A 56,681-nucleotide genomic window follows, 5' to 3' on the forward strand; every position below is an offset into this window, starting at 1 on the left:
TTCGACACGTCCCCTTCACGACAACCACACAGGCGTCAGTCTCGACTCAAGTCAGAACACGCCCCCGAGGACCCACCCTCCATCCTCACTGTCTCGACTCCGCTCGACCAGCGGACCGGGGCTCGACGGGCGGGGTCTCGACTCCGCTCGACCAGCGGACCGGGGCTCGACGGGCGGGGTCTCGACTCCGCTCGACCAGCGGACCGGGCTCGACCAGCAGGGTCTCGACTCCGCTCGACCAGCAGGACCGGGCTCGACCACCATTCGCTGATCGAGCGGAGTCGAGATCCGTTACGGCAGGCGCCAGTCGACCGGATCGCCGCCGAGGTCGAGGAGTTCTTCGTTCGCGCGGCTGAAGGGTTTCGACCCGAAGAAGCCGCGCGAGGCGGAGAGCGGCGACGGGTGCACCGACTCGATCGTCGGAACGTCGGGCATCCACTCGACGAGCTTGCGCGCATCGTTGCCCCACAGGATCGCGACGAGCGGCTCGTCGCGGGCGGCGAGAGCTTTGATCGCGCACTCGGTGACGATCTCCCAGCCCTTGTTGCGATGTGACGCGGGCTCGCCCGGCATCACCGTGAGGACTCGGTTCAACAACAGAACGCCCTGCTGTGCCCACGGCGTGAGATCGCCGTTCGAGGGACGCGGATGACCGAGGTCGTCGCAGTACTCGGTGTAGATGTTCTGCAACGACCGCGGAACCGGCTGCACGTCGGCCCCGACCGAGAAGCTCAGACCCACCGCGTGGCCGGGCGTCGGATACGGATCCTGGCCGACGATGAGGACCCGCACGTCGTCGAACGGCTGGGTGAACGCGCGCAGCACGTTAGCGCCTGCGGGCAGATACCGACGCCCCGCCTCGATCTCGGCGCGTAGGAACTCGCCCATCGCAGTGATCTGCTCCTCGACGGGTGCGAGCGCCTGCGCCCACCCCGGGTCGAGGAGTTCGTGGAGTGGCTTGGGGCTCATCGATCGATCCGCCGCAGGTTCGTCGAATAGAACTGCGCGTTCTGATAGTAGAGCTCGGTGTTCGCCGTCAGATGCCCGTCGGCCACCACATATCCTTCACGAACCTTGGCCGGCACGCCGAGCGCCATCGAGCGCTCGGGCACGAAGGACTTGTAGGAGACGACTGCGCCCGCGCCGATGATCGAACCCGCTCCGATCGTCGAACCGTTCAGCACCACCGACCCCGACGCGATCAGACAGTCGTCGCCGATCTCGGCCCCTTCGATGTGCGCGTTGTGTCCGACGACGCAGCCCGCGCCGATCTCCGTCGGCTCGGTGAACGTGCAGTGGACGACGGTTCCGTCCTGAATGTTGGTGCGGGCGCCGACCGTGATCGTCCCGTAGTCGCCGCGCAGTACCGCACCCGGCCACACTGAGACGCCGTCGCCCAACGTGACGGCGCCGATCACCGTCGCGTCAGGATGGATGAACACGTCTTTCCCGAGGGTCGGCTCACGATCGCCGAGTGCATAGACAGCCATGCGTTGCATCTAATCATCACGTCTGTGTGAACGACTGCCAGCCCCGTATCGAGCCGACGGGCTCACCGTCGACGAAGGCCCCGACGCCTGCGGAGGCGACACCGATGCGAGTCCAGTCCGCAGGCACTGCGTCGGCGGGAAACGCCGCGAGCAGGACGTGGTCTTCACCGCCGCCGAGCGCCCAGCGCACCGGGTCGACGGCGAGGTCGTCGCCGACCGCATCGAGGCCGTCGACGCGCGGCACGGACGCCGACTCGACGTCCAGACGCATCCGCGACGACGCCGACAGTGTCACCAGTTCTTCGACGAGCCCGTCGGACACGTCGGTCATCGCCGTCGCGCCCGCCCGCGCAGCACGGGGGCCCGCGCCCAGATCCGGCTGCGGCAGCCGATAAGCGGCCAACGCCACCGGATGGCGGTCGTGCAGAGCGGGATCCGCCCCGTGTTCGACTGCTGACAGCACCGCGAGACCGCCTGCCGCACCGCCGAGCGGTCCACTGACGGCGAGGACATCGCCTACCCCGACGCCCGAGAGCGTGACCGGAGCGACGCCGTCGAGCACGCCGATGGAGGTCACCGTGATCACCGTCGTCGGCGACGACACGAGGTCCCCGCCGAGCACTCGGGCGCCGTACGCATGGGTCTGCTCGACGATGCCCGCATTGATCGCGAGCAGTCGGTCCACCGGCGTCTCCGGCGGGCAGCCGAGGGAGACGGTCGTTCCGGTGAGCCGCCCGCCCATCGCCGCGATGTCTGCGGCGCTCTGCACCACTGCTCGAGCGCCGATCTCTGTCGGGGTCGACCAGTCGAATCGGAAGTGTCGTCCGGCCACTGCGGTGTCCGTGCTCACGACCACCGGCCCATCGGCGGTGAACACGGCAGCGTCGTCGCCCGACCCGATCACCACGTCGTCGTCGGCCGATGTCGCCGCCTCGGTGAACATGGCGATCAGGCGACGTTCACCGATGTCACTCACAGTCTGCATCGACCCGATCCTACTGGCAGGCCCCAGGGCTCGGCCGACCGCTGGCTATCCTGAATCCCATGGCCGAATCCTCCGATGACGAACAGCGTTCACCCCTCAGCCCGGCACTGATCGCGACCCTGGTCGCAGTCCCGGTGATGGTGATCGCCGTGTTCATCGCCTTCGCCGCGGTCAAGTACTCGAATCGGCCGGACAGTGAATCGACTCCGGTCGACGACTATTCGACCGCGCAGGGCGAAGGCTCCGAGAAGTGTCCGGCGTTCATCGACGCTCTGCCCGACCGGCTCGGCGACTTCGACGGGAAAGCCGTCGACGGCACCACCGTCCGCTGGAGCCGCGAGGGCTCAGACCCGATCGTCGTCCGCTGCGGCGTCTCCCGGCCCGACGAATTGGCGCCGACCAGCGCGCTGCAGGTCATCGACCCGGTGCAGTGGTTCATGACCGACACCGTTCAGGGACGCGGGCAGGCCTACGTCAGCGTCGATCACCGCCCGTACATCGCCATGTGGGTCCCCGCGGGTTCGGGCAACGCGCCGATCACCGATATCTCGGCGCTCGTCGCACAGAGACTCGATCGCGCGCCCCTCGACTTCGGGAAATAGCGCAGACCCTCGTACGGTCAGATCGGGCCGTACACCTCGGGTTTCGTCGACCGCCCCAAGAGACTGCTCACCATGTCCTGCACGCCCATTCCCTCGTGGCAGAGTTGGTAGACGGCTTCGGTGAGCGGCATCTCCACCCCGTGCGCCTGAGCGAGGGCGCGCACCGACCGGCATGACTTCACGCCTTCGGCGACCTGCCCGTTGGTCGCCGCCTGCGCCTCGTCGAGGTTCGCTCCTTCACCGAGCCGCGCACCGAACGAGCGGTTCCGCGACAGCGGCGACGAGCACGTCGCGACCAGGTCACCGATCCCGGCGAGCCCGGCGAGCGTCGTGATGTCCGCGCCGAGCGCCGCCCCGAGCCGGATGGTCTCGGCGAGTCCGCGAGTGATGATCATCGCCAACGTGTTCTCGCCGTACCCGATCCCCGACGCGACCCCGCAGGCGAGAGCGATGACGTTCTTGGCTGCGCCGCCGATCTCGCATCCGACGACGTCGGTGTTCGTGTACGGCCGGAAGTATCCGGTCGCGAACGCGTTCTGCACCTGCTTGGCCCGCTCTTCGTCGACGCACGCGATGACAGTCCCCGCGGGCTGCCCCTGCGCCACTTCGCGAGCGAGGTTCGGGCCGGACAGGACGGCGATCTGCTCCGCCGGGAAACCGGTGACCTCGGCGATCACTTCACTCATCCGCTTGCCGCTGCTCACTTCGACGCCTTTGGCCAGCGACAGCAGGATCGCGTTCGGCGACAAGTCGTCGAGCCACTGGGAGAGGTTGTCCCGCAACGACTGCGACGGAACGGCGCAGACCACGAGCTCGCGCCCGGCCAAAGCCTCCGCCGGTTGGCTCACGGCGCGCAACGTGTCCGGCAGCGTGATCCCCGACAGGTAGTCGCCGTTCACATGGTCGACGTTGATCTGCTCGGCCAACTCGGGTCGGCGGGCCCACATCACGACGTCGTTCCCGGCGTCCGCCAGAACCTTCGCCACCGCGGTGCCCCACGAGCCGGAACCCATCACCACTGCACGCACACGCAACTCCTCACACCGGTCCACACGAGAGTGAGTTCAGCCTAAGCCATGCGATTGCCGTCGCACCCGATTCGCATCGACCCGATCACCGACTCGGCATTCTCGTGCTGCACGATGGTTGCCATGGCCACTGCAGCGTCGACGTCGGCTCGGTGCACTGTCGTGCTCGCGGTGAAGTCGTTGTCGGACGCGAAGTCACGGCTGACCCCGCTCCCGGCTTCCGCGGATCGTCGGGCGCTCGTAGCCGCCATGCTCCTCGACACGCTCGACGCCGTCGCTGCGATCGGAGCCGCCGCCGTGGTCGTGAGTCCCGACGCGGACGTGCACGGCCTCGCCGCCGACACCGGTGCGCGGGTCCTCGACGAGCCGGGGCCGGCCACGGGGCTCTCCTCGCTCAACGCCGCGCTCGCCCATGGCGCCGCACCGACCGGGCCGACCGCCTTCCTTCAAGCAGACTTGCCCGCCCTGCAACCAGACTCACTCGCCCAGTCGCTGCAGGAGGCAGCGCTCGCACTGAAGTCCGCGCCGGCCGCCTTCGTCGCCGACCGGTCCGGGCACGGCACCGTTCTGCTCGTCGCACACCCTGGCTTCACCCCGCGGTTCGGTGCCGAGTCGGCGCAACGGCACCGCGATGCGGGGGCGGTCGAACTCGATCCCGATCGTCGACGCTGGCCAGACCTCCGGACCGATATCGACACCCCGGACGACCTCGCCGTCGCCTCTGAGATAGGGCTCGGTCCACGGACACTCACCGCACTCGCCCGCCCGGCGAACGGCGCGCCGGGTTCGACAGGACAGTCCGCCGCGGATGCGGCACAATGAACCGGTGAGCACCGCCGACGACATCGAGACCGCATCCCTGACCGCCTTGCCGTCAGCTCTGCCCGCCGAGACTGTGACTCCAGAGCTCGACGCGGACCTGCCTGCGGCCCGCTACCTCAACCGCGAATTGGGGTGGCTCGACTTCAACTCCCGTGTCCTGGCACTCGCCGAGGACCAGTCGATGCCGATCCTGGAACGGGCCAAGTTCCTCGCGATCTTCGCGTCCAACCTGGACGAGTTCTTCATGGTGCGCGTCGCAGGCCTCAAACGCCGCGACGAGACCGGACTGTCTGTGCGCTCCGCGGACGGACGTTCGCCCCGCGAACAGTTGCAGATGATCGCGTCGCGTTCCCGCAAGATCGCCAATCGCCACGCCCGGGTGTTCATCGACTCGGTGATCCCGGCGCTCGAAGCCGAGAACATCCGCCTCGTCGAATGGTCTGATCTGACGCAGGACCAGCAGTCGCGACTCCGTCAGCACTTCCACAACGAGTTGTTCCCGGTCCTCACCCCGTTGGCGGTGGATCCGGCGCACCCGTTCCCCTACATCTCGGGGCTGAGCCTGAACCTCGCGGTCACCGTCCGCGACCGCGCCGAAGGCAGTGAGCACTTCGCGCGAATCAAGGTCCCCAACAACGTCAATCGGTTCATCCGGGTCGACACGTTGACCGGCGAGAGCGAGCGGCGGTCCGAAGACATGCCGCAGCCGCCCGCCCTGTTCCTGCCGTTGGAGAAGGTGATCGCGGCCAACCTGTCCGAGCTCTTCCCCGGCATGGACATCGTCGACCACCACTTGTTCAGGGTGACGCGCAACGCCGATTTCGAGGTCGACGAAGACCGCGACGAAGACCTTCTTCAAGCGCTCGAACGAGAACTGGCACGCCGCCGTTTCGGCTCGCCGGTCCGCCTCGAGGTCGGCGACGACATGACCGATCACATGCTCGAGATGCTGCTGCGCGAACTCGACGTCGATCCGGGCGATGTCGTCCAGATCCCCGGGCTCATCGATCTGACCGCACTCTGGCAGGTGTACGGCCTCGATCGGCCTGCACTCAAAGAGCGGCCGTTCGTCCCCAAGACGCATCCGGCGTTCGGTGAGCGCGAGACGCCCAAGAGCATCTTCTCGACGCTCCGCGACGGCGACGTCCTCGTCCAGCACCCGTACGACTCGTTCTCCACGAGTGTGCAACGGTTCATCGAACAGGCCGCCGCCGACCCGCATGTGCTGGCCATCAAGCAGACGCTGTACCGGACATCGGGCGACTCCCCGATCGTCAACGCCCTCATCGACGCGGCCGCGGCAGGCAAGCAGGTCGTCGCCCTCGTCGAACTGAAGGCCCGGTTCGACGAGCAGGCCAACATCAAGTGGGCGCGCAAACTTGAGCAGGCCGGCGTCCACGTCGTCTACGGTCTCGTCGGTCTGAAGACGCATTGCAAGACCTGCCTGGTGGTGCGCCGCGAGGGTTCGACGATCCGCCGCTACTGCCATATCGGCACCGGAAACTACAACCCGAAGACGGCTCGCCTGTACGAGGACGTCGGCCTGTTCACCGCGGCTCCGGAGATCGGCGCCGACCTGACCGACCTGTTCAACACGTTGACCGGGTACTCACGCAAGAAGGAGTACCGCAACCTTCTCGTCGCGCCCGCAGGCATCCGCACGGGCATCGTGGAACGGATCGACGGCGAGATCCGTGCCTTCGAGAACGGTGACACGCGAGCGCGGATCCAGCTCAAGGCCAATGCACTCGTGGACGAGCAGGTGATCGATGCGTTGTACCGCGCGTCGCGCGCAGGCGTGCCGGTGGACGTCGTGGTCCGCGGGATCTGCGCACTCAAACCCGGTATCGCCGGACTCAGCGAGAACATCGTCGTCCGATCGATCCTCGGCCAGTTCCTAGAGCATTCACGCATCCTCCACTTCGGAGCGCAGGACGAGTACTGGATCGGCAGCGCGGACATGATGCACCGAAACCTGGACCGGCGTGTCGAGGTGATGGTTCAGGTGCGTGATCACCGTCTGGTGGCCGACCTGCAGGACATCTTCGATTCGGCCATGGACCCGCGCACCCGGTGCTGGGAACTGCGGTCGGAAGGCAACTGGGAGGCCCGTCCGGCGGCCGGCGAAGAGGTCCGTGACCATCAACGGAGAATGGCCCGCCGCTCCCGTCACCACTTGGAACCCCACGACGGCAGGTGAGGGGAACAGCCGGATGAGTTCGTCCTCGCAGAAAGTGGTGTGGGCCGCGGGCGGTGTGCTGTGGCGTCGCTCGGCCGCGGGAATCGAAGTGGCGCTGGTGCACCGTCGACGGTACGACGACTGGTCGCTGCCGAAGGGAAAGACGGAGCCGGGGGAACTCCTCGTCGCCACGGCGGCACGCGAACTCGTCGAAGAGACCGGCTACGAGGTCCGGATGGGCCATCGGTTGATCACCGTCGAATACCGGCTCGGTTCGGGCGCCCTGAAGAAGGTCGCCTACTGGTCGGTGGCCGCGACCGGCGGAGAGTTCGTCGTCAACCACGAGTGCGACACGCTGCGGTGGCACTCGATCGACGACGCCATCGCGAAGGTGAGCTACGCAGCCGACCGAAAGGTGTTGCGTACTTTCGCTTCCAAGCCGGTCGACGAATTGCACACGATGCTGCTGGTGCGGCATGCAAAGGCCGGGCGACGTGCGAAGTTCCGCGGCGACGACCGCGACCGTCCCCTCGACCAGGAGGGGCGCCGCCAGGCGGCCGCACTGACCGAGTTGCTCGGATTGTTCGGCGCGCATCATCTTCACGCGGCCGATCGTCTGCGCTGCGTGCAGACTCTCGTACCGTTGTCGGAGGCGCTCCGCGAGTCCATCGAAGTGGAACCGACACTCACCGAGGAGGCGTACGCCGCCGACCCCGATGCATCGTTCGAGCGACTGCTAGCCCTCGCTGCCAGCGACGAACCGGTGCGCGCGGTCTGTAGTCAGGGCAAGGTGATTCCGCCTGTGCTCGCTCGCTGGGCGGAGCGAGACGGCGTCAGGTTGCCTGCGTCCCGGAACCGGAAGGGCAGCGTGTGCGTCCTGACCCTGCGCGGCGACACCTTGATCGCCGTCGATCACATCCCCAGCCCGTTCGCGGACTGACGATGTTCGAGGTCACTTCTTCTTAGCGGACGACTTCTTACCCGATGACTTCTTGGAAGCGGACTTCCCCGCATCAGACTTCTTAGCCGCGCTCTTCGGAGCCGGTGACTTCTTCGTCACAGTCTTCGTCGTCGCAGTCTTCGCGGCTGCAGTCTTCGTCGTCGCAGTCTTCGCGGCCGCAGCCTTCTTAGCTGGCGCCGGCTTGGCCTCGGCCTTCTTAGTCGCGGCCTTCTTCGCAGGCGCCTTCTTTGCTGCGGTCTTCTTCGCTGCAGTCTTCTTCGCCGCGGTCTTCTTGGCCGCCGTCTTCGTGGGCGGTACGGCGTCGGGGGCGGCCCTCTTCACAGCGGGCTGGCCCGCAGACAGCTTCTGTTGTCCGGCGACGATCGCCTTGAACTGGGCGCCCGGTCGAAAGGACGGGACCTGGGTGGCCGCGACCTTGACCGTCTCGCCGGTGCGCGGGTTCCGCGCGACACGAGCCGCGCGAGCTCGCTTCTCGAAGACTCCGAATCCGGTGATCGTCACGCTCTCGCCCTTGTTCACGGCGCGCACAATGGTGTCGATCAGGTGCTCGACGGCGGTGTTCGCCGTCTTTCGATCGGCGTCGAGGCTCTTAGCGAGTTCCTCGACGAGTTCTGCCTTGTTCATTCAAACCTCCGCGGATCACGCCGACTCGGCTCGCCAGCTATGTCACACGGTAGAGGAAAACATGTCGCAGATCACAGAGACTCTCCGAAAAAGGTATTCACCGGATCGACACCGAACCCCCGCCGCGACACCGGATTCGGAGTCGAGACGGGGGTCGAGTGGGTCGTGCGATGTTTCAGAGGGTCACCGGTTTGAACGAGGGGCGACGCTTTTCGTAGGTCCCGATCTCGTCCACCTCACGCAGAGTGAGGCCGATGTCGTCGAGGCCTTCCATCAGGCGCCAGCGGGTGTAGTCGTCCACGTGGATCGGTACGACGAGGTCGCCCGCAGTAGCAGTCAACTCCTCGAGACTGACGGTGATCTCCAGTCCGGGCTCGGCCTCGAGTCGCTTCCACAGCAGTTCGACGTCCGACTGATCGGCTTGGGCGGCAAGCAGTCCGGCCTTGCCCGAGTTTCCGCGGAAGATGTCGGCGAAGCGTGACGAGATGACGACGCGGAACCCGAAGTCCATGAGTGCCCAGACGGCGTGCTCACGCGACGATCCGGTACCGAAGTCCGAGCCTGCCACCAGGACCGACCCCGTGGACCAGGGCTCGTTGTTGAGGATGAAGTCCGGATCGGTGCGCCAGCTCGCGAACAGGCCGTCCTCGAATCCGGTCCGGGTGACTCGCTTGAGATACACCGCGGGGATGATCTGGTCGGTGTCGACGTTGCTGCGCTGCAACGGAACTCCGATGCCGGTGTGCGTAGTGAAGGCTTCCATGTCAGTTCTACTTTCTCAGCTCGTCGGGGTCAGACCAGGTCTGCGGGAGCAGCGAGCCGGCCGCGGACGGCGGTCGCGGCCGCCACGGCAGGCGAGACGAGGTGGGTCCGGCCGCCCTTGCCCTGGCGACCTTCGAAATTGCGGTTGGACGTCGACGCGCAACGCTCCCCCGGCGACAACTGATCGGGGTTCATCCCCAAGCACATCGAACAACCGGCCATCCGCCAGTCGGCGCCCGCCGCCGTGAAGATCTCGCCGAGTCCCTCTTCTTCGGCCTGAGCACGCACCTTCATCGATCCGGGGACGATCAGCATGCGCATCCCATCGGCCACCTTGCGGCCGGTCAGGATCTCGGCGACCGAGCGCAGGTCCTCGATACGACCGTTGGTGCACGACCCCACGAACACCGTGTCGACTTCGACGTCGCGCAGCGGGGTTCCCGGAGTCAGCCCCATGTACTCGATCGCACGGGCTGCAGCGGAGGACTCGTTCTCGTCGACGATGTCGGCGGGATCGGGAACGCTCGCGCCCAGCGGCAGGCCTTGGCCCGGGTTGGTACCCCAGGTGACGAACGGGGTCAGCTGGGAAGCGTCGATGCGGACTTCGCGGTCGAACTCGGCCCCGTCGTCGGTACGCAGACTGTCCCAGTACTCGACGGCCGCATCCCAGTCGTCGCCCTGCGGCGCGTTCGGGCGACCCTTGAGGAACTCGTAGGTCGTCGCGTCGGGGGCGATCATGCCCGCACGTGCACCGGCCTCGATCGACATGTTGCAGATCGTCATGCGCGCTTCCATCGACAAGCTCTCGATGGCCGAGCCGCGGTACTCCAGGACGTGCCCCTGGCCGCCGCCGGTCCCGATCTCGGCGATCACCGCAAGGATCAAGTCCTTGCTCGTCACGCCGTCGGGCAGTTCGCCGTCCACGGTGATGGCCATGGTCTTGAATGGGCGCAACGACAGCGTCTGGGTGGCCATCACATGTTCGACCTCGGAGGTGCCGATGCCCATGGCGAGGGCTCCGAACGCACCGTGCGTCGACGTGTGGCTGTCGCCGCAGACCACCGTCATGCCCGGCTGGGTCAGCCCGAGCTGAGGTCCGACGACGTGCACGATCCCCTGCTCGGCGTCGCCCATCGGGTGCAGGCGGACGCCGAACTCCTCGCAGTTGCGACGCAGGGTCTCGACCTGCAGCGCGGACACCTGGTCGGCGATCGGGCTGAAGATGTCCGTCGTCGGGACGTTGTGGTCCTCGGTCGCGATGGTCAGGTCCGGGCGGCGGAGCTTGCGACCCGCCACGCGGAGACCGTCGAAGGCCTGCGGGCTGGTCACCTCGTGGACGAGGTGGAGGTCGATGTAGATCAGGTCCGGATTCGCATTGCCGTGCGCGTCCACTTCACCGGGCACCACGACGTGGTCGTCCCACACCTTCTCGGCCAGCGTGCGCGGCTTCGCGTTCTTGTCACTCATGAGCCACTCGGTTCTTTCCTTCGACGGGCCGCCCCGCCGATACTTGATCTCATTATTTGGACAGCTAGTATCGTCCTATGGGAAAGGATAGCGGAATCGGCGTGCTCGACAAATCCGTGGCGGTCTTGCACACCGTCTCGGCCGCACCACGCAACCTCAACGAACTGTGCGAGGCCACCGGGCTGCCTCGCGCCACCGCACACCGCCTCGCCGTAGGACTAGAGGTCCACGAGTTCCTCACCCGAGACGACTCCGGACGGTGGGTCCCCGGTCCGGCGCTCGCTCGGCTCGCCGCGACCGCACACGACCATGTGCGCGAAGCCGCTCTGCTGGTACTTCCCGGGCTGCAGGAGTCCACCGGCGAGTCCGTTCAACTGTATCGCCGCGAAGGCGCAGTCCGCGTGTGCATCGCCGCGTCGGAACCGCCGACCGGCTTGCGCGACACCGTTCCTGTCGGGACCCGACTCACCATGGCTGCCGGATCTGCGGCCAAGGTCCTCGCCGCGTGGGCCGCCCCGGACACCCGCTCGATGCTCTTATTGGACGCCGCCTACACCGACCGCACCCTCGCCGACATCCGGCGACGCGGCTGGGCACACAGCGTCTCCGAACGAGTCGACGGCGTCGCGAGCGCGTCGGCACCGGTCTACGACTCGGCGGGCGACGTGATCGCGGCCGTGTCGATCTCCGGCCCGATCGGCCGATTGGGTCGCAAGCCGGGCGAACGCTATGGCATGGAACTGATCTCGGCGGCTTCGGACATCAGCGCCCGATTGTGAGTTACGTTCTCACACATGGGAACCAACCGACGCAGTGAGATCGTCATGTCCGACGACGAGGTCGAAGCGTTCATCACCGAGCACCGCACAGCGACCTTCGCGACGTACGGCAAGGACGGCATCCACCTGGTGGCCATGTGGTACGCCGTGATCGACGGCGAGATCTGGATCGAGACCAAGGCCAAGTCGCAGAAGGCCGTCAACCTGCGGCGTGACTCGCGGGTCACGGTGTCGATCGAAGACGGTCTCACCTACGACGCCCTCCGCGGCGTGAGCATCTCCGGCCACGCCGAGATCTACGACGATTCCGACACGTGCCTGAAGGCCGGAATCGGCGTGTGGGAACGCTACAACGGGCCGTACACCGACGACCTGCGCCCCGCCGTCGAAGCCATGATGCACAAGCGCGTCGCAGTCCGCGTCGTCGCCGACCGTGTCCGGTCGTGGGACCACCGCAGACTCGGACTCCCCGAGATGCCCCTCGCCGGCTCGACGGCGCAGTACTACGAGTAGGCGCGAGTGGCCGAACAGTCGTCCGGGAAATCAACGCTGTAGTTTGCTGCCAGTATGTGGCAGCAAACTACAGCGTTGCGGTCTCGACTCCGCTCGACCAGCGGGGGTGCGTCTCGACTCCGCTCGACCAGCAGATAGAGAGAAGAAGAAGACCCTCACCGGATGATGAGGGTCTTCTCGCTGTAGCCCCGACGGGATTCGAACCCGCGCTACCGCCTTGAGAGGGCGGCGTCCTAGGCCGCTAGACGACGGGGCCCTAGAACAACTCTTCAATTGTAAAGTTCACAAATCGCTCCGCGAACTTCGCTGGGGTACCAGGACTCGAACCTAGAATGGCGGTACCAGAAACCGCTGTGTTGCCAATTACACCATACCCCAAGGGATTTGACCCGGACTGCGTCGGTCACCGTGAGTGGACCGGCGCTTTCCTGGCCGGGGAGTACATTACCAACAACCCCACCCCTGAGCGCAAATCGTCTGGTCAGGCCTGATTCTGCGCGACCTCACGGGCCATCCGGAGGCGAGCGAGACTCTTCTCTCGACCCAGGAGCTCCATCGACTCGTAGAGAGGCGGGCTCACGGCCGCGCCGGTCACACCCACGCGGATCGGACCGAACGCCTTACGCGGCTTTAGCTCCAACCCGTCGACCAGCGCCGTCTTGAGCGTCTCCTCCAACCGAGGCGTCTCCCACGTCTCCAATGCCTCGCACGCAGCGATCGCAGCATCGAGGACCGGCACCGCGTCGGCTCCGAGATTCTTGGCGGCCGACTTCTCGTCGAACGCGAAGTCGGCGTCGTCGACGTACAGGAACTTGATGAGCGCCCACGCGTCGCCGAGCACCTGAATACGCGTCTGCACGAGCTCAGCGACCGCAGCGAACTGCTGGTCGTCGATCGGCTCGACGAGTTCGCCTCGGCCGATCAGGAACGTACGAAGTCGGGCCGCGAAGTCAGCGGGCTCCAGCCGACGCAGATGCTCCGCGTTGATGGCGTCCGCCTTCTTCTGGTCGAATCGCGCCGGGTTCGAGTTGACGTTGCGGACGTCGAAAGCCTCGATCATCTCGTCGAGACCGAAGACGTCCTCGTCGCCGGAGAATCCCCAGCCGAGCAGCGCCAGATAATTGAGCAGCCCCTCGGGGATGAAGCCGCGGTCACGATGATGGAACAGACTCGACTGCGGGTCGCGCTTGGAGAGCTTCTTGTTGCCCTCCCCCATCACGAACGGAAGATGCGCGAACTCGGGCACCGCGTCGGCGACACCGATCCGGATCAACGCGCCGTACAACGCGATCTGCCGCGGCGTTGACGACAGCAGGTCCTCGCCGCGAAGCACGTGCGTGATCTTCATCATCGCGTCGTCCACCGGGTTGACCAAGGTGTACAACGGCTTACCGTTGCCGCGCGTCAACGCGAAGTCCGGGACCGTGCCCGCCTTGATCGTCGTGGTGCCGCGCACCATGTCGTCCCACGCGATGTCCTCGGCAGGCATCCGCAGACGCACCACCGCGTTGCGCCCTTCGGCCCGGTACGCCTCGCGCTGCTCGTCGGTGAGGTCACGGTCGAAGTTGTCGTACCCGAGCTTCGGGTCGCGGCCTGCCGCCTTGTGTCGCTCCTCGACCTCCTCGGGCGTCGAGAACGCCTCGTACGCTTCGCCGGACTCGAGCAGTCGGGCGACGACGTCCAGGTAGATCTGCGTGCGCTCGGACTGGCGGTACGGCCCGTACTCGCCGCCGACCTCGGGACCCTCGTCCCACTCGAGACCCAGCCAGCGCAGAGCGTCGAGGATGGCGTCGTACGACTCCTGGCTGTCACGCGCGGCGTCGGTGTCCTCGATACGGAACACGAACGTCCCGCCGGCGTGCCGGGCCTGCGCGAAGTTGAACAGGGCCGTGCGCACGAGGCCGACGTGCGGGGTCCCGGTGGGAGACGGACAGAAGCGGACGCGAACGTTGTCAGCACTTGTCATGCAGGTCAGCCTATGTCATCGACCGGATACTACGTCGAGCAGGGCGGACCTTCATTGACTCGATTGTTCTAGTTGAACTAGAATACTTTCGTGCTTGTCGACATCGATCCCACCAGCGACGCGCCGATCTTCACCCAGATCGCCGACAGCGTCCGTTCGGACGTGGCCGCCGGGCGTTCGGGGGCAGGCGACCGCCTGCCGTCCGCCCGGGATCTCGCGTCCGCGCTCGAGGTGAACGTCCACACCGTCCTGCACGCCTACCAACAGTTGCGCGACGAAGGCCTCGTCGAACTCCGCCGTGGACGTGGCGCCGTACTCACGGCCGCCGCCGACACTCTGTCGGCCGTCCACGACGACATCACCGCCCTCGCAGCCAAAGCCATCTCCGCGGGCCTGAGTCCAGAGACTCTGTCCGCCCTCGTCAAGGAGGCAACCCGTGCACTCGACTGACAACACCACCAGGCGCCGACTCGCCTACGTCGCCGTCGGATTCGTCACGCCCACGCTGGTGACACTGATCGCGGTAGTCGTGCAGATCATGTCGATGTCCGACCTACCCGACGAGGTCGCCGTGCACTGGAACGCCTCCGGCGACGCCGATCGATGGGGTTCGCCGTGGGTGATGGTCGTGGCCGCGATCGTGTCCGGGCTCATCGCCGTCGGCATTTCCGCCGTCAATTATCGAGTCCTACGCGACGGCGCCACCGGCGGGACGTTCCGCTGGTTGTCGACGGCGTCCGCTGCATTGGCGACGGCGCTGGCAGTGGTCTTCGCGGGCGCCCTCGCCTCCCAGACCGACGGCGACACCTCGTCGCCGGTGTCGCTGATCGGAGCCGCGGCGATCGCGGCGGCCGTCGTCGGTGCGATCGGCTGGTACGTCCAGCCGTCCGACCCGCCGGCGGACCCCGGTAGCCCCGCAGAGCCCATGGGCCTGGCGCCCGGCCACCGTGCCGTGTGGCTGCACACCGAGACAGCGTCCCGCGCGATCCTTGTGCTGACCGGCCTCCTACTCGGCTTCGCCGTGGTCGTCGCACTGGTCACCTGGACGAACGGCGGTGCGGCGAGCGCCTTCTGGGCCGCAGTCGTCATCATCGTGGTCGCCGCCGCCGCGGTCGCGACCATCGTGGGTTTCCACGTCCGCATCGACTCGTCCGGACTGACGCTCCGCTCGATCGCGGGCATCCCCCGCTGGCACGTTCCGGCGGACGACATCGAGGACGTATCGGTCATCGACATCCGTGCGATCGGCGACTTCGGCGGCTACGGAATCCGCTTGGCACGAGGCCGAACGGGGATCGTGCTGCGCTCCGGACCAGCCGTCTTGATCACTCGAGTCGACGGACGACCCCTCGTCATCACCCTCTCCGACGCCGCCACGGCAGCAGCGCTGCTCGCAGTCGTCGCCGTGCGTGCCCGAGACTGACCTCCGCCGTGCGTGCCCGAGACTGACCTCCGCCGTGCGTGCCCGAGACTGACTTCCGCCGTGCGGCAGCAGGACTAGACGGTCGTCAGGAACTCGATCAACAACGAGTTGACGGCTTCTGGGCGCTCCAGATATCCGAAGTGGCCCGCGTCGGCGATCTCTTCGTACCGCGCATCGGGGATCGCGTCGGCGACTTCGCGAGCCAAGAACACCGGAAGCGTCCGGTCGTCGGCGAATCCGACGACGAGGCACCGACGAGTGATGCCTCGATACGCGGCCAGCCGGTTCTGATCCCTCTCCGGAAGGTCGAGCTGCGCCCGCAGACCCGGCGTGTGCGACTGTCCGCCGAACCCGATGATGTCGAGCCAGTCGCGCGCCGACCGGTCGTCGGCGAGCGTCGCAGGCGACAGGTTCATGTGGGCACTGATGGCGGCGTAGAAGTCGTCGGGCAGTGTGCGACCGGCGTCGACCACGGCCTTCTCCCCCTCGTTGTACGCGGTGATCAACGGTGTCGGGCGTGCGTACGTGCCGAGCATGACGGCGGCGCGGACGAGTTCCGGGCGGCTCAGCGTCAGTTCCTGCGCGATGCGAGCCCCCATCGAGGTCCCGATCACCACGGCAGGACCGCCGAAGTGCTCGATCACCGCAGCGGTGTCCGCCACCATGTCGGCGAGGGTGAAGCCCTCACCGCATTCGCTCGACGGTGCGATGCCTCGGTTGTCGAAGGTGACCACTCGATAGCCTGCCTTCACGAGTGCCGGCTGCTGGTGCGCGTGCCAGACGCGCCCCGGACTCCCGGTGCCCATCACCATGACGACGAGCGGACCCGTGCCGACCTCGGTACACGAGAGACTGACGTCGCCGTTCCGAACGACGGTCGGCGCGACGCGCCCCGGGCGGCTCACTTGTCGATCACGGGGTTGACGAGCGCCCCGATGCCTTCCACTGAGACCGACACCGACTGTCCGGCGACCATCGGGCCGACGCCCTCCGGGGTGCCGGTCAGGATCACGTCACCCGGCAACAGGGTCATGACGCGCGAGACCCATTCGATGATGTCGCCGACGGAGTGCAACATCAGTGAGGTGCGGCTCGACTGCTTCGTGACGCCGTCCAGCTCCGTGCGGACGGCGACGTCGGACGGGTCGAAGTCGGTGACGATCCACGGACCGAGCGGGCAGAACGTGTCGTAGCCCTTGGCACGCGTCCATTGGCCGTCGTGCGCCTGCTGGTCGCGCGCGGTGACGTCGTTGGCGACGGTGTATCCGAGGATGACGTCCTTGGCCTTCGCCGCAGGCACGTCCTTGCAGGGCCGGCCGATCACGACGGCGAGTTCGCCCTCGTAGTCGACGCGCTCCGACGACGGCGGACGGACGATCGGCACGCCCGGACCGATGATCGACGTATTGGGCTTGGCGAAGATCACCGGGTCGGCGGGAGCCTCGCCGCCCATCTCAGCGGCGTGAGCTGCATAGTTCTTGCCGATGGCGATGATCTTGGTCGCCAGGATCGGGGCGAGGACACGGGTGTCCGCGAGCTTCCATTCACGTCCGGTGAACGTCGGATCACCGAACGGATGCTCCGCGATCTCCCGGGCCGTCTCCTGCCCTTCGGGGCCTTCGACGGCGACGAATGCGACGCCGTCCGGACTTGCGACTCGACCGAGTTTCATATCCCGAAGACTATCGCACTGCCGATCGTGTTCTACACTGTGAAACAGTAATCTCACAATTTGGAACTAAGGGAGGTGTTCGATGCCCGGACCCCACCGGCCAGGAACCGTGTCGACCAACCGCCGATGGGCGATGCTGGTGAGCTCGCTCGTCGCGGCCATGACGACGACCTGCGCCACGTCGGGCGTCGCGTACGTCATCCCCGAACTCCACAGCCGAGGAATGTCACTGTCGGACGCATCCGTTCTCGCCGCGATCCCGACCATCGGCCTCACGGTGACGATCATCGCGTGGGGCGCAGCCCTCGACCGCTTCGGCGAGCGCCGCGTCCTGCTGGTGTCGCTGCTGGTGACGGCGGCCGGAACGGTGGCCGCGCTCGTCGTGGCCTCCACCGGAGGCGGGGTCGTCGCGCTCGCCGTGCCCCTTCTGATCGGCGGACTCGGCTCCGGCGCCGCGAACGGCGCGAGCGGCCGCATCGTCGTCGGCCGGTTCCCGGCGAATCAACGCGGCACCGCGATGGGCGTGCGACAGATGGCGCAACCGCTCGGGATCGGAGTCTGTGCGCTGACCATGCCGGTGCTCGCGCATGCTTGGGGGCTGGCCGCGGCCTTCACGGTGCCGGTCGTCGTCACCCTCGTCGGACTGATCGCGGTGGCGGTCGCCATCGTCGACCCTCCCCTGCCCGTGGTGACCGACTCGGCCCGCACCGCCAATCCCTATCGCGGAGCCAGCTTCCTGCAGCGAGTCCACGCGGTAAGCGTCCTCCTGGTGATCCCACAGTCGCTGCTGTGGACGTTCGTGCCCGCCTGGTTGATCGTCGGCCACCGCTGGTCTCCGTTGGCGGCAGGAGTCCTAGTCACCGTCACCCAGGTCATCGGTGCGATCGGACGTATCGTCGCGGGCCGTGCGTCCGACGTCGTCGGGTCCCGGATGAAGCCGATCCGCGTGATCGCGGCGGCCGCGGGCGTCTCCGCGGCGGCGCTGGCGCTCACCGACGCGATCGGCAGCCCGTTCGCCGTCGTCGTCATGGTGATCGCGACGGTGAGCGCCGTCGCCGACAACGGGTTGGCGTTCACGGCGATCGCCGAGTTCGCCGGACCGTCGTGGAGTGGTCGTAGCCTCGGTGTGCAGAACACTGCGCAGTACGTCGCCACGGCGGCGGGCACTGCCGTGTTCGGCCGGCTCATCGATGCGAGCGGCTATCCCGCGGCGTTCGGGATCGCCGCGATCGCCCCGCTGATCGCGATGGGACTGGTACCGAAGGATCCGCCGCTCCGCGAGTCTCCGATCCCCGCTTCCGGCGTCAGTCGGGACGACCGCGAGTGACACCGGCGGCGATGAGCGCCGCCGCACACAGAGAACGGCTCGCACCTCGTCGAGGTGCGAGCCGTTCTCTGTCGTGACTCAAGGGGGCCGTGGTGGCCTGCCCGATGGGGTCAGACTGCCGCCAGGATGCGGTCGCCGACCTCGGACGTCGAACCGCGCGACTCACCGCGCGAAGCGACGTCGGCGGCCACCGCGGCCTCGACGCGAGCAGCGCCCGCGTCATCGCCGAGGTGACGCAGCAACAGGGCGACCGACAGAATCGCGGCCGTCGGGTCGGCGAGACCCTTCCCCGCGATGTCGGGTGCACTGCCGTGCACCGGCTCGAACATCGACGGGTTGGCACGGGTGGCGTCGATGTTGCCCGACGCCGCAAGGCCGATGCCGCCGGACACGGCTGCCGCCAGATCGGTGATGATGTCGCCGAACAGGTTGTCGGTGACGATCACGTCGAAGCGAGCCGGATCGGTGACCATGAAGATGGTGGCCGCGTCGATGTGCAGGTAATCGGTCGCGACCTCGGGGAACTCCTTGCCGACCTCGTCCACGGTCCGAGCCCACATCGAGCCCGCGAACGTGAGGACGTTGGTCTTGTGGACCAGAGTCAGCTTCTTGCTGCGCGACTGCGCCCGTGCGAAGGCGTCACGGACGACGCGTTCGATGCCGAACCGGGTGTTGACGCTGACCTCGGTGGCCACCTCGTTCGGCGTGCCGACACGGATAGACCCGCCGTTGCCCGTGTACGGCCCCTCGGTGCCCTCCCGGACGACGACGAAGTCGATCCGCGGATCGCCGGCCAACGGCGATGCGACACCGTCGAACAGGATCGACGGACGCAGATTCACGTGGTGGTCGAGCGCGAACCGCAGCTTCAGGAGGAAGCCCCGTTCGAGAACGCCCGACGGCACGGACGGATCGCCGATCGCGCCGAGCAGGATCGCGTCGTGCTCGCGCAGCGACTGGAGATCTCCGTCGGTGAGGAGTTCGCCGGTCGCGTGGTAGCGCCGGGCTCCGAAGTCGTACTCGGTGGTCTCGACGTTCGGGTACAGCTTGCGCAGCACTTTCAGTGCCTCGGCAGTGACCTCGGGACCGATCCCGTCACCGCCGATGACGGCGAGCTTGATCCCGTCTGAGCGCAGTGAGGAGTCGGTCATCCCAGATCCACCTGCTTGATCAGGGTCGCCGAGACGGCGTCACCGATGGACGCGAGCACGTCGTCGCCGACCTCGCGGTCGACGCGCAACAGCATCGTGGCGCCGTCGCCGTCGGCGTCCTGCGCGAGCGCTGCGGCCTCGATGTCGATGCCTGCGTCGCCGAGCAGCGAACCGATCCGACCGAGGGTGCCCGGCTGGTCGGCGTAGCTGATGAGGAGGTTGCGCCCCTCGGCGCGCAAGTCGAGGTTCCGGCCGTTGACGTTGACGATCTTCTCGACCAGACGCGGCCCGGTCAGCGTACCCGCGACGTTGACGACGCTGCCGTCGCCGAACACGGCCTTCACGTCCACCTGGCTGCGGTGGTTGGGGCTCTCCGACTCGGTGACGACCTCGTGAGCCACGCCGCGCTCGGACGCGACGGCGGGAGCGTTGACGAAGGTGACCGGCTCGTCGACGACCGCCGAGAACAGGCCGCGGACGGCCGAGAGGCCGAGCACGTCTACCGGGCTGGACGCCAACTCGCCGCGGACCTCGACGGTCAGGCTGGTCGGCATGCCGCCTGCGACGACGCCCGCGAGGACGCCGAGCTTGCGGGACAGCTCGAGCCACGGCGCGACCTCGTCGTCGACGGGCCCGCCGGTGATGTTCACCGCGTCGGGCACGAAGTGTCCGGCGAGGGCCAGCTTGACGCTCTTGGCGACGTCGGTGCCCGCGCGGTCCTGTGCCTCCGCGGTCGACGCGCCGAGGTGCGGCGTGACGACGACCTGCGGGAGCTCGAACAGCGGCGAATCGGTGCACGGCTCGGAGTCGAAGACGTCCATGCCTGCGCCGCGGAGACGGCCCTCGGTGATCGCCGCAGCGAGCGCGGCCTCGTCGATCAGGCCGCCGCGCGCGGCGTTGACGATGATCGCGTCCTTCTTGACGAGCTTGAGCTGCTCCTCGCCGATGAGACCCGCGGTCTCCTTCGTCTTGGGCAGGTGGATGGTGATGAGGTCGGCGCGCTCGAGGAGCTCGTCGAGCGGCAGCAGCTCGATGCCGAGCTGTGCTGCGCGGGCTGCCGAGACGTAGGGGTCGTACGCGACGATCTTGGCTTCGAAGGCGGCCAGACGGGCAGCGACGAGCTGCCCGATACGACCCAGGCCGACCACACCGACCGTCTTGTCGAAGATCTCGACACCGGAGAACGACGAACGCTTCCAGGTGTGCTCGCGCAGCGTCGCATCGGCGGCCGGGACCTGGCGGGCGGTCGACATGAGCAGTGCGATGGCGTGCTCGGCCGCCGAGTGGATGTTGGACGTCGGAGCGTTGACGACCATGACGCCGCGTTCGGTGGCGGCCGGGACGTCGACGTTGTCGAGTCCGACGCCCGCGCGGGCGATGATCTTGAGCTTCTTGCCTGCGTCGAGGACCTCGGCGTCGACGGTGGTCGCCGACCGCACGAGGATGGCGTCGGCGTCGACGACGGCTTCGAGGAGCTTCGGGCGGTCCGGGCCGTCGACCCAGCGGACCTCGACGTCGCCGCCGAGTGCTTCCACGGTCGAAGGCGCGAGCTTATCGGCGATCAGGACGACTGGGCGGCCAGCATCGGTCACAGGTTTCTCCAGAACTCTCGGGGACGGACGCCGCCAGACTGCGCCGGACGACGATTCACACGCCAGATTCTAGAGCCTTCAGACACATCGCACCCATCGGCCCACCTGCCTATGTGGCGTCCGACACCCGAGGGCGGTACATTGCGAGCGTCGTATCGATTGAGTCACGACGTACGCACGATCGCGCTCAAGACTGGGGTCACCCATGATCGCGCACTAAGGTGGGGAGGTCTGCGTCACGGCGCGGACCCGAAGACAACACGCGAGTGGAGTGAATATGAAGAAGCTGACGATTCTCATCGCAGTCATGGCGGCTGCGATGGCGTCGCTTATCGGCGTCGGCGTCGGTGACGCCGATGCTGCAGGTCAGGTCCCGCTTGGCGGGGGCTCGGGAATCCTGGTCCTCAAGGGAGGCAACACCGCTTCGGCGTGCACTGTCACCACCGTCGGTCGTCCGACCGCAGGCAAGCACAAGGGCGAGCTGATCGCAGTCACGGCAGGCCACTGCGGCAAGCCGGGCCAGCGCGTGCTCTCCGAGCGCTACCAGCAGCGCGGCCAGATCGGAACCTTCGCCTACAGCGCCTCGGACATCGATATCGCGGTCATCAAGCTGGACGCGAGCAAGGTCCGCCCCGTGCGGTCCGTCAACGGTGTGACGATCCGCAAGATCGACACGCGCGCACCGCAATTCCCGACCGTCCTGTGCAAGACCGGTCGCACCACGGGTAAGACCTGCGGCGTCAACTGGACGGCCATCGGCGACCGTCACATCAGTCAGATGTGTGTCGTCGAAGGCGACTCGGGCAGCCCCGTCGTCGTCGGCGACCGTCTGGTCGGCATGGTGAACGCGTACTACTTCCTGTCCTGCATCGGACCGGAGACCGGCACGAGCAGCAAGGCGATCATGAAGCGTCTCGCCCGCCAAGGCTACGGAGCGTTCAAGCCGGTGTAAGGGTTCTCCGCACCGCACGAGAAGAATCGGCGGTCCACTCCTTTGGGAGTGGACCGCCGTTCTCGTTCCGGGGTGGTCTCGACTCCGCTCGACCGGCGGAAAAGAACTCCGCTCGACCAGCAGCGGGGTCAGCCCTCGGCGACGAGGTGCTTGCGGATCACCGACTCGGAGTGCTTCACGGCCGGCGTCACGAACTGACTGAGGAGGCCGCCGAGCACTCGTCCACCGACACCGCCGGGGAGCGTGTAGCCGAACACCGCGTCGATCTCGACGACACCGGGTTCGTCGCCGTCGGTGAAACGCCATTCGGTGTCCGCGCCGAAACCCTTGATCGACTCCATCTTGATCAATTCGTTCTCGACCCACTGGGTGCACTCGACGGTGGACTCGAGTGTCTTCGGGCCGACTTTCAGCACGGTCACGAACTGCGAACCGAGACCGCTGGTCTGTTCGGTGACCGGGCGGAACTCACTCACGCCGAACATGTACTCCGGCACGTTCCGGTAGTCGTTGACATAGGCGAACGCGGCTGCACGCGACCCCTTGACGGCGGCGTGGTGGCGGACTTCGGTCATCGGCGCTTCTCTCAGTCGGAACTCGGGCAATCGGGACTCGGTCACCGCATGGTAACGGAGCGGATCGCCTCCCGGACCGTCATTCCAGGGCTCGCAGGAGCGCTTCCTCGGTCTGTCGAACCCCTTGTCCGACGACGGGTTCGATGATCGACCCGAGTACTCGGCCCGCCAGACCGCCCGGGAGTCGGTAGTCGAAGTGGACGTCGACGACAGTGGAGCCGTCGTCCGCATCGGAGAATCGCCAACTCGTTACGACCCCGAATCCGGCAACCGACGTCAGAATCAGTTCCTCATCCTCGGTCCACGAGGTGACCTCCAGTGTCGACGCGAGCGACTTCGGCCCGATCTTCATGACGGCGTCGTACACCGCACCCAGTCCCCGCCCCTGGTCCGTCGTCGGCTCGAACTCGGTGACCCCGAACATCCAGTCCGGCACCGTGACCGGATCGTCGACGTACGCGAACACCTCGTCGCGCGGAACACGCGTCCTGACGGTGTGGTGGACTCCGGGCATCATGTCTCCTGTCGAGGTCTGTACGGCCTGCAGGCTAACCATGCCATGCCCCATTGTCACGGTGGTCGATGGCCCCGTCGTCCGGCCAGTCGCCCCTGCGAAGACTGCCGCGAACGCGTCAGGCCCCGTCCTCGGTGAAGGAGGACGGGGCCTGACGAGTCAGACGGACTCTGAGCGCAGACGGACCTTATGCGGTCTCGGTGATGGGGCGGTCGACCCAGCTCATCAGGTCGCGCAGCTTCTTGCCGGTGACCTCGATCGGGTGCTCGGCGTTCGCCTTGCGCAGGCCCTCGAGCTCGGTGTTGCCGTTCTCGACGTTCGCCACCAGGCGACGGGTGAACTCGCCGGACTGGATGTCGGTGAGGATCCCCTTCATGCGCTCCTTGGTACCCGCGTCGATGACGCGCGGGCCCGACAGGTAGCCACCGAACTCAGCGGTGTCCGACACCGAGTAGTTCATGCGAGCGATGCCGCCCTCGTACATGAGGTCGACGATGAGCTTGAGCTCGTGCAGAACCTCGAAGTAGGCCATCTCCGGTGCGTAGCCGGCCTCGACCATGACCTCGAAACCGGTCTTGACCAGTTCCTCGGTACCACCGCAGAGCACGGCCTGCTCACCGAACAGGTCGGTCTCGGTCTCTTCCTTGAAGGTGGTCTTGATGATGCCTGCGCGGCCGCCGCCGATGCCGCTCGCGTAGCTGAGAGCCAGGGCCTGGCCCTCGCCCTTCGGGTCCTGCTCCACGGCGATCAGGCAGGGCACGCCCTTGCCGTCGACAAACTGACGACGGACCAGGTGGCCCGGGCCCTTCGGCGCGACCATCGCGACGGTGACGTTCGCCGCCGGCTTGATCAGGTCGAAGTGGATGTTGAGGCCGTGGCCGAAGAACAGCGCGTCGCCGTCCTTGAGGTTCGGCTCGATGTCCTCGGTGAAGATCTTGGCCTGGCTGGTGTCCGGAGCGAGGACCATGATGACGTCGGCCCACGCAGAAGCCTCCGCAGCGGTCATGACCTTGAGGCCCTGCTCCTCGGCCTTGGCGCGCGACGCCGAGCCCTCACGCAGGCCGATGGCGACGTCGACGCCCGAGTCGCGCAGCGACAGCGAGTGGGCGTGGCCCTGGCTGCCGTAACCGATGACGGCGACCTTGCGGCCCTGGATGATCGACAGATCGGCGTCTGCGTCGTAGAAAAGTTCGATTGCCACAGCAATTCCCTTCGAATGGTGTTTAGGTGTTGTGCTTGTCACGGTCCGGCACGACTAGTCGTCCATTGTCCCGTTAGCGGTTGGCCGACATGCTCTTGGGTCCACGGCCGAGAGTCACTCCGCCGGATTGGGCGATTTCCCGGATCCCGTATGAGTCCAGCATCCGCAGCAACGCTTCGAGCTTCTCGGACGTGCCGGTCGCCTCGATCGTCACCGATTCCGGCGACACGTCGATCACTTTGGCGCGGAACAGATTGACCACGTCGATGATCTCGCTTCGGTTGGCCGCATCGCTGCGGACCTTGATCATCATGAGTTCGCGGGACACCGAGTTCGTCGGTTCCTGCTCGACGATCTTGATGACGTTGATCAACTTGTTGAGTTGCTTCGTCACCTGTTCGAGGGGGAAGTCTTCGACGGTGACCATGATGGTCATGCGCGAGATCCCTTTGAGTTCGGTGGCGCCGACCGCCAACGACTCGATGTTGAAGCCGCGGCGCGAGAACAGTCCGGAGACGCGGGCGAGCACACCCGGCCGATCCTCGACCAGAACGCTCAGCGTGTGGGTGGTGCTCACAGCGAATCCTTTCCTTCGGTAGAGGCCTGTTCCCGGTCCATCGCGTCGTGGATGTCGACCGGGTCGGATGCCGCCTCGTCATCGTCGAACAGCGGACGGATGTCACGCGCAGCCATGATCTGGTCGTTGCCGGTCCCTGCCGCGACCATCGGCCAGACCTGTGCGTCCTTGCCGACGATGAAGTCGATGAGGACCGGACGGTCGTTGATCTCGCGAGCCTTAGCGATCGCCGGGGCGACGTCTTCCTCACGCTCCACACGGATCGCCACGCAGCCGAGGGCCTCACCGAGCTTGACGAAGTCCGGGATCATCCGGGAGTGCGTCGAGAGGTCGGTGTTGGAGTAGCGCTTCTCGTAGAACAGGGTCTGCCACTGGCGGACCATGCCGAGGTTGCCGTTGTTGATCAGCGCGACCTTGATCGGGATGCCCTCGATCGCGCAGGTCGCCAACTCCTGGTTGGTCATCTGGAAGCAGCCGTCGCCGTCGATCGCCCAGACCTCGGTGTCGGGCGAAGCGGCCTTCGCGCCCATCGCGGCCGGGATCGAGTAGCCCATGGTGCCGAGACCGCCCGAGTTGAGCCACGTACGCGGCTTCTCGTACTTGATGAACTGAGCAGCCCACATCTGGTGCTGGCCGACGCCCGCGACGTAGACCGCGTCCGGGCCGGCAGCCTTGCCGAGTTCCTCGATGACGAACTCCGGCGAGAGCGAGCCGTCGGACTGACCGTCGTAGCTCAGCGGGTACGTCGAACGCAGACCGCCAAGGTACGTCCACCACTCGGTCAGATCGGGCTTCGACCCACCGGTCGCGTGCTCAGCGCGCAGCGCATCGACGAGTTCGGCGATGACCGCCTGCACGTCACCGACGATCGGGACGTCGACGTCACGGTTCTTGCCGATCTCCGCCGGATCGACGTCGGCGTGGATCACCTTCGCATCGGGTGCGAACGAGTCCAGCTGGCCGGTGACGCGGTCGTCGAAACGGGCGCCGAGCGTGATCAGCAGGTCCGAGCGCTGAAGTGCGCCGACGGCTCCGACTGCGCCGTGCATGCCCGGCATGCCCATGTGCAGGTCGTGGCTGTCGGGGAACGCGCCGCGCGCCATGAGGGTCGTGACGACGGGGATGCCCGTCAGCTCGGCGAGCTCGAGCAGTTCGGCCGACGCCTCGGCCTTGATGACGCCGCCGCCGACGTACAGCACCGGCCGCTTGGCCTGCTGGATGAGGCGGGCCGCTTCCCGGATCTGCTTGCCGTGCGGACGCGTGACGGGACGGTATCCCGGCAGATCGAACTGCGGCGGCCAGGAGAACGTGGTCTGCGCCTGCAGGATGTCCTTCGGGATGTCGACGAGGACGGCGCCGGGGCGGCCGCTCTCGGCGATGTAGAAGGCCTCCGCGATGATGCGCGGGATGTCGGCTGCCGAGCTCACCAGGAAGTTGTGCTTGGTGATCGGCATGGTGATCCCGGAGATGTCGGCTTCCTGGAAACCGTCGGTGCCGATCAGCGCGCGACCGACCTGGCCGGTGATCGCGACGACCGGGACCGAGTCCATCTGTGCGTCGGCGAGCGGCGTGACGAGGTTCGTCGCGCCCGGACCGGACGTCGCCATCATGACACCGGCCTTGCCCGCGACCTGCGCGTAACCGGTGGCGGCGTGGCCTGCACCCTGCTCGTGGCGGACCAGGACGTGCCGGACCTTCGTCGAGTCCAGAAGCGGATCGTAGACGGGGAGGACGGCGCCACCGGGAATGCCGAACACCGTCTCGACACCGAGTTCTTCGAGGGTCCGGACCACCGACTGCGCGCCGGTGACCCGCTCGGGTGCGACTACCGCGTCGCCCGATCGCATGGACTCGGTCGACGGCGACTGCGGCCGACCCCCGGCTCCGTGTGCTGCTGGAGTACTCACTGCACGTTCCTCATCCTCTAGTGCCAGCAAAATTCTGACGTCCCGCCGGGCCGACGACCGTGGTCACCGGGTCCTGACAAGAAAAAACCCTCGACAGCGTGTGCTGGTCGAGGGGCGCGTCGTTGATGTTTCAGAAGGGTCTACGAAGTGACCGATCAGGCGTTGACGCGCCGACCGATTACTACGAGAAGCTTCTGATCCATCACGAGGAACAAAGTAGGCCCCTGATCCGACTGAGTCAAATCGGCCTCGTCGCCTGGGGAGGATCCACCTCTGACGGTCGAAGACAGCATGCATGGGACAATCGATCTCGTGACCGATTCGGTATTCGACTTCAAAATCTCTCGCCTGGCCTATGCGGTGGTGCTCGTCTCCGTCCTTCTCGTGGTGATCATGATGGGCGGCTCCCTCTGGTTCGGCTTCCTGGCCGTGGTGCCGGTCGCCCTCGCGTGGTGGATCCATCGTCTGCACACCTACGTCAACTCGGACGGCATCGTCGCTGTCGGAACGTTCGGCGAGCAGTCGGTGTCGTGGGACGACGTCGCGGGTCTTCGCTTCCCTCGGTGGAGTTCGGTGCGCGCGGTGACCGTCGACGGTCGCGACATAAGACTTCCCGCAGTGGGCTTCGACGACGTGCCGCAGCTTTCGGCCGCCAGCGGCGGACGTCTGCCCGACCCCTTCGCCGCCGAACGCGAAGCGCGCATCGCGGCCGACCGCGAAGAGCGCGCCGCCGGCGAGCGCGAATCCGACGAGGACTGACGTCCTGCGAAGTCGGAAGACTAGAGCATCGCAAGACTAGAGCTAGGTGGATCCGGTGCCCATCACCACTCGCGACATCGAACTCCTCATCGACGACGGCCGCCTCACCGATGCCGCGCACGAGTTGGCTGCCATGGCGCCGCAAGAGGCGGCGTCCGTCCTCGACGGGCTCGACACCCGCCGCGGGACCATCGCGTTCCGGCTGCTCCCCAAGGACGAGGCCGTCCACGTGTTCGACGACATGTCGTCGTCGACGCAGGCACGACTCGTCGAGGCGCTCGGCGACGCCGAGGTGATCGACGCGTTCGACAATCTGGACCCGGACGACCGCGCGGAACTCCTCGACGAACTGCCTGCGACCGTCGCGAAGCGGCTGATCAGAACCCTGTCCGCCGACGAACGCGAGGCCACCTCGGTCGTACTGGGATTCGGCAAGCACTCGGTCGGACGCCGGATGAGCCCGGAGTTCGTCCACGTGTACGGCGACGACACCGTCGAGCAGGGCCTTGCGCGGGTCATCGACCGCGGACACGACGCGGAGACCATCTACACGATCCCGGTGGTCGACCATCAGCGTCGACTCCTCGGCGTCGTGAGTCTGCGTGATCTGCTCCTCAGCGATCGGGCCGTCCCCGTCGAGACGTACCGGCGCACGCCGATCTTCACGCAGGCGACGACGTCCGCGGAGTCTGCCGCCAGGCGCTGCGTCGACCTCAGTCTTCCGGCGATGCCGGTGGTCGACAACGAGGACCGCCTCATCGGCATGCTCACCCTCGACGACGCTGCCGAAGTAGTGGCGGCAGCACGCGACGAGGACGCGGCCCGCGCGGGCGCGCACGAGGTGCTCCGCACGCCGTACCTGCGATCGTCGGTCGTCTCGATCACCCGAGTCCGCGCCGTATGGCTGTTCGTGCTGGCGATCTCGGCGATCCTCACCGTCAACGTCCTCGAAGTCTTCGAGGGAACACTCGAGCAGAAGGTCGCACTCGCTCTGTTCATCCCGTTGCTGACCGGCATCGGCGGCAACACCGGGTCGCAGGCGGCGACCACGGTGACGCGTGCTCTCGCGACCGACGAAGTCCGCCCGCGCGACGTCTTTCGGGTCGCGAGCAAAGAAGCCTGCGTCGGCGTCACGATGGGCGCCGTTCTCGGCCTCGCAGGCTTCGGCGTCGCGACGCTCGCCTACGACACCGGGATCGGCGCCGTGATCGGCTTGACCATCGTGTCCGTCTGCACCGTCGCCGCCACCGTCGGCGGAATCATGCCGTTGATCGCCCAGACGATCCGGGTGGACCCGGCTGTCTTCTCCACGCCGTTCATCTCGACGTTCTGCGACGCCACCGGCTTGGTGATCTATTTCTCGATCGCGAAAGCCGTGCTGGGGATCTGAGGGCGGGGCCAGCGACCGGGCACGCGTTCGGGGAATAGTGAGCGGTCCACGGACGCTGTACCCTGCGACGATTCACGTCGCCGCAATGCGCGTAAACTCGTCAGAGCAGCCGATCACTGCCCTGATCGGAAATCACAACGTTCGAGCGAGGTTCCACCATGCCAGCCCTTCGGTCTCGCACCACCACGGTCGGTCGAGAAGCGTCCGGCGCACGCGCACTGTGGCGTGCCACCGGAATGACAGACGACGACTTCGGCAAGCCGATCGTCGCCATCGCCAACTCGTACACCCAGTTCGTGCCGGGACACGTGCACCTCAAGGACGTCGGCGAGATCGTCGCCCGGGCCGTCGAGGCCTCCGGCGGCGTGGCGAAGGAGTTCAACACGATCGCCGTCGACGACGGCATCGCGATGGGCCACGGCGGCATGCTGTACTCGCTGCCGAGCCGCGAGATCATCGCCGACTCGGTCGAGTACATGGTCAACGCGCACACTGCCGACGCCCTCGTCTGCATCTCCAACTGCGACAAGATCACGCCCGGAATGCTCAACGCCGCAATGCGTCTGAACGTCCCGACCGTGTTCGTCTCCGGCGGACCGATGGAGGCCGGGACCTCGGTCGTCATCAACGGCGTCGTCCGCCCGGGCACCGACCTGATCGACGCGATCTCCGCTTCCGCCGACAGCAACGTCAACGACGAGGAACTCCTCAAGGTCGAGCAGTCCGCCTGCCCCACCTGCGGCTCGTGTTCGGGCATGTTCACCGCCAACTCGATGAACTGCCTCACCGAGGCACTCGGACTGTCGCTGCCCGGCAACGGCTCGACCCTGGCCACCCAGGTGGCCCGCCACGACCTGTTCACCAGGGCAGGCGAGGTGGTCGTCGACATCGCCAAGCGCTACTACCACGATGACGACGAGTCGGTCCTGCCGCGCAACGTCGCCACCCGCGAAGCGTTCGAGAACGCGATGGCCCTCGACGTCGCGATGGGCGGTTCGACGAACACCGTCCTGCACATCCTGGCCGCCGCTCAGGAAGGCGAGATCAAGTTCGATCTGGCAGACATCGACCGAATCTCGCGGAACGTGCCCTGCCTGGCGAAGGTCGCCCCGAACTCGCCGAAGTACTACATGGAGCACGTCCACCGCGCAGGCGGCATCCCGGCGATCCTCGGCGAGATGAACCGTGCCGGACTGCTCAACAAGAACGTCCACCCGGTGCACGCTCCGTCGCTGGACGCCTTCCTCTCCGACTGGGACATTCGGAGCGGCGCCGCGACCGATCAGGCGATCGAGCTCTTCCATGCCGCTCCCGGCGGCGTCCGCACCACCGAGCCGTTCTCCACATCGAATCGGTGGGAGTCGTTGGACACCGACGCGGCGGACGGCTGCATCCGCGATCTGGAGCATGCGTACACCGTCGAAGGCGGCCTGTGCGTGCTGCACGGCAATCTCGCCGAGAACGGCGCCGTCCTGAAGACGGCGGGCGTCGACGAGGATCTCTGGCACTTCCAGGGGCCGGCGCGTGTCGTCGAGAGCCAGGAGGACGCGGTCCACGCCATCCTATCCAAGGAACTCCAGGCAGGCGAAGTCCTGGTAATCCGTTACGAAGGCCCAGCAGGCGGACCGGGCATGCAGGAGATGCTGCACCCGACGGCGTTCATGAAGGGCACCGGCATGGGCAAGAAGTGCGGCCTCGTCACTGACGGACGCTTCTCCGGCGGTTCATCGGGCCTCGTCATCGGTCACGCCTCCCCCGAGGCCGCCGCAGGCGGCGACATCGGACTGGTCGAGAACGGTGACGAGATCCTCATCGACGTCGCCTCACGCACGCTCAAGATGCTCGTCGACGACGAGACGCTCGCCGAGCGTCGCGCCAAGATGGAGGCTTCCGAGCACCCGTGGGCTCCGCGCAATCGCGAGCGCACCGTCAGCAAGGCGCTGCGAGCCTACGCCAAGCTGGCTTCGTCGGCCGACAAGGGCGCGGTCCGCGTCGTCGACTGACGCAGCATAGAAAAAGCGGCTGCACCCCACCAGGTGCAGCCGCTTTTTCATGTCTTAGACCGGCCTCAGCACGTTGGTCGAGCAACACTCCCACCACGTTGGTCGAGCGGAGTCGAGACCCGCGCCGTACGCAGCTGAGGGTCTCGACTCCGCTCGACCAGCAAAGCTGTCTCAACAGACCCCCCGAGACCAGCAAGAGGTTCAGTTCGAGATCAGCGGGTTCGCTCCGTTGAACACGATCCAGACGGCGACGGCGACACCGATGCCGATGAGCAGCCAGAGAGCGGAGCCCCAGGCCGGGCGGCGCGCCCAACCCCACCGTCGGTCCACCGCGTAGAGACCAGGACCGGTGAGGATCACGGCGGCTGCGGCTGCAGCGAGCATCACCTCGAACTCGATCCCCTGGCCGTTGCCGTCGGACGCGAAGAACCACACGCCTCCGGCGAGAGTCGCCTTGTAGGTCATCGCGACAAGGATGCTCGACAGGACCGCTGCGCCCGCGATGGGCGTGAACAGGCCGAGGATCAGCAGGACGCCGCCTGCCGTCTCACTGACACCTGCGACAAGCGACAGGATCTTGGTGGCGTTCTCGTCGAACCCGAGGCTCGGGTTCGACGCGTTGGCGAGGAACTCGGCGAAGCCGTCGGGTCCCGGCCCGTTCATCCACCCGGTCAGCTTCTGAAGACCGTGCAGCACGAACACGGCACCGAGTGCGACGCGCAGGATCAGCAGGCCGAGATCGACGCTGCCTCGCCTGGCCGGTGTGACCGGCCCGGCGGCGGCTACGGCCGCGGGCTCGTCGTCGGGTTCGTCGTCGAACGGCTCGGTCCCGACAGCAGGGTCGTCGATCGGCATCGTCGGCTGCGGTTCGATGTACGGGAGCGGATCCTGAGTCAGGTGCTCCGCGGTGCGTCGCTCGCCGCGCGGACGGTCCCGTTCGTCGTCGGGATCTGCGAACGGCTCGGTGGTCACCGGTTCGTCGGACGACTGGACGGGCACCGAACTGCGCGGGAGTCGCGTGGTCCGAGAGTCCTCGTCATGAGGCACGCTGCCATGGTTCTCCCCTTCGTCGACGTCGCCATAGGCACGCGGCCCGTCGTCGACCCGCTCAATGACAGCGGTGTCGTTGTCGTCGGCGGGCGACGATGCGGCCTCGATGACCGACGTGGGCTCGCCCGCGTCGCCACTCCCCGTGCTCTCGACAGAATGGTCCGTCGAGACCGGGTCAGTAGCCTCAGTGGCTCCCTCTGCGGGCTGTGGGTTAGGCGCGGGACGCCTCTCCTGCCGTTCGCCCCGCGCCTCTCGTTCAACCCTCGCCTGTCGTTCGACTCCGTGCTGTTCGATGAAGTCGTCGCGGTCGGGTCGGGGACGCCGGGGCCGCTGTCGCGACGCCGAACTACCCGGCACCGGATCGTTGTCATTGGAACTACTCACATCACCGAGGTTATGCTGCCGACCTCCGCAGGTGGCTTAGCGCCACCCGACGATTTGGTAACGATCGCATAGTCTGTAGTGATGCCGCTGCTTTCCAATCTCTCGCGGCGAGCCGTCACGGCGGCCGTCCTCCTCGCCACCGTCACCGCTTCGGCCGGGTGCGCGAGTTTCGCAGACCAACAGCACACCGCCGATCAGGGCACGTTCAGCGAGGTGCCGCCCCAGACCGGACAACAGTCGCCTCCGTCGCCCGAGCAGCCCGACGAACCCGCCGACCCGCCTGAGGGTCCGTGTGTGGATCCGAACCCGGCCGTCATCGCGACCTGCCTTGGTCAGACCGCCGGTGTCCGCCCCGCCGACGAGCAGGGACAGACGACGTACGTCGCCGAACGCACCACCGGCAAGATCATCCTGTCCAAGCGTTACGGTCCGCAGCGCACGATCGCGACGGTCCCCGTCGACGGTTCCGGCGACGGCGGGCTCATCGACTTCGAGTTGTCGCCGACGTGGATGGAGGATCAGATGATCTTCGCGCTGATCACGACGCCGTCCGACAACCGCATCGTCCGCATCGCGCCGACCGGGTCGGTCAAACCCGTGTTGACCGGCATCCCGAAGGGGGCGACCGGAAACATGGGGTCGATCACCTTCACCGGACCGAACGCTCTCACTGTGGCCACCGGTGACGCGGGCGATCCCGGCGCGGCGCAGAACCGTTCATCGCTGGCGGGGAAGATCTTCGAGATCGACCCGAACAGCCAGGACTCCCAGCCGAAGATCCTCGCCACCGGGCTCGGCTCGAATGTCGCGCTGTGCCCCGACCCGGACGGCAGCGCACTCTACGTCGCCGACAGCGGGCAGGCAGGCGACCGGTTGTCGATCGTCAGCCAGAACTCGCTCAAGACGTTGTGGACGTGGGCCGATCGGCCCGGACTGACCGGATGCGCCACCGGCACGGACACGATCAGCGTGTCGGTCGCCGCCAAGAAGCGCATCGACGTGTTCACCAAGCCGAACAGCGCGAGCCCGGTTCTCGGGGAACCGTCAGAGGAAGACCTCTCGAAGAGCTACGGCGCGGTCGGCCGGATGACGACACTCGGATCCGCGTTCCAGTTGGCCACTCTCAACAAGACCGTTCCCGGCGTGTCGACGAAGTCGTACGACGACCGCGTCGCCATCCACACTCCGCAAGGCGGCGGGGCCGAGGACCGGACCTGACCGAAACGAATCACCCCGGGTCCCCGATCATTCGGGGCGCCGGGGTGATTCGGGCAGTGTCGTCAGGTCACACAGACTTCACGTCGCACAGGCCCGCTGTCACTCGGCGCCGCAGGCGGCGAGGACGAGTTCCTTGACGCGCGCCGGGTCGGCCTGACCGCGCGTGGCCTTCATGACGTCGCCGACGATCTTGCCTGCGGCCTGCACCTTGCCGCCGCGGATCTTGTCGGCGATGTCCGGGTTCGCGGCGAGAGCGTCGTCGACTGCCTTCTGCAGCGCCGAGTCGTCGCGCACCACTTCCAGACCGCGATCGGCCACGATCTGAGCGGGCTCGCCTTCGCCGTCGAGCACAGCGTTGACGACCTGCTGGGCGAGCTTGTTGGTGAGCTTGCCCTCGTCGATGAGACCGATGACCTCGGCGACCTGCTTCGGCGTGATCGCCAGTTCGGTCAGCTCGACGCCCCGAGTGTTGGCCTGCTGGGCCAAGAACGACACCCACCAACTACGGGCGGCGGCCGCGGACACGCCGGCTTCGGCGGTCTCGATGATCAGGTCGACGGCTCCGACGTTCACGAGGTCGCGCATCACTTCGTCGGACACGCCCCACTCCTCCTGGATGCGGGCGCGCAAGATCCACGGAAGTTCGGGCAGCGTCTCGCGGATCGACTCGACCCACGCCGGGTCGGCGATCACCGGCGGCAGATCCGGCTCCGGGAAGTACCGGTAGTCGTCGGCCGTCTCCTTGCGGCGACCGGCGGCCGTGGTGCCGTCCGCCTCCTGGAAGTGGCGGGTCTCCTGGATGATCTCGCCGCCTGCGGTGAGGATTGCGGCCTGCCGCTGCATCTCGAAGCGGACTGCGGTCTCGACGCTGCGCAACGAGTTCACGTTCTTCGTCTCGGTGCGGGTGCCGAACTCGGTCGCGTCCTTGCGCATGAGCGAGAGATTCGCATCGCAGCGCATCGAGCCCTGGTCCATCCGAACATCCGAGACGTTCAACGACTTGAGCAGGTCACGGAGCGCAGTCACATAAGCGCGCGCGACCTCGGGAGCCCGCTCGCCTGCACCCTCGATCGGGCGGGTCACGATCTCCACAAGAGGGACACCCGCACGGTTGTAGTCGAGCAGCGAATGGCTGGCCCCCTGGATACGGCCAGTGCTGCCGCCGATGTGCAACGACTTACCGGTGTCCTCCTCCATGTGCGCACGCTCGATCTCCACGCGCCACGTAGTTCCGTCGGTCAGGACGACGTCGAGGTAGCCGTCATACGCGATCGGCTCGTCGTACTGGCTGATCTGGTAGTTCTTCGGCTGGTCCGGGTAGAAGTAGTTCTTCCGCGCGAACACGCTCGACTCGCGGATCGAGCAGTTCAACGCCAGCCCGATGCGGACCGCCGACTCGATGGCCGCCGCGTTCGCGACAGGCAGAGCGCCCGGCAACGCGAGGCACGACGGGCAGACCTGCGCGTTCGGGTCGCCACCGAACGTCGTCGGGCACCCGCAGAACATCTTGGTCGCGGTGCCGAGCTCGACGTGGACCTCCATGCCCATGACCGGGTCGAAAGCCTCGATGACGTCGTCGAAGTCCATCAGTTCGTCGATTGCCGCACTCATGCGCTCCATCGTATCTGGGGGTCGATCTCGGGGATCGCACCGATGCCCCGATCGGCGTCTCGCTCGTAGCGTCGAAGGCACGTCGTCGAGGCGACCGCGTCGACGATCCAACCAAGAAGAGGAGCTCTCATGAGCGACCAGCAACCGTTCACCGCCGATCCGCCCACCGCCGCGCCCCGCAGGCTCCACCGCTCCCGCACCGACCGACAGATCGCAGGCGTCGCAGGCGGACTCGCCGAGTACTTCGGCGTCGAAGCGAGCTGGGTGCGGATCGCGTTCGTGGCATCCATCCTGCTGCCCGGCCCCCAGGTTCTCCTCTACGCGATCCTGTGGGCCGTCATCCCGAGTGACTGAACCGTCCGAATGACCCGACGCGCTGAAATGACCGGGAGCGATTGAGTAGACATGGTCCGCCGGTTACAGTCTGTCCGGAATCGGAACTATCGACTGGAGCATTGATGCGTACCCGACACTTGGTGGCGATTCTCGCCGCGACCGGAATCGCTTTCGCCATCGCCTCCTGCGGTTCGGCCGACGACGGCGATGCGACGTCCGGAGCCGACTCTGCGAGCACCTCTGAGCAGGCCGCCCCCGCAGCATCGGCGCAGGAACTTCTGCTCACCGCCGACGAGTTTCCGCGCGGCAGCGAATTCACGATCCTTCCCAAAGCCTCGGTCGACCAGGTCTTCGGGAACATGACGCTGCCGGACGGCGCCGTCGTCGATCCGCCGGAGTGCGCCGACAAGGCGACCGTCGTCGACACGCTCACCGGTAAAGGCGACGCGGCACTGACCGCAGGCAGCACTGAGAACCAGCAGTTGTTGCTCGGCGAGGCAGTCGTCAAGAACGGCCCGTCCGTCGCCGACCTCCGCGACGCGAACCAGAAATGTCCGACCGTCGAGTACAGCGGGGACAACGTCACGTCGAAGGGCTCCGTCGAAATCGGCGACGACCCGCAGGTGAAGGGCGCATCGGACGCTGTCGAGTTCACGGCGACCACGACGGGCCAAGCCATGGACGTCACGCTCACGACCACGCAGTACGGCGTAGCGGCCGAAGTCGACGGCGTGGTGTTCCTCGTGACCGTCACGAGCCTGAACGACTCCGGGAAGGTGACTCCCGAGACCAAGTCTCAGGTGCTCGAGATCGCTAACGCGCAGGCAGCCAAGATCAGCGAGGCCGCCTGAGCGGGGGTCTCGACTCCGCTCGACCAACGTGGACTCCGCTCGACCAACGGGGAGGGCCGGGGGTTAGCCGAAGATGGCTCGTGCGCCTCGGTAGTGGTCGAGGGGGACGTTCTTGGTGTGGCCGACGGCGTCGGCGAAGGGGACGCGGACGATGTCCATCCCCTGCAGCGCGACCATCTGGCCCCAGGCCTCGTCGGCGACGAGATCGCTGACGGCCTGCCCGAACCTGGTGCCGAGCACCCGGTCCCAGGCGGAGGGGACGCCGCCGCGCTGAATGTGACCGAGGACCGTCGCTCTAGTCTCGATCCCGGTCTTCTCCTCGATGAGCGGTGCGAGGATCTCGGCGATCCCGCCCAGTCGCGGACGATTGAACCCGTCGAGTCCCTTGTCTGAGTACGCCTCGTCCATCTCCGGCAGCGTGAACCCCTCGGCGACCACCACCATCGGCGACCGACCGCGGTCGCGGACACTCTCCACCCACTCGCAGACCTGTTCGAGGCTCTCCGGGTGCTCGGGAATCAGAATGGCGTGGGCGCCGCCCGCCGTCCCGGCATACATCGCGATCCAGCCAGCGTGTCGGCCCATCACCTCCAACACCATGCAGCGTTGGTGCGAGTTGCCGGTGGTGCGGAGTCGGTCGACGGCCTCGGTCGCGATCTCGACAGCCGTGTTGAAACCGAACGTGTAATCCGTGGCGACGAGATCGTTGTCGATGGTCTTGGGCACGCCGACGATCGGGACCCCGTCTTCCAGAAGCCGGTTTGCGGCGGCCATCGTCCCGTCGCCGCCGATCGCGATCACTCCGTCGATCTCCAGCCGCTTCATGTGCGCCAGGATGTTCTCCGGGGTGCCGTCCGGTTCGGTGTACGGTCCGAACCGGCTGGTGCCGAGAATCGTGCCGCCCTGCTGCGAGATCCCGCGGACCACACTGCGTTCGAGGGGCATCACGTCGCCGTAGACGAGACCGCGGTAGCCGCCTCGGTAACCGACGAACTCCTGCCCGTGCACCATCTCGCCCTGCAGGACGGTCCCGCGGATCACCGCGTTGAGGCCCGGGCAGTCGCCGCCTGAGGTCAGAATCCCGAAACGCGCCATATCGCCCTCACTGTCGTTCTCGCCCTCACCGAAACATCCGACTCCATGACAGCACGAGATTCCGGTTCAGGTGCGCCCAGACGCTATTTGAGTCCGTTCTCGTACGCGAAGACGACAGCCTGCGCGCGATCCCGCAGACCGAGCTTGGCGAGCACATTGCTGACGTGTGTCTTGACGGTCTGCTCGGACACGAACAGTGCGGCCGCGATCTCCGCGTTCGACTTGCCGTCGGCGACCGTCTCGAGCACCTCGCGCTCGCGCGGCGTCAATACGTTGACCGCCGGCGACGCAGTCTTGACCGTCCTGGACGTGACGTCGGCGATCAACCGCTTCGTCACCGACGGAGCGAGGAGCGCGTCGCCGGCTGCGACGACGCGGACCGCGCGGACCAGTTCGTCGGCGGGCGCGTCCTTGAGCATGAAGCCGGACGCGCCGATCCGCAGCGCCGAGTACACATAGTCGTCGATGTCGAAGGTAGTCAGCATGAGGACGCGGGTCGACGAGCCGCTCGAAATGATCTGCTGTGCAGCCCACAACCCGTCGCGGCGCGGCATCCGGACGTCCATCAGGACGACATCGGGTTGCAGTCGTTTGCAGACCTCGACGGCGGCGATCCCGTCCTCGGCGTCGCCGAGCACCGACACCCCGTCGGCCGCATCGAGCAGCGCAGCGAAACCGGCACGCACCATCGCCTGGTCGTCGGCGATCACCACGGTCACACTCACCCGTGCAACCCTAGCGGCGTCGCAGCGGGACGGTCGCGGTGACCGCGAACCCACCGGTCGCCGTCGGCTGCGCCGTCACCGTTCCGCCGACTGCGGACGCGCGTTCGGTCATCCCGACGAGGCCGTGACCGCCCCCGGGCTGCCGCACGTGGCCGGGGTCCGCAGGCGGACCGTTGACGATCGACACGACGGCCTCGTCACCCGCGTCCACCATCCGCACGACGACGCTCGATCCGGGCGCGTGTCGGGCGGCGTTGGTGAGCGACTCTTGAACGATCCGGTAGACGGCGGTTCCGGCCGCGCCCGGTTCGCCCCAGTCCGCGACACGGTCGGCGTATTCGACGCCGACTCCGGCTGCGCGGACCTGGCCGATGAGCTCGGGCAGATCGGCGATGCCCTGCACCGGTCGGGTCGACGGCGCATCGGCGGGCCGGAGGACGCCGAGGAGTGCTCGCACCTCGTCGAGCGACTGCCGGGCGGCGTCGGCGATCGCGGTGAACTCCGCTTCGGTGGCCGCCCCGACTGTCTCCGGTTCGTCGCCTGCGGCCAACCGGTATTTCGCGGTCTGGGACATGACGACGACCATCGACATTCGGTGCGCGACCACGTCGTGCAGTTCCCGCGCGATCCGCGTCCGTTCGGCGAGGACCGCTTCCCTGGCCTGCGCAGTCTCGGTCTCGATGGCCTGCTCTTCGATCTGCCTCTGCGACGACAGGCGGTAGCGGACGAACGCCACTCCGATCGTCGCCAGCACGAGCGCGAAGATCCAGCCGAGTCTCGCTCCCGGAACGACGCCGATCACGAGGGCGCCCGCAGTGATCGCCGCGACGAGCGGCAGTCTCGACAACGGTTGCGTGATCAACGCTGCGACCGTCATCGCGAACAGCACGAGGAACATGGGGATCGGCATCGGGAAGTCGATCCCCGGATGCGGGACGAAGCTCGCAACCGATCCCGTGATCACCACCGTCGCCCACCCGGCGCGAACTGCCGCCGGCCCGGCGAAGATCAACGCGATCGGTACGGACGCGGCCACCGCGAAGAACGGCAGGAGGTAGGCGGGCATCGGGTGGCTCATCGCCAGATTCGGCCAGGTGACGGCGACCATGGTCACCGCGCCGACCAGGGCGAGCCAGTTCCACCCGCTGCCGAGGTAGCGACGGAGCGCCGGGTCGGGCACCGCGTCGAAGGAGAACGCATCGAAGGAGATGCGCCGCACGCGGGCCAAGGGTTTGAGGGACGGTCTCTTCACGTTGTCGACGGTAGGGTGGACGACGGCGTGGACGCCTCCCCCACAGGATGGAGATCGTTCCGGTACTGACGGGTGACGGCATCGTCACAGACCACCGAGAGGTAGGGGGCGGTAATCGTTTCTGCGGGCGATCCCGATGGGTGTCGCCGGTTGCGACGGTAAGTCCATGACCACGAAAACCGCTTCGACCACCCTACTTCGCCGTGCCGTCCGACGTCTCGGCGTCGGCCTGGCCATCGCCTTCCTGGCCCTCCTCGTCCTCGGTGGCGCAGGCGTCGCATCAGTCGTCGCCGCATCACCTCCGCGGGTCGGCCCGATCGCGAACGACGTCGATCGCGATATCGCCGATCTCGTCGGCACCTCCCCCGAGGACGCGCTCACCCACCTGCCTGCCGGATTCGAGTCGGCGATGGGATACCGACCGGTGCTGCAGGACTCTCGACCGGTCAACCCGGCGGGGTCGTGCTCGTCACCGGTCTCGCTGCCTACGAGCTTCGAGCCTGCATGCCGCGCCCACGATTTCGGCTACGACCTGCTCCGATTCGGTACTAAGACCGGCCATCCGGCGTCGCCCTGGGCACGCCGCGCGCTCGACGCGATGCTCGTCGACGCCATGCACGATTCATGCACAGATCCCCTGTGCGAAGCCGCTGCCACCGTCGCCGACGGTGGTCTCACTGTCAACTCATGGCGCCAGCAGTGGCGAGCGCCGGAACGTGAGTCGACCTCCGACCTTCTTTCGACCGCGACGTTGCGCGTGGTCGAGTCGGTCGGAACCAAGCCGTGAGCCGCCACGTTCATCCCGCGGTCGTCGTCGGCGGCGTTCTCGGATGGGCGGTGACCCTGTCACCGGGCCAACTGCCACGACCAGCACTGCTCCTCGCCGTCGTCGGCACCGTGCTCGCACTGGTCGGCATGGGAATCGGCAGGCTCGTCGCGGCCCTCGCACCGGGCCGTCGTGCGAGCCGGGAGTTCCTCACCGGAACAGCCGTCGCCGCCTGCGGACTCCTCATCGGCGCCCTGTGGTGGCAGACCCAGACGTCGGCAGACGTCGCCGCGTCGCCTCCGGGGATCGGGTGGGCCGCCACAATCGGCGGCGTCCCACTACTCGTCGCCTGCGCGGTGGTCTTCGTGCCCGCGCGGTGGTGGACGGTCGGCGCCCTGGTCGCCGCCTTCACCGCTGCGTTCATGGTGGGGCCGACGGCCCAGGCGAACGCCGCCCCGAACGTCCCCGATGATCCGAAGCTCTCGTACTCGCTTCTCAGTCCGAAGACACTCGACACGCGTGCTCACGAGCTCGTCGACGAGTGGGTCGCCTCGGACGGACTCGACCAGGACGCCGTCGTGATCGCGGTTCCGACCGGGTCCGGATGGATCGACTCCACAGCACTCGACGGATTCGCCCGACGCTTCGACGGATCGATCCGCTTTCTCGCGATGCAGTACTCCGACGTTCCGTCCTGGCAGGCCTATGTCCGATCCCCCGAAAGCGCAGGCCAGAGCGCCATCGCCATTCTTCGGGCACTCGACGGACGGTCGGCGTCCACACCCACTCCGCCCCCGGTGTACCTCTACGGGCAGAGCCTCGGCGCGATCGGAGCCGATACCGCTCGGGCGTGGGCGGTACGCAACGGCGTCGACGTCGCCGGAACCGTCCTGTCCGGGGCTCCTGCCGGAAGCGTCGAATCACTGCCCGACTGTGCACCCCGAGTCAGCATCGCGAACGCCACCGACCCCGTCGCCGACTTCCAGACGTCGCTGCTGTGGCGACCGCCGCACCACGCGGACGGCACCCAGACCGTCGGAGCGAGACCGTCGGTGCGAGCGCCGTGGACGCCTGTGGCGTCGTTCATCGGGACCGCGCTCGACCTGGCCGTCTCCTTGGACGGCCCGGTCGGCAGCGGACACCACTACGGCGTCGAACAGGGCCTATCGGTCGCCGAGATGCCGTCAGGCTGTCAGGCGATCGGGCCGCGAGCGGCCTCGTAGGCCGCGCCGACCCGGTACAGGCGGTCGTCGGCGAGAGCCGGAGCCATGATCTGCAGACCGACCGGCAGGACCGATCCCCCGTCGCTCGCGGTGCCCGACGGCACCGACATGGCTGCGGTTCCGGCGAGGTTCACCGGCAGCGTGCACAGGTCGAACAGGTACATGGCCAGCGGATCGTCGACCTTCTCACCGAGCTTGAACGCGGTGGTCGGCGTCGTCGGCGAGATCAGGACGTCGACGTCCTGGTACGCCTTCGCGAAGTCCTGGGCGATCAGCGTTCGGACCTTCTGCGCTTGACCGTAGTAGGCGTCGTAGTAGCCGGAGCTGAGTGCGTACGTGCCGATCATGATGCGGCGCTTGACCTCTGGCCCGAACCCGGCAGCGCGGGTGAGTGCCATGACCTCGTCTGCACTGTGCGTGCCGTCGTCACCGACGCGCAAGCCGTACCGCATCGCGTCGAACCGTGCGAGGTTGCTGGACACCTCGGACGGCAGGATCAGGTAGTAGGCGCCGAGCGCGTACGAGAAGCTCGGGCAGTCGACCTCGACGATCGTCGCGCCGAGCGAAGTGAGTGTCTCGCAGGCCTTCTGGAACGATTCGAGCACACCGGCCTGGTAGCCGTCGCCCTGCAACTGCTTGACGACGCCGATGCGGACACCGGTCAGATCCTTGTTCGCACCCTCGCGTGCCGCCCCGACGACGTCCGGGATCGGTGCGTCGATCGACGTCGAGTCGCGCGGGTCGTGCCCGGCGATCACCTCGTGCAGGAGGGCCGTGTCGAGCACCGTACGACCACACGGACCGCCCTGGTCCAACGACGATGCGCACGCGACGAGTCCGTACCGCGACACGGTGCCGTACGTGGGCTTCACGCCGACCGTCGCGGTGACGGCGGCGGGCTGGCGGATCGAGCCGCCGGTGTCGGTGCCGATCGCCAGCGGAGCCTGGTGGGAGGCGAGCGCTGCCGCGCTGCCGCCGCCCGAACCGCCCGGGATGCGCTCGACGTCCCACGGGTTGCGGGTCACCTGGTAGGCGGAGTTCTCGGTCGAACTGCCCATCGCGAACTCGTCCATGTTGGTCTTGCCGAGGATCGGGATGCCCGCCTCGCGCAGACGTCGCGTGAGCGTCGCGTCGTACGGCGACACCCAGCCTTCGAGGATCTTGGAGCCGCACGTCGTCGGAGCGTCGGTCGTCGTGAAGACGTCTTTCAACGCGATCGGGACGCCGGTGAGAGCACTCGGTGCCTGGCCTGCAGCGATCGTCTCGTCGGCTGCGCGGGCGGCGTCGAGAGCCTCGGTTGCTCCGACGTGCAGGAACGCACCGAGTCGGTCGTCGATCTCGGCGATCCGGTCCAGATGCGCTTGCGTCACCTCGACGGACGACAATTCACGGGACGCGATCTTGGCGGCCAGATCGGCAGCCGACAGCCCGGTGATCTCGCCCGCGGCGCGGGTACTGGTCTCGGTCACTTATTCCTCCCCGAGGATCTGCGGTACGGCGAAACGGTCTTGTTCGACGGCAGGCGCCCCCGACAGCGCCTGATCCGGCGTGAGGCCGGGCACGACGGAGTCCGGGCGCAGAACGTTCTGCAGGTCGGCCGGGTGAGCGGTCGGCGGGACGTCGTCGGCTGCCACTTCGGCGACCTGGGCGACGTGGGTCAGGATGGAGTCGAGTTGACCCGCGTACTGGTCGAGTTCGTCATCGGTCAGCGCGAGGCGCGACAGCCGGGCAAGGTGTGCGACCTCGTCACGGCTGATCGCCGGTGACGTTGCGGACTCCGATTCGGTGGGCATCGCGAATGACCCTTTCTCGCCTGCGGGATGGACTGCCTCAAGGGTATGCGAGACGCGCGCCGATGCCGCAGTCGCCTCCGCTTGATCCCCCGACTCGGCCGGTTTCATTGCCGAGCCGGTCGGTGCGATGGCGATCGGCGTGCTTTCTCGGTGGCCTCGACGGCGCGTGCGAAGTAGCGTGATGGACATGATCATCGTCACCACCAACGAACTTCCCGGTTACCGGATCGAGCACGTGTTCGGCGAGTGCTTCGGCCTCACGGTGCGGTCGCGCCATATCGGGTCGAACATCGGTGCGGGTCTGAAGTCCTTGGCCGGTGGCGAGTTGCGCGGCATCACGCAGTTGCTGCACGAGTGCCGTCAGGAAGCGTTGAGCCGGTTGGCGACCGAGGCTCAGGGACGCGGGGCGAACGCTGTCCTCGCGTTCCGTTTCGAGACCACCGAGTACGCGGGCGGCGGCGGTGTCGAGGTCTGCGCGTATGGGACTGCGGTCGGCGTCAGCGCGGTGGCGGGCGGACCGCCGGTGCCGAACCAGCCGATCCCTCAGCCCGCTCCTCAGCAGTAGACGGCGGTGTCGTACTTACTCCGCCTCCGCCTCTCCGACCGACCCGGCAGCCTCGGCATGCTCGCGGTCGAGTTGGGCGCGGTCGGCGCAGACATCAGGTCCCTGGAAGTGATCGAGCGCGGCGACGGCTACGCGATCGACGACATCGTCGTCGAACTCCCGTCGACGTCGCTGCCCGACACCTTGATCACCGCGGCGCAGAACGTGCACGATGTGCGCGTCGAGTCGCTGCGCCCGTTCTCTGATGTGCTCGACACACACCTGGAACTCGAATTGATCGACGTGGTCGCCGCGGCGGGCTCCGACCGGCTGCAGGTCCTCGTCGATCACTCGCCCCGAGTGCTTCGCGCCTCGTGGGCGATGGTCGTCGCCAAGCCCGGCACCGATGTGTTGAGGTTGTTCGCGAGTTCGGGTGCGCCCGAGACGCCCTTGGAGCGCGCCGACTGGTTGCCGCTGGAGTCCGCCCAGGGATTCGCCTCCGACAACGACTGGGTTCCCGACGTCTGGCGCGACATGGACACGACGCTGGCCGCGGCCCCGCTCGGCGACGGCGCCAAAGCATTGCTGCTCGGCCGTACCGGTGGCCCCGAGTTCCGGCCGTCCGAGGTCGCGCGGCTCGGCTACCTCACCGGAATCATCTCGACTGTCATCCCGTAGACCTGAGAGGTCAGTCCTGTCCGCCTGACTAATCCTCTTCTGGCTGATCCTCGCTGTCCGAGCTCTCCCCCGGCGCACGGCCGGTCTCGAGCAGGACTTTGAACGCGTCCTCTTCGAGGATCATCACGCCCAACTGCTCGGCCTTGGCGGCCTTGCTGCCGGGCGAGTCGCCGACGACGACGTAGTCCGTCTTCTTCGACACCGAGCCCGAGGCCTTGCCGCCGCGGGAGATGATGGCCTCCTTCGCGCCGTCGCGGCTGAAGTCGACGAGCGATCCGGTCACGACCAGCGTCTTGCCTTCCAGGGTGCGCTCGATCGACTCGTCGCGCTCGTCGGCCATCGAGACTCCTGCGGCACGCCATTTGGCGACGATGTCGCGATGCCAGTCGACGGTGAACCAGTCGTGGACGCTCTGCGCGCGTGTCGGACCGAGTCCGTCGACGTTAGCGAGTTCTTCGACGGACGCATTCGCTATCCGCTCGAGCGAACCGAACTCGGTGGCGAGAGCACGCGACGGCGTCGGGCCGCAGTGTCGGATCGACAATGCGACGAGGACACGCCACAGCGGAACCTCCTTGGCCTTGTCGAGGTTCTCCAGGAATCGCCTGCCGTTGGCGGAGAGCGCTCCGCCCTTGGTCGTGTACAGACCCGTCTTGCGGAGATCGTCCTCGGACAACGAGAACAGATCACCCTCGTCGGTGAGGACACCGCTGGACAGAAGCGCTTGTGCCCCTTCGTAACCGAGCGCTTCGATGTCGAACGCTCCGCGACCGGCGAGGTAGAACAGGCGTTCCCGGAGTTGTCCGGGGCACGTCCGCTGGTTGGGGCACCGGATGTCCTTGTCGCCCTCCCTCGCCGGAGCCAACTCGGTCCCGCATTCGGGACAGTTCACCGGCATGACGAATGCCCGTTCACTGCCGTCTCGGAGGTCGGCGACGGGGCCGAGGACCTCGGGGATGACGTCGCCGGCCTTGCGGATCGTGATCGTGTCACCGATCAGGACACCCTTGCGCTCCACCTCGAAGGGGTTGTGGAGGGTCGCACGGGACACCGTGGATCCGGCGACCGTCACCGGCTCCATCTGCGCCCACGGGGTGACGCGACCGGTGCGTCCCACGCCGACCATGATGTCGAGCAGTTTGGTCGTGACTTCTTCGGGCGGGTACTTGTACGCGATCGCCCAGCGGGGAGCGCGCGACGTCGCACCGAGACGGCGTTGCAGCGTGACATCGTCGACTTTGACGACCAGTCCGTCGATCTCGTGGTCGAGGTCGGGTGAGTGCCGGTTCTCGCCCCAGTACGTGACGGCGGCGAGCACGTCGTCGGCGCCTACCGCCTTCCGCGTGTGCTTCGAGACGGGCAGCCCCCAGTCGGCGAGCGCCAGGTAGGCATCGTGCAGGGAGTCGGGCCGCCAGCCGTCGATCCGACCTATGCCGTGACAGATCATCCGAAGATTGCGTTTGGCAGTGACCTGCGGGTTCTTCTGGCGGAGCGAACCGGCCGCCGAATTGCGCGGGTTGGCGAACGGAGCCTTGCCGTCTGCGACGAGCGACGCGTTGAGCGTCGCGAAGTCTTCGAGGCGGAAGTAGACCTCGCCGCGGACTTCGAGCAGGTCGGGAACCGGATAGTCCGGGGTCGGGCTGAGCTCGTGCGGAACGCCGACGATGGTCCGAGCGTTGAGGGTGACGTCCTCGCCGGTCCGACCGTCGCCCCGCGTCACACCGCGCACGAGGACGCCGTTCTCATAGACGAGTGACAGTGCGACGCCGTCGATCTTCAGCTCGCAGAGGAACTCGATGCCCTGTTCGGCTTCGGACTCGGTACGCGACACCCAGGTGCGCATCTCGTCGGAGTCGAAGACGTTGTCGAGTGACATCATCCGCTCGAGGTGATCGACCGACGTGAAGTCGGTCGAGAATCCCCCGCCGACGAGTTTGGTCGGCGAGTCGGCGACTGCGAGCGCCGGATGCTCGGCTTCCAGCGCCAGCAGACGCTGAAACAGTTCGTCGAACTCGCCGTCGGTGATGACCGGCGAATCTTGCACGTAGTAACGGAACTGGTGACCGCGTACCTCCTCGGCGAGCTCGGCCCATTGCCGTGCGGCGTCGTCGGAATCTGTGTCTCGCGTCTGCGGATCAGTCACGCGTTCAGGTTAACGCAGGCCTACGACACCGGTTACCCTGGCGGAATGGGGCACCCAATCATGTTCGACGACGCCGATCCGATCCTCGTGCAGGTCCGCAGCCGAGCTCTCGCGCTCCCCGAGGCGACGGAGAAGGTCGCGCACGGTCGGCCGACGTTCCGGTGCGGCAAGATGTTCGCGATGTACGGCGGAGCGCGGAAGGGCGAGACCCGGGTCCGCCTGGACAACGCTCTCCTGTTCATCCCGGACCCCGGTGAACGCGAAGCCCTCGTCCAAGACGGCAGGTTCTTCGTGCCCGCTTATGTGGGCGCCTACGGCTGGCTCGGCATCGATCTCGCCGACGACCGTGACTGGGCTGAAGTCACCGAACTGCTGGACGCGTCGTTCCGCCAAATCGCCCCCAAACGTGCGATCGCAGTGTTGGACGGCTGACCGCGCGGTCGCCGACTTGCGCCACGGGCTTCGACTCGCTTCGCTCGCTCAACCAACTACAAGCAGCGCGACTTGAGCGCTTTCCCTGCTGATCGAGCGTCCCCCTGCCGATCGAGCGTTTTCCCTGCCGGTCGAGCGTTTTCCCTGCCGGTCGAGCGTTTTCCCTGCCGGTCGAGCGTTTTCCCTGCCGGGGGGGGGGGGGGGGGGCCCCCCCCCCCCCCCCCCCCGCCCCCCGGCCGCGGGGGGCGCCCCCCCGGCCGGGGGGGGAGAAGAGGCTCGACCAGCGGCAGGTCTACAGGGCGTCCGGGTCTTGAGCCAGGAGCTCGGCCGACTCGGCAGCGAGGCGCAGTGCTGACGCGGCCCACTCCGGGGGCGCATCGGCCAGACCGGAACTCGGGGTGACGATGATGTTGTCGCGCAACACAGTTCGATCCAACCCGATCTCGTCGATGACCACGGCCATCCGCTGAGCTGTCTCCTCGGCGGTCGGAAGCACCCGCGGTCGGGACGACGGGACGACGCCGGCCAGCATGATGCCGCCGCCGTCGAGGTACTCCCCCATCGAGTCCCTGTCGGCATCCGACAGCGGACGGGCGAGGTCGACTGTCACCGCGTACGAACTCAAGAGCGGGCGCACCTGAGAATTGGGGCGGGGGCCTGCGCTGAGGATCATTGGGCGACCGATCCTCGACGCCATCTCCTCGAGTCGCTGTGCCACGAGCGATGCAGGCACCGGCCGGATCGTGTCGAGCCGGGTCAGCGGCGGCACAGTCCCGTTCACGACAGCGTCGAGGTCTGGCTCGTCCACTTGAACGACGACCCGCGCGCCGAGGCGGCGCTCCACGTCGCTGACGTGCTCAGACAGCCCGTCCGACATCGACGCGACGACGTCTCGAACAGCCCCGTGATCGCGAATCATCTTGTGCCCGCTGCGCAACTCGACCTGGGCCGCATAGCTGAACGGGCCGCACACCTGCACTTTCAGCAGGCGGCCGGTACCGATCAGCCCTTCGGTCTCCCAGTGCTCCTCCACGGCGTCGAGATCCCAGGCCAGGAAGTCGTTGGCGCGGCGCATCGCCGAACCGGGGTGCGACGTCAGCCGGTACACGTCGTGCACCATCTCGAACGGCATGTCGATCAGTACGGCGCCTGCCCGCCCGACGGGATCCGCGCCTACTCCGCGACTCGGCAACTCCGGAAGGAACGCGAAGTCCGTCTCGCCGGACACGATCCGGACGGCCTCGGTCGGGTCGGTGCCAGGCATGGGGCCCAGCCCGGTCCCCAGACCGGAGGGCATGCCCTCGGCGCGGAGACTCACCCGGCCGACTCGACGGTGTCTGCGATCCGTCCGCAGCCCAGCACCAAGTCGCCGTTCGTGTCGTCGGCCGCATACAGGACTGCGGCCTGTCCGCGGGCGACGCCGCGCAACGGTTGGCGGAGGTCGATCCGCATCGCCGGTCGGTCGTCCACCTCGATCGGTGTCGCGACCGCCGGAGCCAGTCCGCCGTGCGCACGCACCTGCACCGTGCACTCAATCGGCCCGTCCGGGGTGACGCCGCTGGTCCAGATCACCTTGGTCGCAGTCATGGCCGACACGTCCAAATCGGTGGCCGGTCCGACGGTGACCGTCCCGGACTCCGGGTCGATCCCCGTCACATAGCGCGGTGCGCCGTCGGACGCCGGAGCCTCGACGCCGAGGCCCTTGCGCTGACCGATCGTGAAACCGTGGACGCCTTCGTGGTCGGCGAGCTTCTCGCCGGTCGACGAATCGACCACCGCTCCGGGCCGCACACCGATTCGTGCACCGAGGAACGCACGGGTGTCGCCGGACGGGATGAAGCAGATGTCGTGCGAGTCCGGCTTGTTCGCGACGGCGAGGCCACGACGCTCGGCCTCGTCCCGGATCTGCGGCTTCGGGGTGTCGCCGATCGGGAACATCGCCCGCGACAGCTGCTGGTGGTCGAGGACTGCCAGGACGTACGACTGGTCTTTGTCCTCGTCGACCGCGCGCCGCAGTTCACCGTTCACCAGCCGCGCGTAGTGGCCGGTCGCGAGTGCGTCGAATCCGAGAGCCTCAGCGCGTTCGGCGAGCGCCGAGAACTTGATCTTCTCGTTGCACGAGAGGCACGGGTTCGGGGTCTCGCCCGCCGCATACGATGCGACGAACTCGTCGATGACGTCCTCTTTGAATCGGTCGGCGAAGTCCCACACGTAGAACGGGATGCCCAGAACGTCGGCGGCGCGACGTGCGTCGTCGGCGTCCTCGCGCGAGCAGCACCCGCGCGAGCCCGTCCGCAGCGCGCCCGGGGCCGTCGACAGCGCAAGGTGCACACCGACCACGTCGTGGCCTGCCTCCACCGCGCGTGCAGCGGCGACCGCAGAGTCGACGCCACCGCTCATCGCAGCAAGAACCCGCATTATCGTCCCCCTCCAGATCGCGCGCCCGGGGCCGACAGCATGCCTGCCGCCCGTGCACGGTCGATGACCTCGGTGATCACCTGCGCCACCGCGTCCACATCGTCGTCGTCGTTCTCGGGCGCCAAGGAGAAGCGCAGTGATCCACGCGCCGTCGCCTTGTCCAGGCCCATCGCCAGCAGTACATGGCTGGCCGCCGCCACGCCCGCGGTACACGCCGAGCCGGTCGAACACTCGACGCCCTTGGCGTCGAGCAGCATGAGGAGCGAATCGCCTTCGCAGCCCTCGAAAGAGACATGCACCAGTCCCGGCAGCGCTGCGTCGTCCCCGGCGCTCAAGGCCCCGTTGATCCGAACTCCGCCCACCGAGGTGAGTACGTGGACCAACCGGTCCCGCAGTCGAGTGAGGCGCACCGCGTCCGAGTCACGATCGGCGACGGCCCGACGCAGGGCCGCAGCCATCCCGGCTGCCGACGGCACGTCCTGAGTGCCCGAACGGATGTCGCGCTCGTGGCCGCCACCGTGCAGCAGTGGAGTGCACGCGACGTCGCGCTTGAGCACGAGAACACCCGCGCCCTGCGGTCCGCCGAACTTATGTGCGGCGACACTCATCGCCGCCAGTCCGCTCGCCGCGAAGTCGACCGGCACATGGCCGACGGCGGCGATCGCGTCCGAATGCACGGGGACCCCGTACTCGGCGCCGAGGCGCGCGACGTCGTCGATCGGCTGCACGGTGCCGACCTCGTTGTTGGCCCACATCACCGAGATCACGGCGACCGAGTCGGCGTCGGCGACGAGCAGTTCACGCAGCACGTCGACGCGCACCGCTCCCAGTTCGTCCACCGGAAGCACCACGAGTTCGGCGTCGGCGTCGTCGACCAGCCACTCGGCTGGGTCGAGGACCGCGTGATGCTCCACCGCGGACACGACGATCTTCCGCCTGCGCTCATCCGCAGCGCGCCGTGCCGAATAGATGCCCTTGACCGCGAGGTTGTCCGATTCCGTGCCGCCGGCGGTGAAGATCACTTCGGACGGACGCGCACCGAGATCCTGCGCGATCGACTCGCGCGCCTCCTCGAGCACGCGACGCGCTCGACGACCGGCTCCGTGCAGTGACGACGCATTGCCTGCATGTGCCCACGCCTGCGCCATCGCCTCGATCGCCGCAGGACCCAACAGGGTCGACGCGGCGTTGTCGAGGTAAACGGACGGGCGGGGTGTTGGCATGACGCGATCCAGGATAGCCGCGGTGATGACTACTGGAAAATCACCGCTCGACCGGCCTGGCAGCCGTCCGTCGGCGGCCGGATCGGGCCGCCGACCTCATACGCTCGACGGGGCCGAGTCCGAACGGTCGACCAGCGTGACGTCGGACTGACGCATCGGATCGATCCCGATGATCTGTTCCTCACACACCTCGGCGAGCAGACGGCGATCGGGAACAGGAAGGAGTAGATCGAAGACGGTGACCGTCACCGCGAGTTTCCGGGCGGCCACGATCCGGCTGAAGGTCGCCCCGACGGAGTCCTCGCCGATGAAGCCGACGAGCGCTGCGGGTCGACCGACCTCGGTGTAGGTCAGCCGCATCGGCACCACCGGGACCCCCGCGTCGACGGCCGCTTGGAAGAAGGCCGGGCGGAAGCGACCCGATGCACCGCCGCACCACGTGGTCCCTTCCGGGAAGACGGCGACGGTGCGCCCCCGGTCGAGGACGCCCGCCGCCCGAGCCACTCCCGGAGCCAGCCCGCCGAGGTCACCGCGCACATGCGGCAGCACGCCGAACAGTCTGGCGACGTATCCGAACCCCGCCATCTGCAGGACTTCACGTTTGGCGACGAACCGGGCGGGCGCGACCGCGGCCATCGCCACGATGTCGAGGAACGAGATGTGATTGGCGACGATCAGGGCTCCGCGAAGCCTCCTCGACTCCGCGGGACGCTGGTCGTCGACCCTCAGCCGGACGCCCATCGACGCGAGCACCAGTCGCGAACTCACGCGCCAGTAGCCGTGCCGAGATCGCCGAGGCAGCAGCAGCGTCGAGAGCCCGAGAATCAACGCGATCATCGTGAACACGATGAACGCGCTCACGCGGATCCACACCCGCAGCCGTGAGACGCGCGGCGTCGCCGGCACACAACCGGTGTCGCAGGGACTGGTCGGCACCCACTGGTTCATCGCCGTCAGTCCGCGCTCTTGAGGCGGGCCATCGCACCGCGCAGTCTGTCGACGTACCGGGCTTCGCCTCTGGTCCGGTCCAGGACGGTGAGGAAGTCACCGACGTCGAACACCTCGTCGAACGCCGGCTCGCCGCACACGCGCGAGCCGAGACGGATGTATCCGCGCAGGAGTGCGGGCAGCCGCGGTTTGTCCGGCGGGTCCAACTCGTCGAGACTCTTGCCGTCGACCTCGACCCGCAGATACGGGAACGCTTCCCAGTCGGCGCGGTACTCCTCGCGTGCCAGGTCCCGGATTCCGCGCAGTTCACGTCCGCGGCCGATCGGCGAGTCGAGCGGCACTGAGACACACCCCATCATGTACCGGTAGCCGCCGTCCTCCAGGTATCCGAGAAGGGCCGCCCACAGCATGGCCGTGACCGATCCGCTGCGGTGCCCCGGATCGACGACGGCGCGACCCATCTCGACGGTCTCCCCGCGGATCGGGTCGAGCTGGGCGAGGTCGAATTCGCCTGCCGAGTACCAGCCACCCGCCGCGATGGCGCGCGGCGGCGGCAGGACCCGAGCACAGCCGACGAGCGTGTCGGTCGGAAGGTGGCGGACCAGGAGGTGTTCGCAGTACTCGTCGAAGCGGTCGGCGTCGCGCCCGGACGCCGCGTCGCCGATCGAGTCGGAGTAGCCGGGCTCATTGTTGAACACGTCGAAGCGCAGCCGTTGTGCCGCGTCGACATCGTAGGAGTCCAGGGTGATCGACACTTCGTAGTCGCCACCGGACAGAAGCACTGTGCGCCTTGCCGAACTCATCACTGTCATGCCTGCAGTCAACGAGACGGACCGAACCAGCCGGACACGACCGCGTGACGTGTCCACACACGCGAAGTGAACAGACCGGGAAGTGACGAGACCGGGGTATCCAGAGACGAAGAAGCCCGGCCGGAGAATCTCCGGCCGGGCCTCTACGAGTCGATCAGTGCATGATCACTTGCGCTTCTTGACCGCTTCGGTCAGCTGCGGGGCGACGTTGAACAGGTCGCCGACGATGCCGAAGTCGCTGATCTCGAAGATCGGAGCCTCTTCGTCCTTGTTGATGGCGACGATCGTCTTCGAGGTCTGCATGCCTGCGCGGTGCTGGATGGCGCCCGAGATACCCAGGGCGATGTACAGCTGGGGCGAGACGGTCTTACCGGTTTGACCGACCTGGAACTGGCCCGGGTAGTAACCGGAGTCGACAGCCGCACGCGATGCGCCGACGGCCGCACCGAGCGAGTCGGCGAGGTCCTCGATGACGCTGAACTTCTCGGCCGAACCGACACCGCGGCCACCCGAGACGACGATCGACGCCTCAGTCAGCTCCGGTCGGTCGCCGCCGACGTTCGGCTCGAAGCCGGTGATCTTGACGGCGTTCTCGGCCTGCGCCGGAACCTCGACGGTGACGACCTCGCCCGCACCTGCGGCCGGCTCGGCCTCGACGCCACCCGGACGGACCGAGATGACGGGGGTGTCGCCGCCTGCGGTCGCCTCGACGGTGAACGCGCCACCGAAGATCGAGTGCAGCCCTGCGCCGCCCTCACGGACCTCGATGACGTCGGTCAGCAGGCCGGAGCCGAGACGCACGGCGAGTCGGCCCGAGACTTCCTTGCCCTCGGCGGTCGCGGCGACGAGAACGGCGCCTGCACCGGCCGACTCGGCGAGCGACGACAGAACGTCGACCTTCGGCGAGACGAGGAAGTTTGCGGCGTCGTCGGACTCCGCGACGTAGATCTTCTCGGCGCCTGCCTCGGCGAGAGCGCCGGTGACGCCTTCGCTCACGCCCGGCTTGCCGACGACGACTGCCGACGGGGTGCCCAGAGCGCGGGCGGCGGTGATGAGCTCGCTGGTGACCTTCTTCAGTCCACCGTCGGTATCCTGCTCGACGAGCACGAGTACTTCAGCCATGATTTTCTCCTGAATGTCTTTGGTAGTCGCTGGATCTGGGAGCGGGGATCAGATGATCTTCTGGCCGACCAGGTACTCCGCGACCTTGTCGCCGCCGTCGCCCTCGTCAGTGACACGCTCACCAGCGGTCTTCGCGGCCTTCGGGGTGACACCGGTGACGGTGCTGCCCGCGTTCGCGAGGCCGACGGTGTCGGCCTCGACGCCGATGTCGGCGAGCGACAGGACAGCGACTTCCTTCTTCTTCGCTGCCATGATGCCCTTGAAGGACGGGAAACGCGGCTCGTTGATCTTCTCGTTGACCGAGACGATCGCGGGCAGCTGAGCCTCGACCTGGAAGATGCCCTCGTCGGTCTCGCGCTCGCCACGCAAGGTCTCGCCCTCGAGCTCCAGCTTGCGCAGGTGCGTCAGGTGCGGGAGTTCGAGGTACTCGGCGATCATCGCCGGGACCGCGCCGACGCGACCGTCGGTCGCCTCGTTGCCCGCGATGACCATCTCGACGCCCTCGACGGTGCCGAGCGCGCTGGCGATCACGTAGGCGGTCTGGACGGCGTCAGAGCCGTGCAGCAGGTCGTCCTTGATGTGGATGGCTTTGTCGGCGCCCATCGACAACGCCTTGCGGATCGCGTCGGTGGCGCGGTCGGGACCGACAGAGAGGACGGTCACCTCGCCTTCGCCCCGCTCCTTGATCTGCAGTGCTTCCTCGACGGCGCGCTCGTTGATCTCATCGAGAACGGCGTCGGCAGCTTCGCGGTCCAGCGTGAAGTCGCCATCGGCGAGCTTTCGCTCGGACCAGGTGTCGGGAACCTGCTTGATCAGAACGACAATATTCGTCATGGGTCTGCGTCGACCTCCTGCATCGGGTTCGGCAACTTACCGGCCGGTAAGGCCCTGGGTCATATTTCACTGTAGCGGCTGCGCACCAGGCTAGAGAACGTGGCGTCCCTCATATGGGTCTCACCGACTCGGCTTCACGTGATCTTCATGCCGCCGCCGTCCTCACAAGCGGCGCGATGCGGGCGACGAGAACCCGTTCCACTACCCTCGTGCAGATGAGTGAACCGCAGGCCGCCGATCAGCTCGCCCTGACTGGCGAACGAACCGTCCCGGGAATCCCCGCCGAGAACTATTGGTTCCGGCGCCACGAGGTGGCCTACGACTACATTCTGCGACGCTGCGCGGGCCGCGACGTCCTCGAAGCAGGATCGGGCGAGGGCTACGGCGCGTCGATGATCGCGCAATCCGCCCGTTCGGTGACCTGTGTGGACTATGACGAGCAGGCCGTCGCCCACACTCGTCGCACATATCCGGAACTCGTTGTGCACCAGGGAAATCTGATCGATCTCCCGGTAGACGACAACACGGTCGACACGATCGTGAACTTCCAGGTCATCGAGCACCTCTGGGATCAGAGCGAGTTCGTTCGTGAATGCCACCGCGTGCTGCGCGGCGGCGGCGAGCTGTTCATGAGCACCCCGAACCGGATCACCTTCTCCCCCGGCCGCGACACCCCGCTCAACCCGTTCCACACCCGCGAACTGTCGGCGAGCGAGCTCACCGAACTGCTGTCCGACGACGGTTTCGACATCGTCGCGATGCTCGGTGTCCACCACGGCGAGCGGTTGAAAGAACTCGACGCCAAGTGGGGCGGATCGATCATCGACGCGCAGATCGACCGTGCGCTCGCGGGCGAGCCCTGGCCGGACGAGCTCGTCGACGACGTAGCGGGCATCACGATCGCCGACTTCGACATCCTCCGTTCCACCGACGCCGACATCGACGCCAGTCTCGATCTGTTCGCTGTCGCCGCCCGCTACTGAGTGGTGACGTCACGATGACCGACCGCGTTCCCGGCCAGTTCACCCTCGTCCTCCACTCACACCTTCCGTGGTTGCCGAACCACGGACGGTGGCCGGTCGGCGAAGAGTGGCTCTACCAGTCGTGGGCCGACAGTTACCTCCCGGTGTTCGGCGTCCTGCGTCGCCTCGCGGAGGACGGGTTCACCGATCAGCTCTCACTCGGCGTCACCCCGGTGCTCGCCGCACAGCTCGACGACCCGTACGCCGCGGCGTCGATGCACGAATGGCTCGCCGACTGGCAGCTGCGGGCAATGGAGGCCGCGACCTCGCGTGATCCCGACCGCGCCGACACCGGAACACGAGAGTTCCGTGCCGCGGCGGCGGCGCTCGCCGACTTCGAGACGCAGTGGCGGCACGGCGGGAGCCCGCAGATCCGGCCGCTCGTCTCGTCGGGCGTCATCGAATTGCTCGGCGGCCCCCTCGCCCACCCGTTCGCGCCACTCCTCGATCCCCGACTGCGGCGTCTGTCGCTGCGCGAAGGCCTCGCCGACGCCCGCCTGCGCTGGGGTTCGACACCGTCCGGCATCTGGGCGCCCGAATGCGCCTACGCGCCCGGCATGGAGACCGAGTACGCGGCGGCAGGCGTCCGCCACTTCATGGTCGACGGGCCGACCCTGCACGGCGACACCGCACTCGGACGTCCGGTCGGCGACAGCGGCGTCGTCGCCTTCGGCCGCGACCTGACGGTCAGCTACCGGGTGTGGTCGCCCAAGTCCGGTTATCCCGGCCACGCCGACTACCGCGACTTTCACACCTACGACCACGAGACCGGCTTCAAATCGGTGCGCGTCACCGGGAAGACGGTGCCGGCCGAAGCGAAGAAGACGTACGACCCGGCGCGAGTGGACGCCGCGATCGACAAGCACGTCGACGACTTCATCGACGCCGTCCGCGACCGTCTCATCTCCGAGTCCGACCGCATCGGACGCCCGGCCCTCGTCGTCGCCGCGTTCGACACCGAGTTGTACGGGCACTGGTGG

56 protein-coding genes and 2 tRNA genes (1 of these 58 running past the window's edge) are annotated in these 56,681 nt (G+C 67.2%); 24 read left to right on the forward strand and 34 right to left on the reverse strand.

From position 1 onward, the window contains the following. Positions 1-291 precede the first annotated feature (291 nt). The 3 genes from L5G32_RS13835 to thiL are packed head-to-tail and all read right to left on the reverse strand — an operon-like array spanning position 292 to position 2,475. Positions 292-969 (reverse strand): uracil-DNA glycosylase, encoded by a 678-nt coding sequence (locus tag L5G32_RS13835; RefSeq protein WP_237011651.1) that lies wholly within the window; start codon positions 967-969, stop codon positions 292-294. Next, the gene (locus tag L5G32_RS13840; RefSeq protein ID WP_237011652.1) at positions 966-1,490 is read right to left on the reverse strand and encodes a gamma carbonic anhydrase family protein; all 525 of its coding nucleotides are present in this window, start codon (positions 1,488-1,490) and stop codon (positions 966-968) included. The genes L5G32_RS13835 and L5G32_RS13840 overlap by 4 nt, the downstream gene beginning before the upstream one ends. Positions 1,491-1,506: 16 nt before the next feature. Next, positions 1,507-2,475, reverse strand: coding sequence for a thiamine-phosphate kinase (gene thiL, locus L5G32_RS13845; protein ID WP_237011653.1), 969 nt, complete (start codon positions 2,473-2,475; stop codon positions 1,507-1,509). A 59-nt stretch (positions 2,476-2,534) separates the two neighbouring features. On the opposite strand from thiL, the gene L5G32_RS13850 reads away from it, so the two are divergent. Then, positions 2,535-3,077, forward strand: a complete 543-nt coding sequence (locus tag L5G32_RS13850) for a DUF3515 domain-containing protein (RefSeq protein ID WP_237011654.1) — start codon at positions 2,535-2,537, stop codon at positions 3,075-3,077. Between the two features lie 17 nt (positions 3,078-3,094). Here the strand turns inward: L5G32_RS13850 and L5G32_RS13855 are convergent, their stop codons facing one another. Then, on the reverse strand, positions 3,095-4,105 hold the full coding sequence (locus L5G32_RS13855; protein WP_237011655.1) for an NAD(P)H-dependent glycerol-3-phosphate dehydrogenase: 1,011 nt from the start codon (positions 4,103-4,105) through the stop codon (positions 3,095-3,097). Positions 4,106-4,219: 114 nt separating this feature from the next. Between L5G32_RS13855 and cofC the strand changes: the two genes are divergently transcribed. The 3 genes from cofC to L5G32_RS13870 are packed head-to-tail and all read left to right on the forward strand — an operon-like array spanning position 4,220 to position 8,046. Next, positions 4,220-4,927, forward strand: a complete 708-nt coding sequence (cofC, locus tag L5G32_RS13860) for a 2-phospho-L-lactate guanylyltransferase (RefSeq protein WP_237011842.1) — start codon at positions 4,220-4,222, stop codon at positions 4,925-4,927. After that, positions 4,914-7,127, forward strand: a complete 2,214-nt coding sequence (locus L5G32_RS13865; RefSeq protein WP_265739022.1) for an RNA degradosome polyphosphate kinase — start codon at positions 4,914-4,916, stop codon at positions 7,125-7,127. The genes cofC and L5G32_RS13865 overlap by 14 nt, the downstream gene beginning before the upstream one ends. Before the next feature lie 13 nt (positions 7,128-7,140). Then, entirely contained in the window at positions 7,141-8,046 is a 906-nt protein-coding gene (locus tag L5G32_RS13870) for an NUDIX hydrolase (RefSeq protein WP_237011657.1), read from the forward strand. A gap of 12 nt (positions 8,047-8,058) precedes the next feature. Here L5G32_RS13870 and L5G32_RS13875 read toward each other — a convergent pair whose 3' ends face one another. The 3 genes from L5G32_RS13875 to leuC all read right to left on the reverse strand — a co-directional run bounded on the left by L5G32_RS13875 (position 8,059) and on the right by leuC (position 10,920). Next, a complete protein-coding gene (locus L5G32_RS13875; protein WP_237011658.1) occupies positions 8,059-8,691 on the reverse strand; it encodes an HU family DNA-binding protein in 633 nt (210 codons plus the stop codon). Positions 8,692-8,866: 175 nt separating this feature from the next. After that, positions 8,867-9,454, reverse strand: coding sequence for a 3-isopropylmalate dehydratase small subunit (leuD, locus tag L5G32_RS13880; protein ID WP_237011659.1), 588 nt, complete (start codon positions 9,452-9,454; stop codon positions 8,867-8,869). Positions 9,455-9,483: 29 nt separating this feature from the next. Further along, positions 9,484-10,920 carry a 3-isopropylmalate dehydratase large subunit gene (gene leuC / locus L5G32_RS13885; RefSeq protein ID WP_237011660.1) on the reverse strand — a complete coding sequence of 479 codons (1,437 nt, stop codon included), beginning with the start codon at positions 10,918-10,920 and terminating at the stop codon, positions 9,484-9,486. A gap of 77 nt (positions 10,921-10,997) precedes the next feature. Between leuC and L5G32_RS13890 the strand changes: the two genes are divergently transcribed. Further along, positions 10,998-11,699: an IclR family transcriptional regulator gene (locus L5G32_RS13890; RefSeq protein ID WP_237011661.1), complete on the forward strand. Its 702-nt coding sequence runs from the start codon at positions 10,998-11,000 to the stop codon at positions 11,697-11,699. 15 nt (positions 11,700-11,714) lie between these two features. Further along, the gene (locus tag L5G32_RS13895; protein WP_237011662.1) at positions 11,715-12,212 is read left to right on the forward strand and encodes a TIGR03618 family F420-dependent PPOX class oxidoreductase; all 498 of its coding nucleotides are present in this window, start codon (positions 11,715-11,717) and stop codon (positions 12,210-12,212) included. 183 nt (positions 12,213-12,395) lie between these two features. Here L5G32_RS13895 and L5G32_RS13900 read toward each other — a convergent pair. The 3 genes from L5G32_RS13900 to gltX form a co-directional block, all read right to left on the reverse strand. Beyond that, a tRNA-Glu gene (locus L5G32_RS13900) sits at positions 12,396-12,468 on the reverse strand. A gap of 50 nt (positions 12,469-12,518) precedes the next feature. After that, positions 12,519-12,590 (reverse strand) — tRNA-Gln (locus tag L5G32_RS13905). Positions 12,591-12,693: 103 nt separating this feature from the next. Then, a complete protein-coding gene (gltX, locus tag L5G32_RS13910; RefSeq protein WP_237011663.1) occupies positions 12,694-14,178 on the reverse strand; it encodes a glutamate--tRNA ligase in 1,485 nt (494 codons plus the stop codon). A gap of 90 nt (positions 14,179-14,268) precedes the next feature. On the opposite strand from gltX, the gene L5G32_RS13915 reads away from it, so the two are divergent. Both L5G32_RS13915 and L5G32_RS13920 read left to right on the forward strand, forming a co-directional pair. Continuing rightward, a complete protein-coding gene (locus L5G32_RS13915) occupies positions 14,269-14,628 on the forward strand; it encodes a GntR family transcriptional regulator (RefSeq protein ID WP_237011664.1) in 360 nt (119 codons plus the stop codon). Beyond that, positions 14,615-15,601: a DUF1648 domain-containing protein gene (locus tag L5G32_RS13920; RefSeq protein WP_237011665.1), complete on the forward strand. Its 987-nt coding sequence runs from the start codon at positions 14,615-14,617 to the stop codon at positions 15,599-15,601. The genes L5G32_RS13915 and L5G32_RS13920 overlap by 14 nt, the downstream gene beginning before the upstream one ends. A 74-nt stretch (positions 15,602-15,675) precedes the next feature. Here L5G32_RS13920 and L5G32_RS13925 read toward each other — a convergent pair whose 3' ends face one another. Next, on the reverse strand, positions 15,676-16,506 hold the full coding sequence (locus tag L5G32_RS13925) for an alpha/beta fold hydrolase (protein WP_237011666.1): 831 nt from the start codon (positions 16,504-16,506) through the stop codon (positions 15,676-15,678). Next, a complete protein-coding gene (locus tag L5G32_RS13930; RefSeq protein ID WP_237011667.1) occupies positions 16,503-17,273 on the reverse strand; it encodes a fumarylacetoacetate hydrolase family protein in 771 nt (256 codons plus the stop codon). The genes L5G32_RS13925 and L5G32_RS13930 overlap by 4 nt, the downstream gene beginning before the upstream one ends. 82 nt (positions 17,274-17,355) lie before the next feature. Between L5G32_RS13930 and L5G32_RS13935 the strand changes: the two genes are divergently transcribed. Further along, complete coding sequence (locus L5G32_RS13935; RefSeq protein WP_237011668.1) at positions 17,356-18,600, forward strand: MFS transporter; 1,245 nt, start codon at positions 17,356-17,358, stop codon at positions 18,598-18,600. 110 nt (positions 18,601-18,710) lie between these two features. Here the strand turns inward: L5G32_RS13935 and L5G32_RS13940 are convergent, their stop codons facing one another. Both L5G32_RS13940 and serA read right to left on the reverse strand, forming a co-directional pair. Continuing rightward, a complete protein-coding gene (locus L5G32_RS13940; RefSeq protein WP_237011843.1) occupies positions 18,711-19,721 on the reverse strand; it encodes a 3-isopropylmalate dehydrogenase in 1,011 nt (336 codons plus the stop codon). Positions 19,722-19,747: 26 nt separating this feature from the next. Continuing rightward, positions 19,748-21,343, reverse strand: a complete 1,596-nt coding sequence (serA, locus tag L5G32_RS13945; protein WP_237011669.1) for a phosphoglycerate dehydrogenase — start codon at positions 21,341-21,343, stop codon at positions 19,748-19,750. Positions 21,344-21,620: 277 nt separating this feature from the next. Here serA and L5G32_RS13950 point away from each other — a divergent pair, with 277 nt between their 5' ends. Beyond that, on the forward strand, positions 21,621-22,295 hold the full coding sequence (locus L5G32_RS13950) for a trypsin-like serine protease (RefSeq protein ID WP_237011670.1): 675 nt from the start codon (positions 21,621-21,623) through the stop codon (positions 22,293-22,295). Between the two features lie 128 nt (positions 22,296-22,423). On the opposite strand, the gene L5G32_RS13955 is transcribed toward L5G32_RS13950, so the two are convergent. The 5 genes from L5G32_RS13955 to L5G32_RS13975 form a co-directional block, all read right to left on the reverse strand. Continuing rightward, entirely contained in the window at positions 22,424-22,870 is a 447-nt protein-coding gene (locus L5G32_RS13955) for an SRPBCC family protein (protein WP_237011671.1), read from the reverse strand. Between the two features lie 79 nt (positions 22,871-22,949). Further along, entirely contained in the window at positions 22,950-23,426 is a 477-nt protein-coding gene (locus L5G32_RS13960; protein ID WP_372491699.1) for an SRPBCC family protein, read from the reverse strand. Between the two features lie 145 nt (positions 23,427-23,571). Further along, positions 23,572-24,585, reverse strand: a complete 1,014-nt coding sequence (ilvC, locus tag L5G32_RS13965; protein WP_237011672.1) for a ketol-acid reductoisomerase — start codon at positions 24,583-24,585, stop codon at positions 23,572-23,574. A gap of 73 nt (positions 24,586-24,658) precedes the next feature. Beyond that, positions 24,659-25,162: an acetolactate synthase small subunit gene (ilvN, locus tag L5G32_RS13970; RefSeq protein ID WP_237011673.1), complete on the reverse strand. Its 504-nt coding sequence runs from the start codon at positions 25,160-25,162 to the stop codon at positions 24,659-24,661. After that, positions 25,159-27,069 carry an acetolactate synthase large subunit gene (locus tag L5G32_RS13975; protein WP_308192045.1) on the reverse strand — a complete coding sequence of 637 codons (1,911 nt, stop codon included), beginning with the start codon at positions 27,067-27,069 and terminating at the stop codon, positions 25,159-25,161. The genes ilvN and L5G32_RS13975 overlap by 4 nt, the downstream gene beginning before the upstream one ends. Before the next feature lie 312 nt (positions 27,070-27,381). On the opposite strand from L5G32_RS13975, the gene L5G32_RS13980 reads away from it, so the two are divergent. The 3 genes from L5G32_RS13980 (at position 27,382) to ilvD (ending at position 31,221) form a co-directional block, all read left to right on the forward strand. Beyond that, positions 27,382-27,828, forward strand: a complete 447-nt coding sequence (locus tag L5G32_RS13980) for a PH domain-containing protein (protein ID WP_237011674.1) — start codon at positions 27,382-27,384, stop codon at positions 27,826-27,828. Positions 27,829-27,883: 55 nt separating this feature from the next. Further along, positions 27,884-29,218, forward strand: coding sequence for a magnesium transporter (gene mgtE, locus L5G32_RS13985; protein WP_237011675.1), 1,335 nt, complete (start codon positions 27,884-27,886; stop codon positions 29,216-29,218). A 158-nt stretch (positions 29,219-29,376) separates the two neighbouring features. Then, positions 29,377-31,221: a dihydroxy-acid dehydratase gene (gene ilvD, locus L5G32_RS13990; RefSeq protein WP_237011676.1), complete on the forward strand. Its 1,845-nt coding sequence runs from the start codon at positions 29,377-29,379 to the stop codon at positions 31,219-31,221. 201 nt (positions 31,222-31,422) lie between these two features. On the opposite strand, the gene L5G32_RS19405 is transcribed toward ilvD, so the two are convergent. Then, complete coding sequence (locus L5G32_RS19405; protein WP_237011677.1) at positions 31,423-32,655, reverse strand: DoxX family membrane protein; 1,233 nt, start codon at positions 32,653-32,655, stop codon at positions 31,423-31,425. A gap of 81 nt (positions 32,656-32,736) precedes the next feature. Here L5G32_RS19405 and L5G32_RS14000 point away from each other — a divergent pair, with 81 nt between their 5' ends. Next, a complete protein-coding gene (locus tag L5G32_RS14000; RefSeq protein WP_237011678.1) occupies positions 32,737-33,873 on the forward strand; it encodes a PQQ-dependent sugar dehydrogenase in 1,137 nt (378 codons plus the stop codon). A gap of 99 nt (positions 33,874-33,972) precedes the next feature. Here the strand turns inward: L5G32_RS14000 and gatB are convergent, their stop codons facing one another. Continuing rightward, positions 33,973-35,484: an Asp-tRNA(Asn)/Glu-tRNA(Gln) amidotransferase subunit GatB gene (gene gatB, locus L5G32_RS14005; RefSeq protein ID WP_237011679.1), complete on the reverse strand. Its 1,512-nt coding sequence runs from the start codon at positions 35,482-35,484 to the stop codon at positions 33,973-33,975. A gap of 129 nt (positions 35,485-35,613) precedes the next feature. On the opposite strand from gatB, the gene L5G32_RS14010 reads away from it, so the two are divergent. Both L5G32_RS14010 and L5G32_RS14015 read left to right on the forward strand, forming a co-directional pair. Continuing rightward, positions 35,614-35,838, forward strand: coding sequence for a PspC domain-containing protein (locus L5G32_RS14010; RefSeq protein ID WP_237011680.1), 225 nt, complete (start codon positions 35,614-35,616; stop codon positions 35,836-35,838). Between the two features lie 104 nt (positions 35,839-35,942). Beyond that, positions 35,943-36,671, forward strand: coding sequence for a DUF5642 family protein (locus tag L5G32_RS14015; RefSeq protein ID WP_237011681.1), 729 nt, complete (start codon positions 35,943-35,945; stop codon positions 36,669-36,671). 63 nt (positions 36,672-36,734) lie between these two features. Here L5G32_RS14015 and L5G32_RS14020 read toward each other — a convergent pair whose 3' ends face one another. The 3 genes from L5G32_RS14020 to L5G32_RS14030 form a co-directional block, all read right to left on the reverse strand. After that, positions 36,735-37,766, reverse strand: a complete 1,032-nt coding sequence (locus L5G32_RS14020; protein WP_237011682.1) for a 6-phosphofructokinase — start codon at positions 37,764-37,766, stop codon at positions 36,735-36,737. 83 nt (positions 37,767-37,849) lie between these two features. Further along, positions 37,850-38,491, reverse strand: coding sequence for a response regulator (locus L5G32_RS14025; RefSeq protein WP_237011683.1), 642 nt, complete (start codon positions 38,489-38,491; stop codon positions 37,850-37,852). A gap of 10 nt (positions 38,492-38,501) precedes the next feature. After that, positions 38,502-39,743, reverse strand: a complete 1,242-nt coding sequence (locus L5G32_RS14030; protein WP_237011684.1) for a sensor histidine kinase — start codon at positions 39,741-39,743, stop codon at positions 38,502-38,504. Between the two features lie 166 nt (positions 39,744-39,909). Here L5G32_RS14030 and L5G32_RS14035 point away from each other — a divergent pair, with 166 nt between their 5' ends. Both L5G32_RS14035 and L5G32_RS14040 read left to right on the forward strand, forming a co-directional pair. Continuing rightward, entirely contained in the window at positions 39,910-40,530 is a 621-nt protein-coding gene (locus L5G32_RS14035) for a hypothetical protein (RefSeq protein ID WP_237011685.1), read from the forward strand. After that, a complete protein-coding gene (locus tag L5G32_RS14040; RefSeq protein ID WP_237011686.1) occupies positions 40,527-41,732 on the forward strand; it encodes an alpha/beta-hydrolase family protein in 1,206 nt (401 codons plus the stop codon). Before L5G32_RS14035 ends, L5G32_RS14040 begins: the two co-directional genes overlap by 4 nt. Here L5G32_RS14040 and gatA read toward each other — a convergent pair. Next, the gene (gatA, locus tag L5G32_RS14045) at positions 41,702-43,201 is read right to left on the reverse strand and encodes an Asp-tRNA(Asn)/Glu-tRNA(Gln) amidotransferase subunit GatA (protein WP_237011687.1); all 1,500 of its coding nucleotides are present in this window, start codon (positions 43,199-43,201) and stop codon (positions 41,702-41,704) included. The genes L5G32_RS14040 and gatA overlap by 31 nt on opposite strands. Beyond that, a complete protein-coding gene (gene gatC / locus L5G32_RS14050) occupies positions 43,202-43,525 on the reverse strand; it encodes an Asp-tRNA(Asn)/Glu-tRNA(Gln) amidotransferase subunit GatC (RefSeq protein ID WP_237011688.1) in 324 nt (107 codons plus the stop codon). Positions 43,526-43,712: 187 nt separating this feature from the next. Between gatC and L5G32_RS14055 the strand changes: the two genes are divergently transcribed. Together L5G32_RS14055 and L5G32_RS14060 are read left to right on the forward strand one after the other, a co-directional pair. Further along, entirely contained in the window at positions 43,713-44,090 is a 378-nt protein-coding gene (locus L5G32_RS14055; protein ID WP_237011689.1) for a YbjQ family protein, read from the forward strand. Positions 44,091-44,096: 6 nt separating this feature from the next. Continuing rightward, complete coding sequence (locus L5G32_RS14060) at positions 44,097-44,747, forward strand: ACT domain-containing protein (protein ID WP_237011690.1); 651 nt, start codon at positions 44,097-44,099, stop codon at positions 44,745-44,747. A gap of 28 nt (positions 44,748-44,775) precedes the next feature. On the opposite strand, the gene ligA is transcribed toward L5G32_RS14060, so the two are convergent. Next, positions 44,776-46,890 (reverse strand): NAD-dependent DNA ligase LigA, encoded by a 2,115-nt coding sequence (gene ligA, locus L5G32_RS14065; protein WP_237011691.1) that lies wholly within the window; start codon positions 46,888-46,890, stop codon positions 44,776-44,778. Positions 46,891-46,935: 45 nt separating this feature from the next. Between ligA and L5G32_RS14070 the strand changes: the two genes are divergently transcribed. Then, entirely contained in the window at positions 46,936-47,322 is a 387-nt protein-coding gene (locus tag L5G32_RS14070; protein WP_237011692.1) for an MmcQ/YjbR family DNA-binding protein, read from the forward strand. Between the two features lie 292 nt (positions 47,323-47,614). On the opposite strand, the gene L5G32_RS14075 is transcribed toward L5G32_RS14070, so the two are convergent. The 4 genes from L5G32_RS14075 to L5G32_RS14090 all read right to left on the reverse strand — a co-directional run bounded on the left by L5G32_RS14075 (position 47,615) and on the right by L5G32_RS14090 (position 51,824). After that, positions 47,615-48,640, reverse strand: a complete 1,026-nt coding sequence (locus L5G32_RS14075) for a uroporphyrinogen decarboxylase/cobalamine-independent methonine synthase family protein (RefSeq protein ID WP_237011693.1) — start codon at positions 48,638-48,640, stop codon at positions 47,615-47,617. Next, positions 48,637-49,740 (reverse strand): tRNA 2-thiouridine(34) synthase MnmA, encoded by a 1,104-nt coding sequence (gene mnmA / locus L5G32_RS14080; RefSeq protein ID WP_237011694.1) that lies wholly within the window; start codon positions 49,738-49,740, stop codon positions 48,637-48,639. The genes L5G32_RS14075 and mnmA overlap by 4 nt, the downstream gene beginning before the upstream one ends. Next, complete coding sequence (locus L5G32_RS14085) at positions 49,740-50,963, reverse strand: cysteine desulfurase family protein (RefSeq protein ID WP_237011695.1); 1,224 nt, start codon at positions 50,961-50,963, stop codon at positions 49,740-49,742. Before L5G32_RS14085 ends, mnmA begins: the two co-directional genes overlap by 1 nt. Before the next feature lie 96 nt (positions 50,964-51,059). Then, the gene (locus L5G32_RS14090; RefSeq protein ID WP_237011696.1) at positions 51,060-51,824 is read right to left on the reverse strand and encodes a lysophospholipid acyltransferase family protein; all 765 of its coding nucleotides are present in this window, start codon (positions 51,822-51,824) and stop codon (positions 51,060-51,062) included. Here L5G32_RS14090 and L5G32_RS19265 point away from each other — a divergent pair. Beyond that, positions 51,811-51,933: a hypothetical protein gene (locus L5G32_RS19265; protein ID WP_265739025.1), complete on the forward strand. Its 123-nt coding sequence runs from the start codon at positions 51,811-51,813 to the stop codon at positions 51,931-51,933. The two genes, L5G32_RS14090 and L5G32_RS19265, sit on opposite strands and share 14 nt — an antisense overlap. Here L5G32_RS19265 and L5G32_RS14095 read toward each other — a convergent pair. The 3 genes from L5G32_RS14095 to L5G32_RS14105 all read right to left on the reverse strand — a co-directional run bounded on the left by L5G32_RS14095 (position 51,917) and on the right by L5G32_RS14105 (position 54,679). Further along, entirely contained in the window at positions 51,917-52,723 is an 807-nt protein-coding gene (locus tag L5G32_RS14095) for a GNAT family N-acetyltransferase (RefSeq protein WP_237011697.1), read from the reverse strand. The two genes, L5G32_RS19265 and L5G32_RS14095, sit on opposite strands and share 17 nt — an antisense overlap. 165 nt (positions 52,724-52,888) lie before the next feature. Continuing rightward, the gene (locus L5G32_RS14100; protein ID WP_237011698.1) at positions 52,889-53,845 is read right to left on the reverse strand and encodes an electron transfer flavoprotein subunit alpha/FixB family protein; all 957 of its coding nucleotides are present in this window, start codon (positions 53,843-53,845) and stop codon (positions 52,889-52,891) included. 48 nt (positions 53,846-53,893) lie between these two features. After that, on the reverse strand, positions 53,894-54,679 hold the full coding sequence (locus L5G32_RS14105; RefSeq protein WP_237011699.1) for an electron transfer flavoprotein subunit beta/FixA family protein: 786 nt from the start codon (positions 54,677-54,679) through the stop codon (positions 53,894-53,896). Positions 54,680-54,894: 215 nt separating this feature from the next. Here L5G32_RS14105 and L5G32_RS14110 point away from each other — a divergent pair, with 215 nt between their 5' ends. Both L5G32_RS14110 and L5G32_RS14115 read left to right on the forward strand, forming a co-directional pair. Continuing rightward, positions 54,895-55,662: a class I SAM-dependent methyltransferase gene (locus L5G32_RS14110; RefSeq protein ID WP_237011700.1), complete on the forward strand. Its 768-nt coding sequence runs from the start codon at positions 54,895-54,897 to the stop codon at positions 55,660-55,662. Positions 55,663-55,676: 14 nt separating this feature from the next. Then, positions 55,677-56,681, forward strand: partial view of a 1,4-alpha-glucan branching protein domain-containing protein gene (locus L5G32_RS14115; protein ID WP_237011701.1) — the 5' portion only. The gene runs 516 nt beyond the window's last position; 1,005 of the gene's 1,521 nt are visible here — the first part of the coding sequence; the start codon lies at positions 55,677-55,679; its stop codon lies off the right edge, out of view.

It is taken from the genome of Gordonia zhenghanii (genome assembly GCF_021738965.1).
Classification (GTDB): domain Bacteria; phylum Actinomycetota; class Actinomycetes; order Mycobacteriales; family Mycobacteriaceae; genus Gordonia; species Gordonia zhenghanii.

Coding starts and splice junctions, on each gene's coding strand:
- L5G32_RS13835 (WP_237011651.1), bottom strand. CDS start 969: ATGAGCCCCAAGCCACTCCACGAACTCCTCGACCCGGGGTGGGCGCAG.
- L5G32_RS13840 (WP_237011652.1), bottom strand. CDS start 1,490: ATGGCTGTCTATGCACTCGGCGATCGTGAGCCGACCCTCGGGAAAGAC.
- thiL (WP_237011653.1), bottom strand. CDS start 2,475: ATGCAGACTGTGAGTGACATCGGTGAACGTCGCCTGATCGCCATGTTC.
- L5G32_RS13850 (WP_237011654.1), top strand. CDS start 2,535: ATGGCCGAATCCTCCGATGACGAACAGCGTTCACCCCTCAGCCCGGCA.
- cofC (WP_237011842.1), top strand. CDS start 4,220: ATGGTTGCCATGGCCACTGCAGCGTCGACGTCGGCTCGGTGCACTGTC.
- L5G32_RS13865 (WP_265739022.1), top strand. CDS start 4,914: ATGCGGCACAATGAACCGGTGAGCACCGCCGACGACATCGAGACCGCA.
- L5G32_RS13870 (WP_237011657.1), top strand. CDS start 7,141: ATGAGTTCGTCCTCGCAGAAAGTGGTGTGGGCCGCGGGCGGTGTGCTG.
- L5G32_RS13875 (WP_237011658.1), bottom strand. CDS start 8,691: ATGAACAAGGCAGAACTCGTCGAGGAACTCGCTAAGAGCCTCGACGCC.
- leuD (WP_237011659.1), bottom strand. CDS start 9,454: ATGGAAGCCTTCACTACGCACACCGGCATCGGAGTTCCGTTGCAGCGC.
- leuC (WP_237011660.1), bottom strand. CDS start 10,920: ATGAGTGACAAGAACGCGAAGCCGCGCACGCTGGCCGAGAAGGTGTGG.
- L5G32_RS13890 (WP_237011661.1), top strand. CDS start 10,998: ATGGGAAAGGATAGCGGAATCGGCGTGCTCGACAAATCCGTGGCGGTC.
- L5G32_RS13895 (WP_237011662.1), top strand. CDS start 11,715: ATGGGAACCAACCGACGCAGTGAGATCGTCATGTCCGACGACGAGGTC.
- gltX (WP_237011663.1), bottom strand. CDS start 14,178: ATGACAAGTGCTGACAACGTTCGCGTCCGCTTCTGTCCGTCTCCCACC.
- L5G32_RS13930 (WP_237011667.1), bottom strand. CDS start 17,273: ATGAAACTCGGTCGAGTCGCAAGTCCGGACGGCGTCGCATTCGTCGCC.
- L5G32_RS13935 (WP_237011668.1), top strand. CDS start 17,356: ATGCCCGGACCCCACCGGCCAGGAACCGTGTCGACCAACCGCCGATGG.
- L5G32_RS13950 (WP_237011670.1), top strand. CDS start 21,621: ATGAAGAAGCTGACGATTCTCATCGCAGTCATGGCGGCTGCGATGGCG.
- L5G32_RS13955 (WP_237011671.1), bottom strand. CDS start 22,870: ATGACCGAAGTCCGCCACCACGCCGCCGTCAAGGGGTCGCGTGCAGCC.
- L5G32_RS13960 (WP_372491699.1), bottom strand. CDS start 23,426: ATGGTTAGCCTGCAGGCCGTACAGACCTCGACAGGAGACATGATGCCC.
- ilvD (WP_237011676.1), top strand. CDS start 29,377: ATGCCAGCCCTTCGGTCTCGCACCACCACGGTCGGTCGAGAAGCGTCC.
- L5G32_RS14000 (WP_237011678.1), top strand. CDS start 32,737: ATGCCGCTGCTTTCCAATCTCTCGCGGCGAGCCGTCACGGCGGCCGTC.
- gatB (WP_237011679.1), bottom strand. CDS start 35,484: ATGAGTGCGGCAATCGACGAACTGATGGACTTCGACGACGTCATCGAG.
- L5G32_RS14010 (WP_237011680.1), top strand. CDS start 35,614: ATGAGCGACCAGCAACCGTTCACCGCCGATCCGCCCACCGCCGCGCCC.
- L5G32_RS14015 (WP_237011681.1), top strand. CDS start 35,943: ATGCGTACCCGACACTTGGTGGCGATTCTCGCCGCGACCGGAATCGCT.
- L5G32_RS14020 (WP_237011682.1), bottom strand. CDS start 37,766: ATGGCGCGTTTCGGGATTCTGACCTCAGGCGGCGACTGCCCGGGCCTC.
- L5G32_RS14035 (WP_237011685.1), top strand. CDS start 39,910: ATGACCACGAAAACCGCTTCGACCACCCTACTTCGCCGTGCCGTCCGA.
- gatC (WP_237011688.1), bottom strand. CDS start 43,525: ATGCCCACCGAATCGGAGTCCGCAACGTCACCGGCGATCAGCCGTGAC.
- L5G32_RS14055 (WP_237011689.1), top strand. CDS start 43,713: ATGATCATCGTCACCACCAACGAACTTCCCGGTTACCGGATCGAGCAC.
- L5G32_RS14070 (WP_237011692.1), top strand. CDS start 46,936: ATGGGGCACCCAATCATGTTCGACGACGCCGATCCGATCCTCGTGCAG.
- mnmA (WP_237011694.1), bottom strand. CDS start 49,740: ATGCGGGTTCTTGCTGCGATGAGCGGTGGCGTCGACTCTGCGGTCGCC.
- L5G32_RS14085 (WP_237011695.1), bottom strand. CDS start 50,963: ATGCCAACACCCCGCCCGTCCGTTTACCTCGACAACGCCGCGTCGACC.
- L5G32_RS19265 (WP_265739025.1), top strand. CDS start 51,811: ATGAACGCGCTCACGCGGATCCACACCCGCAGCCGTGAGACGCGCGGC.
- L5G32_RS14095 (WP_237011697.1), bottom strand. CDS start 52,723: ATGACAGTGATGAGTTCGGCAAGGCGCACAGTGCTTCTGTCCGGTGGC.
- L5G32_RS14100 (WP_237011698.1), bottom strand. CDS start 53,845: ATGGCTGAAGTACTCGTGCTCGTCGAGCAGGATACCGACGGTGGACTG.
- L5G32_RS14105 (WP_237011699.1), bottom strand. CDS start 54,679: ATGACGAATATTGTCGTTCTGATCAAGCAGGTTCCCGACACCTGGTCC.
- L5G32_RS14110 (WP_237011700.1), top strand. CDS start 54,895: ATGAGTGAACCGCAGGCCGCCGATCAGCTCGCCCTGACTGGCGAACGA.